Raw genomic sequence first — 53,346 nt, forward strand, 5'->3', positions numbered from 1 at the left:
GGCCGCGTCGAGAAGGGCATCGTGAAGGTCGGCGAGGAAGTCGAGATCGTCGGCATCCGTCCGGTTCAGAAGACGACCTGCACGGGCGTCGAAATGTTCCGCAAGCTGCTGGACCAAGGTCAGGCCGGCGACAACGTGGGCGTGCTGCTGCGCGGCACCAAGCGTGAAGACGTCGAGCGCGGCCAAGTGCTGTGCAAGCCGGGTTCGATCACGCCGCACACGAAGTTCGTGGCCGAAGCCTACATCCTGACCAAGGAAGAAGGCGGCCGTCACACCCCGTTCTTCACCAACTACCGCCCGCAGTTCTACTTCCGCACCACGGACGTGACCGGCATCATCAAGCTGCGCGAAGGCGTTGAGATGATCATGCCGGGCGACAACGCCGAGCTGGACGTCGAGCTGATCACCCCGATCGCCATGGACCAAGGCCTGCGCTTCGCCATCCGCGAAGGCGGCCGCACCGTCGGCGCCGGCGTCGTCGCGAAGATCGTCGAGTAATCTCGACCGTCTCAGCGATCAGCTGATCCAAGCGAAGGCCCCGCGGAGCAATCCGCGGGGCCTTTTGCTTTCCGATTTACGACCCACGCGATTGGGGCGCGAAGATGACATCGCGGTCATGACCTCGAATTAAGCTGCCCCATTCAGATCGTGCGGATAGCGTCTCCTCATCGGATTCACGGAGGTGACCTCATGCGCACCCTTATCGCTCTCGGCGCCGCTGGCGTCGCCCTGATGGCCGCTTCGGCCGCCGCCGCCGCCCCCAAGGTCGAGATCGAGCATGCCGCCGCGCGCGTCGTGATCATTCCCGAGGACCGCTCGGACGTGAAGGTGGAGATCACCAAGCATCACCCCAAGCTGCCCATCAAGATCGAACGCCACGGTGATCAGGTTTCGGTCGACGGCGGCCTGGGCGGTGTGAACTTCGGCATCATCAAGGTGGATGTGGCCTCGGATGGCATCCGCAACTGCAAGGTCCGCGACGGGCGGGGCTCGGTAGAGATACGGGGCGTGGGCAACGTCTCCCTTGAGGACCTGCCTCAAATCGTCATCCGCACACCTCGCCGGGCTGAAGTCTCGGCCGGCGGCGCTGTGTTCGGCGACGTGGGCCGGAGCGAAGCCCTGACCCTGGGCAACGCCGGCTGCGGCGACTGGACCATCGCCAACGTGCGCGGCGAGCTGAAGCTGCGTCAGGCCGGCTCGGGCGACGTGCGCGCCGGCCAAGCCGGTTCTCTGGACGTCAAGGTCGCGGGGTCGGGCGACATCGCCACCCAGGCTGTGGCGGGCGACGTGTCGGTCAGCGTGGCGGGTTCAGGCAATGTGCAGGTGGCGTCGGTCAGCGGCGACCTGGACGTGAAGATCGCTGGCTCGGGCGACGTGAAGGTTTTGGGCGGCCGAGCTCGCGAGGTCGGCGTGTCGATCGCCGGTTCGGGCAATCTGGACTTCGGCGGCACGGCCGACAACCTGCGGGCCAAGATCGCCGGCTCTGGCGACGTGCGGGCCCTGCGGGTGACGGGTGAGGTCAGCAAGTCCGTCGTGGGCTCCGGCGACGTGCGCGTCGGCAGCTGAGCCCCTTAAAAACTACTTCTCGCTCGATCTTGGAGAAGCTGACGCCCCGGAGGTGATTCCGGGGCGTCTTTTTTATCTTCTCTTACGCTTAGCGCAGGAAGCCGCCGAACAGACCGCCGATGTCGGTCAGGTCGGCGCCGGCGCGGTCACGATCCTTCAGCGAGCCGCCGAAGGTGTAACGGACGCCCACGTTGACGCTGTCGGCCTTCAGGTCGGCCAGGTCATCGGATTCGGCGTGGTTGTAGCCGCCGAAGACGCTCCAGCCGTTGTCGGCGAACTTGTACTCGCCGCCCAGGCCGACGTTCCAGATGTCAGCGTCGACCGGGCCGAAGTCGGCGTTGGCGTAGCCGAGGTTGGCGTTCAGGCGGAAGTTCTCGTTGACGAAGTAGCGGGCGTCGCCCCGGACGGCCCACAGGTCGGCGTCGGTGTCGTCGGTCTGGCCGTAGGCCACGACGCCCGACAGGGTGACCTTGTCGAAGTACTTGTGGGCTTCGCCGCCGACGGCCCACACGGTGTCGTCAGCCACGTCGGCCAGGCCGGCGAAGGCGCCGACGCGCACGCCGCCGTCCAGCAGATAGGTGCCATGCACCGTGCCATAGACGTTGGTGTCGTCGCTGAGCTTGTTGTCCGAGTAGGACACGGCGCCGTTCAGGGTGACGGTCCAGGGCGTGGTCGTCTGGATGGCGACCGAGCCGTCGACGATGGCCGACGAGCCGTCTTGTTCGAACGCGTTGGTGTCGACGTTGGTGTAGTTGTAGGCGGCGCCCACGGAGCCGATGGTTTCGGCGAAGGCCGGAGCGGAGGCCAGGACGGCGACGGCCGCAGCGGCGGCGAACAGAGTGGTCTTCATGAGTTGGGTAATCCCCTTTGGATGAACATCCGGCTGGCGATCGGTCGTTATGAGGGGGAGGGCCTCTCGTCCGCCGGTGAGGGGCAGGTATGGAGCTTCGCCACAGGCCGCAATCGGCTGGGCGCTGCTCACGACATGATTGATGCAGTTTTATGACACTTGCGGAGGCGGAACATGTCCCTATCGCGAGGGCGAGCGCCCGTTCGTTTTGGATAATCTCGGTCTGCCTAGAAAATTTCTCCAAGCCGAAACTAATTTCGCCTCGTCGCGGGGGGAGTGGTCTGACGCGCTTGACGTTCCCGGAATCGCGGAGTAAACACCGCCCCTCTGTTGGACCGGCTGTGAGCTTCGGCTCAGACGCGGACCGCGGAACGACCTGATATAGTGCTAAATCTGGCGCGTTCGGGATTGGCCCACACGATTATCGTGCGGGTCTTTATCGTTTGTGCGGGCGTCGCGTTTCCGAGAGCCGAAAGGTTTTCGGGTCGGTCTTTGAAATGGTTCGAGACACGCGGGCGGATCGCCGTCTGTAGGGAATAGAAGAGCGATATGGATCGTCAGAACATCCGCATCCGGCTCAAGGCCTTCGATCACCGCGTGCTGGATCATTCCACGCGCGAGATCGTCAATACGGCCAAGCGCACGGGCGCCACAGTGCGCGGGCCTATCCCGCTGCCGACCCTGATTGAAAAATTCACCGTCAACCGTTCGCCGCACGTCGACAAGAAGTCGCGCGAACAGTTCGAGATCCGCACGCACAAGCGCGTGCTCGACATCGTCGATCCCACCCCGCAGACCGTGGACGCGCTCATGAAGCTCGACCTGTCCGCCGGCGTGGACGTCGAGATCAAGCTGTAAGGAGATAGCGAGTATGGCTCTCCCCACTCAGCGCACCGGCGTGATCGCCAAGAAGCTCGGCATGACCCGCTTCTTCGACGAAACCGGCCAGCATGTGCCGGTCACCGTCCTGTCTCTGGACGGCTGCCAGGTCACGGCCCAGCGCACCAAGGAAAAGGACGGCTACGTCGCCCTTCAACTCGGCGCCGGCGCCAAGAAGCCCAAGAACACCACGCAAGCTCTTCGCGGCCAGTTCGCGAAGGCGGCCGTCGAGCCGAAGCGCGTCGTGGCTGAATTCCGCGTCGAGGAAGACGCCCTGATCGAAGTCGGCTCCGAGCTGACCGCCGACCACTACGTCGCCGGCCAGAAGGTGGACATCCAGGGCATCACCGTCGGTAAGGGTTTCGCCGGCGCCATGAAGCGCTGGAACTTCGGCGGTCTGCGCGCCACGCACGGTGTGTCGGTGTCTCACCGTTCGCACGGTTCGACCGGTAACCGCCAGGATCCGGGTCGTACGTTCCCGGGCAAGAAGATGGCCGGTCACCTCGGCCAAGAAACTGTCACCACCCTCAACGTCACGGTCTGGAAAGTGGACGCCGAGCGCGGCCTGATCCTGATCAAGGGCGCCGTTCCGGGTTCGGAAGGCTCCTACGTGAAGGTGCGCGACGCGATTAAGTCGGCTCTGCCGGCTGACGCTCCGAAGCCGGCTGGCTTCCGCAAGGCTGGCGCCGCTCCGGTCGCCGCTGCTGAACCCGCCGTCGAAGAAGCTCCGGCTGCCGAAGCTCCGGCTGAAGGGGGCGAAGCCTAATGAAACTCGACGTCATCAATCTTGACGGCGGCAAGGCCGGCTCGGTCGAACTCTCCGACGCCATCTTCGGCATCGAAGAGATCCGGGGCGACATCCTGCAGCGCGTCGTTACCTGGCAGCTGGCCAAGCGCCGCTCGGGCAACCACAAGATTCAAGTCCGCAACGAGGTCTCTCGTACGGGCAAGAAGATGTACAAGCAGAAGGGCACCGGCGGCGCTCGTCACGGCTCGCGTCGTGCGGCTCAGTTCGTCGGCGGCGCCAAGGCCCACGGGCCGGTCGTCCGCAGCCATGCGTTCGACCTGCCCAAGAAGGTCCGCGCCCTGGCTCTGAAGCACGCCCTGTCGTCGAAGGCCAAGACCGGTTCGATCGTCGTTCTCGACGCCGCGACCCTGTCGGAGCCGAAGACGGCCGCCCTGCGCGCCAACTTCGAAAAGATCGGCCTGAAGAACGCGCTGATCATCGCCGGTCCGGAAGTGGACGCGAACTTCAAGCTCGCGGCCCGCAACATCCCGAACGTCGATGTGCTGCCGAACGCCGGCCTGAACGTCTACGACGTCCTGCGTCGCAACACCCTGGTGCTGACCAAGTCGGCCGTGGAAGCGATCGGCGTCCGTTTTGAGGAGGCTGCGTAATGGCCGCCACCGCCCGTCACTACGACACCATCCTGTCGCCGGTGATCACCGAGAAGGCCACCCTGCTCAGCGAGCAGAACAAGGTCGTCTTCAAGGTGGCTTCCGACGCCTCGAAGGATGAGATCGCCGCTGCGGTCGAAGAGCTGTTCAAGGTCAAGGTCACGAAGGTCAACACCGTCGTCACCAAGGGCAAGACCAAGCGCTTCCGCGGCATCCTGGGTCGTCGCTCCGACGTCAAAAAAGCCATCGTGACCCTGGCCGAAGGCCAGTCGATCGACATCACCACGGGGCTCTGATCCATGGCTCTGAAGACTTTCAATCCGACCTCGCCGGGCCGCCGCGCCCTCGTGCTGGTCGACCGTAGCGAGCTCCACAAGGGCAAGCCCGAAAAGACCCTCGTCGAGGGTCTGACCAAGTCGGGCGGCCGTGGCGGCAACGGCCGGATCGCTGTCCGCTTCCGCGGCGGCGGCGCCAAGCGCCTGTACCGCATCGTGGACTTCAAGCGTCGCAAGTTCGACGTGCCGGCCACGGTCGAGCGCCTGGAATATGACCCGAACCGTTCGGCCTTCATCGCCCTGGTGAAGTACGCCGACGGCGAGCTGGCCTACATTCTGGCCCCGCAACGCCTGAAGGCCGGTGACGAGATCATCGCCGCCGAGAAGGTCGACGTGAAGCCGGGCAACGCCTCGCCGCTGCGCTCGATGCCGATCGGCACGATCATCCACAACATCGAGCTGAAGCCCGCCAAGGGCGGCCAGATCGCCCGTTCGGCCGGCGCCTACGCCCAGCTGGTCGGTCGTGACGGCGGCTACGCCCAGATCCGTCTCGGCTCGGGTGAACTGCGCATGGTTCCGGACAGCTGCATGGCCACGGTCGGCGCTGTGTCGAACCAGGACCACATGAACCAGAACCTCGGCAAGGCCGGTCGTTCTCGTCATCTGGGCCGGCGTCCGCACGTTCGCGGTGTCGCCATGAACCCGGTCGACCACCCGCACGGCGGTGGTGAAGGCCGCACCTCGGGCGGCCGTCACCCGGTCACTCCGTGGGGCGTCCCGACCAAGGGCCGCAAGACCCGCAAGAACAAGGCTACGGATAAGTTCATCATCCGCAGCCGTCACAAAGCTAAGAAGGCGCGCTAAGCGATGACCCGCTCCGTCTGGAAAGGCCCGTTTGTCGACGGGTACCTCCTGAAGAAGGCCGACGCCGCTCTGTCGTCGGGCCGCAAGGACGTGATCAAGACCTGGTCGCGCCGCTCCACGATCATGCCGCAGTTCGTCGGTCTGACGTTCGGCGTCTACAACGGCCAGAAGCACGTTCCCGTGCTCGTGTCGGAAGACATGGTCGGCATGAAGTTCGGTGAGTTCTCGCCTACGCGGAACTTCCCCGGCCACGCTGCCGACAAGAAGGCCAAGAGGAAGTAGGCCATGTCGAAGCAAGCTAAAGCCCGTCGGGTAAAGCCGACTGAAGCCATGGCGAAGGTCGTGAACCTGCGCACCAGCGCCCGGAAGCTGAACCTCGTGGCTCAGTCGATCCGCGGCCTGAAGGTGCAGCGCGCCCTCAACGAGCTCGAGTTCAGCCACAAGCGCATCGCCAAGGATGTGCGCAAGGCTCTGTACTCGGCCATCTCGAACGCCGAAAACAACCACAACCTCGACATCGACAGCCTGATCGTCGCTGAAGCGTTTGTGGGCAAGAACCTGGTCATGAAGCGCTTCTCGCCGCGTGCTCGCGGTCGCGCTTCGCGTATCGAAAAGCCGTTCTCCGAGATCACCATCGTGGTCCGCGAACTGGGTGAGGCCGCCTGATGGGTCAGAAAGTCAATCCGGTCGGGCTGCGGCTCGGCGTCAACCGCACCTGGGACAGCCGTTGGTTCGCCGACGGCGACCAGTACGGCAAGCTGCTGCACCAGGACATCAAGGTGCGCCGCTTCCTGAAGGACCGTCTGAACGCCGCCGGCGTTTCGCGCATCCTGATCGAGCGTCCGCACAAGAAGTGCCGCGTGACCATCTACGCTGCGCGTCCGGGCGTGATCATCGGCAAGAAGGGCGCCGACATCGACAAGCTCCGCAAGGACCTGTCGGGCCTGACCGAAGGCGAAGTTCACCTGAACATCGTTGAAGTCCGCAAGCCTGAGACCGACGCCCAGCTGGTGGCCGAGAACATCGCCCAGCAGCTCGAGCGCCGCGTCGCCTTCCGTCGCGCGATGAAGCGTTCGATCCAGTCCGCCATGCGTCTCGGCGCCAAGGGCATCCGGATCAACGTCTCGGGCCGCCTCGGCGGCGCCGAAATCGCCCGCATGGAGTGGTACCGCGAAGGTCGCGTGCCGCTGCACACCCTGCGCGCGGACATCGACTACGGCTTCGCTGAAGCCAAGACCACCTACGGCATCATCGGCGTGAAGACCTGGATCTTCAAAGGCGAAGTGCTGGAACATGACCCGATGGCGCTGGACAAGCGTCTCGCCACTGAATCCGGCCCGGCCGGCGAAGGCGGCGGACGTGAGCGTGGCGATCGCCCGGACCGCGGCGACCGTCGTGACCGTCGCGAGCGCGCGTAAGGATTAGAGCGCCATGCTGTCACCGAAACGCACTACGTACCGCAAGCAGTTCAAGGGCCGTATCCACGGCAACACCAAGGGCGGCGCTGCGCTGAACTTCGGCGCCTACGGCCTGAAGGCTGTTGAGCCGGAGCGCATCACCGCTCGTCAGATCGAGGCTGCTCGTCGGGCGATCACCCGCCAGATGAAGCGTCAAGGCCGCGTCTGGATCCGTATCTTCCCGGACGTGCCGGTCACCGGCAAGCCCGCCGAAGTCCGGATGGGTAAAGGTAAGGGCGCCGTGGACCATTGGGCCGCGCGCGTCGCTCCGGGCCGCATCATGTTCGAAATCGACGGCGTGCCGGACGATATCGCTCGTGAAGCTCTGAAGCTCGGCGCCGCCAAGCTTCCGATCCGCACCCGCATCGTCACCCGGCTCGACGCCGGCATCGCGATGGAGGCCTAACTATGAAGATCGCCGACATCCGGGCCATGACGCCCGATCAACTGGCCGAGAACCTGCTGAACCTGAAGAAGGAGCAGTTCAACCTGCGCTTCCAGGCGGCGACCGGCCAGGTCGAAAAGACCCACCGCGTTGACGAGATCCGCAAGGATATCGCCCGCATCAAGACCGTGCTGCGCGCCAAGGCCGCGGCGTAAGGAGAACGATATGCCCAAGCGTATCCTCGAAGGGGTGGTCGTCTCCGACAAGGGCGACAAGACGGTTGTGGTGAAGGTCGAACGGACCATCCTGCACCCGGTGCTCCGCAAGACCGTTCGTCGGTCCAAGAAGTACCACGCCCACGACGAAGCCAATGCGTACAAGACGGGCGAACTCGCCCGCATCATCGAGTGCGCGCCGAAGTCCAAGCTGAAGACCTGGGAAGTCCTTCCCAAGGCTTCCGCTTAAAGTCTGGAAGGTTAAGCCATGATCCAGATGCAAACTAACCTGGACGTCGCCGATAACTCAGGCGCTCGCCGGGTCATGTGCATCAAGGTGCTGGGCGGCGCTAAGCGTCGTTACGCACACGTCGGGGACGTCATCGTCGTCTCCGTGAAGGAAGCGATTCCCCGCGGCCGCGTGAAGAAGGGCGACGTTCTGCGCGCCATCGTCGTGCGCACCAGCCAGGGCATCAAGCGCAAAGACGGTTCGATGATCCGCTTCGACAAGAACGCGGCCGTCATCGTCAACAAGCAGAGCGAGCCGGTCGGCACGCGGATCTTCGGCCCGGTTCCCCGTGAACTGCGCGCCAAGAACCACATGAAGATCATCTCCCTCGCCCCCGAGGTGCTGTAATGGCCGCGAAGATCAAGAAGGGTGACCGCGTCGTCGTGCTCACCGGCAAGGACAAGGGCAAGCAAGGCTCCGTCCTGGCCGTCTTCCCGAAGGAAGAGCGCGTTGTGGTGGAAGGCCTGAACATCGTTCAGCGCCACACCCGTCCGACCCAGGGCGATCCCCAGGGCGGCATCAAGAACAAGGAAGCTCCGCTGCACGTCTCGAACGTCGCGCTGGTGGACTCCAAGGGCAAGGCGACCCGCGTCGGCTTCCGCGTGGAAGGCGACAAGAAGGTCCGCGTGGCCAAGACCACGGGCGAGGTGATCAATGGCTGATCAAGCTTACGAGCCGCGGCTGAAGACGGTCTATCGCGAGCAGATCCGCTCGGCGATGAAGACCAAGTTCAGCTACACGAACGAGATGCAGGTCCCCAAGCTCGACAAGATCGTGCTGAACATGGGCATCGGCGAGGCTGTCGCGGACTCCAAGAAGGTCCAGGCCGCCATGAAGGACCTGGCGGCCATCGCCGGTCAGAAGCCGGCTCCGACCCGCGCCCGCCAATCGATCGCCGGCTTCAAGCTGCGCGAGAACATGGTCATCGGCGCGAAGGTCACCCTGCGCAAGGAACGCATGTATGAGTTCCTGGACCGTCTGATCACGATCGCTCTGCCGCGCGTGAAGGACTTCCGTGGCCTGAAGGCGACGAGCTTCGACGGCCGTGGCAACTACGCCATGGGCCTGAAGGAGCACATCGTGTTCCCGGAAATCAACTACGACCAGATCGATCAGATGTGGGGCATGGACATCATCGTCTGCACGACTGCGAAGTCGGACGACGAGGCGCGCGAACTGCTTCGCGAATTCCAGTTCCCGTTCAATGACGGGAAGGACAACTGATATGGCCAAGAAAAGCGCCGTAAACCGCAACGAGGCGGTCAAAGCTCTCGTCAAGCAACTCGCCGACAAGCGCGCCGCGCTGAAGGCGATCGCCAACGACGAAAGCCTGCCGCTGGAAGAACGCTTCGAAGCCCGCCTGAAACTGGCGAAGCTGCCGCGTAACTCCTCCAAGACCCGCATCCGCAACCGGTGCGAAGTCACGGGCCGCCCGCGCGCCTACTATCGCAAGCTCAAGATGAGCCGCGTCAGCCTCCGCGAACTGGGTTCGCAGGGCCTGATCCCGGGCCTCGTCAAGTCGAGCTGGTGAGGACGATCAGATGTCGATGAACGATCCCCTGAGCGACATGATCGCTCGCATCAAGAACGCCGCGACCCGCAAGCGTTCGAAGGTGTCGACCCCGGCTTCGAAGCTGCGCGCCCGCGTGCTCGACGTCCTGGCCGACGAAGGCTACATCCGCGGCTACTCGCTGGTCGAGAAGCCGGGCGCCTTCCCGGAATTCGAAATCGAGCTGAAGTACTTTGACGGCGAACCCGTCATCGTCGAAATCGCTCGCGTGTCGAAGCCCGGCCGCCGCGTCTACTCGTCGATCAAGGATCTCAAGCCGATCAAGAACGGCCTGGGCATCTCGATCCTGTCGACGCCGAAGGGCGTCATGTCCGACTCCGCAGCCCGCGACGCTAACGTCGGCGGCGAAGTCCTCTGCCGCGTCTACTAGGCGGGGAGGGAACAGACATGTCTCGTATTGGTAAGAAGGCCGTTGTGATCCCGTCGGGCGTGACCCTCACGCTCTCGGGCCAGACGGTCACGGTGAAGGGCCCCAAGGGCCAGCTCTCCTGGACGGTGTCGGAAGACGTCGAAATCAAGCAGGAAGGTAACGAGCTGACCCTGACGCCGCGCGGCGACTCCAAGCGCGCTCGCGGCATGTGGGGTCTGTCCCGCACCCTGGTGAACAACATGGTCATCGGCGTGACCCAAGGCTTCGAGGAAACCCTCGAGCTGGTCGGCGTCGGTTATCGCGCTGCGATGAAGGGCCAGGCCCTGTCGATGCAGCTCGGCTTCAGCCACGATGTTGATATCCCGGCCCCGGCCGGCATCACCTTCGCCACGCCGAAGCAGACCGAAATCAAGATCACCGGCATCGACAAGCAGGCCGTGGGCGAAATCGCTGCGAAGATCCGCAAGATCCGTCCGCCTGAGCCCTACAAGGGCAAGGGCGTGCGCTACGCTGGCGAAAACGTCCGCCGCAAAGAAGGCAAGAAGAAGTAAGCCATGGCGCTCTCTCCTCGCGAAACCGCCCTGCGTCGCGCTCAGCGCAACCGCACGCGGCTCAAGAAGCTGGCCAACGGCCGTCCTCGTCTGTCGGTCTTCCGCTCGGGCAAGAACATCTACGCCCAGGTCATCGATGACGCTCAAGGCGTCACCCTGGTCGCCGCCTCCTCGCTGGAAGGCGAAGGCAAGACCAAGGGCTCCGACAAGGCCGCTGCGGCCACTGTCGGCAAGCTCGTCGCCGAGCGTGCGATTGAAAAGGGCGTCAAGGACGTCGTCTTCGATCGTGGCGGCTACATCTATCACGGCCGGGTCAAGGCCCTGGCTGACGCCGCGCGCGAAGCCGGCCTGAACTTCTGAGGATCTGATCATGGCTCGTCCGAACGAAGGCGGCCGCGACCGTCGTCCCCGCGAACGCGAGGAAGTCGAAAGCGACATCGTCGAGAAACTGGTCCACATCAACCGCGTCGCCGCCACTGTGAAGGGCGGCCGTCGCTTCAGCTTCGCTGCTCTGATGGTCGTTGGTGACCAAAAGGGCCGCGTGGGCTTCGGTCATGGCAAGGCGCGTGAAGTGCCGGAAGCCATCCGCAAGGCCACCGAAGAAGCCAAGAAGTCCATGATCCGCGTTCCCCTGCGGGAATCGCGCACCCTGCACCACGACGGCCACGGCCGTTGGGGCGCCGGCAAGATCATGGTCCGCTCGGCTCCTCCGGGCACCGGCGTCATCGCCGGCGGTCCGATGCGCGCCGTGCTCGAAACCCTCGGCGTCCAGGACGTCGTGGGCAAGTCGACCGGTTCGTCCAACCCGTACAACATGGTCCGCGCGACGTTTGAAGCGCTGAAGGCCCAGGCATCGCCCCGCCAGATCGCCGCCAAGCGCGGCAAGAAGGTTGGCGACATCCTCGGCCGTCGTGCCGACGGCGCCTCGGCCCCGGACTCGATCGAGGGCTAAACCATGGCTGCCAAGACTGTCACTGTTCGCCAGACGGCGAGCCCGATTCGCCGCACCAAGGACCAGCGCGCCACGCTCGCCGGTCTGGGCCTCAACAAGGTGGGCCGCGTGTCCACCCTTGAGGACACCCCGTCGGTCCGTGGGATGATCGCCAAGGTCGCCCACATGATTGAAGTGGTCGGCTAATACCGCTACATCCGCCCACCCGCGCACGACGCAGGTGGGCGGATTACTTTTTTCAAAGCCGAGTCGGGGCAGGGGTCCCGGCGCAGATCTCCAAGGAGAGGCACTATGACGAAGCTCAACGAACTCGCTCCTCGCGAAGGCTCCACCAAGGGCCGGATGCGCGTCGGCCGTGGCCCGGGCTCGGGCAAGGGCAAGACCAGCGGCCGCGGCGTGAAGGGTCAGAAGTCCCGCACTGGTGTCGCCATCGCGGGCTTCGAAGGCGGCCAGATGCCGCTGCACATGCGTATGCCGAAGCGCGGCTTCAACAACCCGTTCGCCAAAGAGTTCGCTGAAGTGAACCTGTGGCGTCTGGAGCAGGCGGTCGCCGCCGGCAAGCTCGACGCCAAGAAGGCGATCGACGCCGACGCCCTGGTCGCCGCCGGCGTCATCCGTCGCAAGAAGGATGGCGTGAAGCTGCTCGGCAAGGGTGAACTGAAGGCGAAGCTGGACATCACCGTCTACGCCGCCACTCCCTCGGCCGTGAAGGCCGTGGAAGCCGCCGGCGGCAAGGTCAGCCAGACCCGTCCGGCTCCGGCCCAAGCCGAAGCCTAAGTCTTTCGCCCGGATCTCCGGGCGTCAGCTACAAACGGGGCGGCGGGTGACAACGCCCGCCGCCCTGCTTATGTGTCTCGCCACATAGTCGTGGGAATCTAGATGGCGTCAGCCGCAGAACAGCTCGCAGCCAATATGAACTTCGGGTCCTTCCAGAAGGCCTCGGAACTTCACAAGCGCATCTGGTTCACCATCCTGGCGATGGTGGTCTACCGGCTCGGCACCTACATCCCGATCCCGGGCATCAATTCCGGCGCGTTCGCTCAGGCGTTCGGCGGCCAGTCCCAGGGCATCCTGGGCATGTTCAACATGTTCTCGGGCGGCGCCGTCGAGCGGATGGCCATCTTCGCCCTGAACGTGATGCCCTACATCTCGGCGTCGATCATCGTGCAGCTGATGGGCACGGTGTATCCGCCATGGGAGAAGCTGCGGAAGGAAGGCGGGGAGGCGGGCCGCAAGACCCTCAACCAATACACCCGCTATCTGACCGTCCTGCTGGCCCTGTTCCAGTCGGGCTCCATCGCCATGGGCCTGCAGTCGAGCCCCGGCCTGGTAGACAATCCCGGCCTGTTCTTTGTGGTCTCGACCATCGTCGCCCTGACCGGCGGCACCATGTTCCTGATGTGGCTGGGTGAGCAGATCACCAGCCGCGGCGTGGGCAACGGCACCAGCCTGATCATCTTCGCCGGCATCGTGGCGGGCCTGCCCCGCGGCGTCTGGCAGATGTTCGAAATGACCCGCACGGGCGCTCTGTCGGCCTTCGCCATGTTCGCGATCATGGCCATCGCCGTGGCGGTGATCTTCGCCATCGTGTTCATGGAGCGCTCGCAGCGCCGTCTGCTGGTGCAGTATCCGAAGCGCCAGGTGGGCAACCGCATGTTTGGCGGCGACACCTCGTTCTTGCCGCTGAAGATCAACACCGCAGGCGTGATCCCGCCGATCTTCGCCTCGTCGCTGCTGCTGCTGCCGGCCACGGTCATGGGCTTTTTGGCCAACGCCAACCTTCCGGCCTGGGCCCAGTGGGTCCCCGGCGTGGTGGGCCAGCTCCAGCACGGCCAGCCGGCCTTCATGGTCGCCTACGGCCTGATGATCGTCTTCTTCTGCTTCTTCTACACGTCGATCGTGTTCAATCCGGACGACACGGCCGAGAACCTGCGTAAGTACGGCGGGTTCCTGCCCGGCATCCGTCCCGGCAAGCGCACGGCCGAGTACCTCGACTACGTGCTGACCCGTCTGACGGTGATCGGCGCGGCGTACATCACCCTGGTCTGCCTTCTGCCCGAAGCGCTGATCGGCTTCTACAACGCCCCGTTCTATCTGGGCGGCACCTCGATCCTCATCGTCGTGACCGTGACCATGGACACCGTGGCGCAGATCCAGTCCCACCTGCTGGCGCACCAGTATGAAGGCCTGATCAAGAAGTCGAAGTTGCGCGGCGGCGGTCGTGGACGCTAGTTGGAACTAGGGCCAGGAAACGGCGGGCGTTAAGACCCGTCCAGGATGTGCGAGGGGCACGTAGATGAACTTGATCTTGTTTGGGCCGCCGGCCGCCGGCAAGGGGACGCAAGCCAAGCGGCTGGTCGACGAGCACGGCATGGTTCAGCTCTCGACCGGCGACATGCTGCGCGCCGCCATCGCTTCGGGCTCCGAACTGGGGCAGAAGGTGAAGGGCGTCCTGGACCGCGGCGAGCTGGTCACGGACGAGATCGTGATCGCACTGATCGAGGACCGCCTGCCGGAGGCTGAAGCCGCCGGCGGCGCCATCTTCGACGGTTTCCCGCGCACCGTTGCGCAGGCCGAGGCGCTCGACGCCATGCTGGCCGGCCGCGGCGCCAAGGTTGATGTCGTCCTTCGTCTGAAGGTCGATGAAACGGCTCTGACGGGGCGAATCGCCAAGCGATTCGCCGAGCAGGGTCGTCCTGACGACAATCCGGAGGTCTTCGGCACCCGCTTGAAGGCCTACAACGACCAGACGGCTCCGCTGCTGCCTTACTACAAGGGGCAGGGGAAGCTGGTCGAACTGGACGGGATGGGTTCGGTGGAGGCCGTGGCGGCCGACATCGACGCCGCCCTCGGACAGGTCGTTAAATAAGCTTCGCGAAGCAGGGAACTTTCCCTGTTTCAAAGGTTGACGGGAGCGCGCCGATCCCTATAACGGTGCGCTTCCGCGAAAGGCGCGATGGCGCGCGTAGGCTCAACTCGCTCGGGTTGCGGCCTCTGTGCCCTTCGCGCTTATTGGCGTGATCAGGAGATTTATAGACGTGGCCCGTATCGCAGGCGTCAACATTCCGACGAACAAGCGCGTTCTCATCGCGCTTCAGTACATCCATGGCATCGGCCAGAAGTCCGCGCATGACATCATGCACAAGGTCGGCCTGGACGAGACGCGCCGCGTGAACGAGCTCACGGACGCCGAAGTTCTGCAAATCCGTGAAACCATCGACCGTGACTACACGGTGGAAGGCGACCTGCGTCGCGAGACGGCGGTCAACATCAAGCGCCTGATGGATCTGGCCTGCTATCGTGGCCTGCGTCACCGTAAGGGCCTGCCGGTCCGCGGTCAGCGCACGCACACGAACGCCCGCACCCGCAAGGGTCCGGCCAAGCCGATCGCCGGCAAGAAGAAGTAAGAGAGCTAGATCGTGGCCAAGGAACCGGCTCGCGTTAAACGTCGCGAACGCAAGAACATCACCTCGGGCGTGGCGCATGTGAACGCCTCGTTCAACAACACCATGATCACCATCACCGACGCTCAGGGGAACACCATCTCCTGGTCGAGCGCCGGCATGATGGGCTTCAAGGGCTCGCGCAAGTCGACCCCGTACGCCGCCCAGATGGCCGCTGAAGACGCGGGCCGCAAGGCTGCCGATCACGGCGTGAAGACTCTGGAAGTCAACGTCTCTGGTCCGGGTTCGGGTCGTGAATCGGCTCTGCGCGCTCTGCAGGCTGTCGGCTTCACGATCACCACGATCCGCGACGTCACGCCGATTCCGCACAATGGTTGCCGGCCGCCCAAGCGCCGGCGCGTTTAAGGCCTGACCAACCTAATTTCCCTGCGCCGGCTGCGAGATTCGTGGCCGGCGAGCCGCGTTCAAGGGATCCGACTGTGATCGAAAGAAACTGGAACGAGCTGACCCGCCCCGAAAAGCCGCAGATCGAGACGGGCGCCGACGCCAGCCGCAAGGCTCGCATCGTCGCTGAACCGCTCGAGCGCGGCTTTGGCGTGACTCTCGGCAACGCGCTTCGGCGCGTTCTTCTGTCTTCGCTGCAAGGCGCCGCCGTGACCGCCGTCCAGATCGACGGCGTGGTCCACGAGTTCTCCTCGCTGGAAGGCGTTCGGGAAGATGTCGTCGACATCGTCCTGAACATCAAGCAACTGGCCGTGCGCATGCACAGCGAAGGTCCGAAGCGCATCACCCTGCGCGCCACGGGTCCGGGCCAAGTCACCGCTGGTCAGATCGAGACCCCGGCTGACGTCGAAATCCTGAACACCGACCACGTGCTCTGCACGCTGGACGAGGGCGCCTCGGTGCGCATGGAGTTCACGATCAACACCGGCAAGGGCTATGTCCCGGCCGAGCGCAACCGTCCGGAAGACGCGCCGATCGGCCTGATCGCCGTCGACTCGATCTACTCGCCGGTGAAGCGCGTCGCCTACAAGGTCGAGCCGACCCGTCAGGGCCAGTCGCTCGACTACGACAAGCTGATCCTGGAAGTCGAAACCAACGGCGCCGTCTCGCCGGTTGACGCGGTGGCCTATGCCGCCCGCATCCTGCAAGACCAGCTGCAGATCTTCATCACCTTCGACGAGCCCAAGGCCAAGGCCGCGGACGAGTCGAAGCCGGAGCTGCCGTTCAACCCGGCGCTGCTGAAGAAGGTCGACGAGCTGGAGCTGTCGGTCCGTTCGGCCAACTGCCTGAAGAACGACAACATCGTCTACATCGGCGACCTGATCCAGAAGACGGAAGCGGAGATGCTCCGCACCCCGAACTTCGGCCGCAAGTCCTTGAATGAAATCAAGGAAGTTCTGGCTGGCATGGGGCTGCACCTCGGCATGGACGTGCCGAACTGGCCGCCGGAAAATATCGAAGACCTGGCCAAGAAGTTCGAAGACCAGATCTAAGACACGACCGCGCTTAATCCGGGCCGACCGAAAGGTCTGTCTGGGTCCGTTGAAGCCGCAACAGCGGTGGAGGACCCCGGCGCTTAGCACTTACCCAGGCGGGATGACGGCTGGGACTTGTGACAATCGGGCTGCGGCCCAGGAGAGACTGAAATGCGTCACGGTAAAGCACACCGTAAACTGGGTCGTACGACCAGCCACCGCACCGCCATGTTCGCCAACATGTCCGCCTCGCTGATCAAGCATGAGCAGATTGTCACCACCCTGCCGAAGGCGAAGGAACTGCGTCCGATCGTTGAGAAGCTGATCACCCTCGCCAAGCGCGGTGACCTGCACGCTCGTCGTCAGGCGATCAGCAAGGTCCGCGACGTCGAACAAGTCGGCAAGCTCTTTGCGGTCCTCGGCCCGCGCTACAAGGCTCGTGAAGGCGGCTATATCCGCGTTCTGAAGGCTGGCTTCCGCTACGGCGACAACGCCCCGATGGCGGTGATCGAGTTTGTCGATCGCGACGTGTCGGAAAAGGGCAAGGACTCCGGTCCGGTCCACGTGGTCGACAGCGAAGACTAAGAAGCGCCAGCTTCCAAGAGTTCAAAGCCCCGGGGTTCGCTCCGGGGCTTTTTCTTTGCCCGCCGGCTGGGTAGGGGAGGGGGCATGACCGTCACCATCTTCCACAATCCTGCCTGCTCCACCTCCCGCAAGACGCTGGAGGCGCTCGAAGCCGCCGACGCCAAGCCCCTCGTGGTCGAGTATCTGAAAGCCGGCTGGACCAAGCCGCAGCTTCAGGACCTGCTGAAGCAGCTCGGCCTGACCCCGCGCGATATCCTGCGCACCAAGGGCGCGCTGGCCGGAGAACTGGGCCTGCTGGAGGACGGCGTGTCGGGCGACCGCATCCTGGACGCCATGGTCGAGCATCCGGTCTTGGTCGAGCGTCCCATCGTGGTCGGTCCCAAGGGCGCCGTGGTGGCGCGGCCGATAGAGCGTTTCGCCGAAGTTCTCTAAGACGCTGCCCAACGGAAAGGTCTTTGAGATCGACCGCATCCGGGCCTGGGAGCCGCCGCATCGGCTGGTCTTCGGCTGGTCTTCGGCTGGTGGCAGGCGACGTTCACGCCGGAACAGGACACCGAGGTGACCGTCACCTTCGAGGCGGTTGAGGATGAGACCCGGGTCACGGTCGAGCATCGCGGTTGGGACACCGTGCCGGCGACTCACGTGGACAAGCACGGTTTTCCCGGACCGTTGTTCCTTCAGCGCCATGCAGAGTGGTGGCGTGCGCTGCTGGGTTCGCTTAAGTCAAAGCTCGACGCCGGGGAGGGCGCGCCCAGATGACCGAACAGACCGTAAGCCGGGGCCGGCACAAGGCGGCCCTGGGCTTCATCTTCGCCACCGCGCTGATGGATGTGCTGTCGCTGGGGATCATGATCCCGGTGCTGCCGAACCTGGTGAAGGAGATGGCCGGCGGGGACACGGCCTCTGCCTCCCTGTGGACGGGCCTGTTCGCCACGGTCTGGGCGCTGATGCAGTTCTTCTGCTCACCGATCTTGGGCATGCTTTCAGACCGTTTCGGCCGCCGGCCAGTGATCCTGGTCTCCATCTTCGGTCTGGGCGTGGACTATCTGTTCATGGCCATGGCGCCGACCCTGACCCTGCTGTTCATCGGTCGGATCATCCATGGGATCACCGCGGCCAGCTTCGCCACGGCGGGCGCCTACATCGCCGACGTGACGCCGCCAGAGAAACGCGCCCAGAGCTTTGGCCTGATCGGAGCCGCGTGGGGCGTGGGCTTCACCATCGGCCCGGCCATGGGCGGCATATTGGGTGACATCGACCTACGCCTGCCGTTCTATGTGGCGGCGGCGCTGGCCCTGACCAACTGGCTGTACGGCTTCTTCGTCCTGCCGGAATCCCTGCCGCCGGAGAAGCGGATCAAGACCTTCGACTGGCGCAAGGCCAATCCCATCGGCTCGCTGAAGCTGCTGCGTTCGCACGGCGATCTGACGGGCCTAGCATTCGTGTCCGGCTTCTTTCAGCTGGCGCATCACGTCCTGCCCAGCATCTTCGTGCTCTACACCGGCTACCGCTACGGCTGGTCGCCGCGGGACGTGGGCTTCATGCTGATGGCCACTGGGGTCGCCAACATCATCGTCCAGGCCCTGCTGGTCGGCCGGGTGGTGAAGGCGGCGGGGGAGCGCGGGGCGCTGCTGATCGGCCTGCTTTCCATGACCGTCGGCTTTGTCATCTACGCCCTGGCGCCGACGCAGGAGCTGTACTGGGTCGGCCTGCCGATCTTCGCCCTATCGGGCCTGATCCAGCCTGGGCTCATGGGCCTGATGAGCCGGCGGGTTCAGTCGTGGGAGCAGGGGCAGCTGCAGGGCGCGAACTCCAGCATCATGGGGATCACCGGCCTGTTCGGGCCGGCGCTCTACACCTCTGTCTTCGCCTGGTCGGTGCATCGGGACTCGGTCCTGCACATGCCAGGCCTGGCGGTGTTGATTGCCGGCGCGCTCACCGGCGCGGCCTTCCTGACCGCGCTGAAGGTCGCCAAGCCGGCGCCAGCGGAACCGGAAGCGGCGCCGGCCGCTTAAGACGCCATCTTTGCGCCGAAAACCTCGGCTGTTGTCGCGCGCCTGACTATCGGAGAATCGACGTTCCCATGCGTGCCTATCGCGTGCTCATTCCGGCCCTGGCCGTTCTCGCCGCCTGTTCCGATCCCGCCGCCAAGAGCACCGCCCAAGCGGTTCCGGGCTTGGCGCAACCAACCCGCCACGCACCGGGCGACGCGACCTCGATGAAGACGTCGTTCGCCCCCGTGGTGAAGCAGGCGGCGCCCGCCGTGGTGAACGTCTCCAGCCGCCGCGTGGTGCGCCAGCGCAGTGATCCGTTCTGGGAGTTCTTCATGGGCGGCGGCGCGCCGCGTGAGCGGGTCGAGGGGTCGCTGGGCTCCGGCGCCATCGTCCGCGCCGACGGGGTGATCGTCACGAACCATCACAACATCGAAGGCATGAGCGAGGTGACGGTCCAACTGGCCGACCGCCGCGAGTTCCAGGCCAAGGTGCTGCTGGACGATCCACGCTCCGACTTGGCGGTGCTGAAGATTGAGGTGCCGGGCGAGCAGCTTCCGGTTCTGGCCATCGACGATCAGGAACAGCTTGAGGTCGGCGATCTGGTCCTGGCCGTCGGCAACCCGTTCGGGGTGGGCCAGACCGTGACCAACGGCATCGTCTCGGCCCTGGCGCGGACGGATGTGGGCTCGGCCGATTTCGGCTCCTACATCCAGACCGACGCGGCCATCAATCCGGGCAATTCCGGCGGGCCGCTGGTGGACATGGATGGCGACCTGGTCGGCATCAACACCTTCATCCTGTCGCGCACCGGCTCCTCCACCGGCGTCGGCTTCGCCATTCCGGCCGCCGTGGTCCGGCAGGTGGTGGGCGTGGCCCTGGGTGGCGGTCACGCCATCGTCCGGCCGTGGCTGGGCGCGCGAACCCAGACCGTGACCAGCGACATCGCCCGCAGCCTGGGCCTGCCGGGTCCGCGCGGCGTGCTGGTGGCAGAGGTGTGGCCCGGCGGCGCGGCGGATCGCGGCGGCCTTCGCCAGGGCGACGTGATCCTGTCCGTGGCCGGTCAGGCGGTGAACGACGACAACGGCGTCACCTACACCTTCGGCACGCGCCGCAACGGTGAGACCGTGCCGATCGTCATCCGCCGCGAAGGGGCGGAGCGGACGCTGAACGTGCGGGCCGACACCCCGCCGAACACGCCGCCGCGGGACGAGCGCACCCTGTCAGGCCGCAATCCCTTGGCGGGCGCCACCGTCGTCAACGTCTCCCCGGCGGCGGCGCAGGAGCTGGGCATCGATCCGTTTGCTCGACGCGGTGTGCTGGTGACCAAGGTCGACCAGGGCTTCGCTCAATCCGTGGGCTTGCGCCCTGGCGATATCGTCCGCCAGATCAACGGCCGCGAGATCACCAGCGTTCGTGACCTCCAGTCCGCAGTGTCAGCAAACGCCGGGGCCTGGCAGGTGACCATCGAGCGTGGCGGCCGTCTGATCACCGCCCAAATCCGGACCTAAGTGTTCCGGACCTCGGCCTTCTTAGGCGAGCCGATGGACCAGCGGACCCCGAACGGGTCGATCACCTGGCCGTAGCGGTCGCCCCAGAACTGGTCCTCCAGGGGCATGGCGACCGTGGCTCCGGCCTCGGTCGCGCGCTTCCACCAGGTATCCGCATCGTCCACCTGCAGATGCAGGGTGTAGCCGGCCGGCGTTTGGGCGGCGTGGCCGTATTCGGGGAAGGCGTCGCACATCAGCAGCGAGGCGCCGTTGATCAGCAGGTGCATGTGCATGTACCGCTTGCCGTCCTCGGCCTTGTGGCTCATGGCCTCGGTGGCGCCGAACGCCTTGATGTAGAAGTCACGCTGGGCGGCGGCGTCCGCGCTGATGAGGTACGGGGTCAGGCCGCCGGTCGGGCCTTGTTGATTGTCAGCCATGTGCGTTCTCCCTCTGGATTTTGTACTCTGAACTCATGACAGACCTGTTCCAAGCCGCCGGCCTGACGCCCAGCGCGCCGACGCCCCTGGCGGACCGCCTGCGGCCTCAAAGTCTCGAAGAGGTGGTGGGGCAGGAGCACCTGCTGGGCGAGGCCGGGCCGATCCGGCGGATGGTCGACAACGGCCGCCTGGGCTCGATGATCCTGTGGGGGCCGCCCGGCACCGGCAAGACCACAATCGCCCGCCTGCTGGCCAAGGCGGCGGGCTATGAGTTCATGCAAATCTCCGCCGTGTTCAGCGGCGTCGCCGATCTGAAGAAGGCGTTCGAACAGGCCCGCGCCCGCCGCATGGCCGGCCAAAGCACCCTGCTGTTCGTGGACGAGATCCATCGCTTCAACCGCGCCCAGCAGGACGGCTTTCTGCCGTTCGTGGAGGAGGGGATCGTCACCTTGGTGGGGGCGACCACTGAGAACCCGTCCTTTGAACTGAACGGAGCCTTGCTGTCGCGGTCCCAGGTCTATGTCCTGCGCCGCCTGGACGAGGAGGCGCTGGAAAGCCTGCTGGCCAAGGCCGAGGCGGCGGAGGCGCTGCCGCTGCCCTTGGACCCGGACGCCCGTGAGGCGCTGATCGCCATGGCCGACGGCGACGGCCGCTATCTGCTGACCCTGGCCGACACCCTGTTCGCCATCGGCGTGCCCAAGCCCATGACCCCGGCCGAGCTGGGCCAGGTGCTTCAGAAGCGCAGTCCGGCCTACGACAAGGACCGCGAAGGCCATTACAACCTGATCTCCGCCCTGCATAAGTCGGTGCGAGGCTCGGACCCCGACGCCGCCCTGTACTGGTTCGCGCGGATGCTGGAAGGCGGGGAGGACCCGCTGTTCCTGGCGCGCCGCCTGGTCCGGATGGCGGCGGAGGACATCGGCGAGGCTGATCCCATGTCGCTGGTCCTGGCGAACGCGGCCAAGGACACCTACGATTTCCTCGGCTCGCCCGAGGGGGAGCTGGCCCTGGCCCAGGTAGTGGTCCACATGGCCTCGGCGCCCAAGTCGAACGCCGTCTATGTGGCCTACAAGGCGGCGCGGCGGGCGGCGAAGGAGACCGGCTCGCTGATGCCGCCGGCCCACATCCTGAACGCCCCGACCAAGCTCATGAAGAACCTGGGCTACGGCAAGGGCTACAACTACGACCACGACGCCGAGGACGGCTTCAGCGGCCAGAATTACTTCCCCGACGGCATGGAGCGGCGGAAGTTCTATGAGCCCAAGCCCATCGGCACGGAGGCGAGGATCAAGGAACGCCTGGACCATTGGGCGAAGCTGCGGGCGGAGAAGAACTCGTGAGTCCGGTTGCCTTGTCCTCCCCCGTGCAACGGGGGAGGGGTACCGCGATAGCGGTGGAGGGGGCGACCGCCCGCTCCGAGCCCGGTCGCGCCCCCTCTACCATGCTGCGCATGGTCCCCCTCCCCCGCTTCGCAGGGGAGGAGAGGGTTTGAAGCAACATCGCCGCAAGCTGCAGCCCGCCAAGACCAAGGCGGTCGAGTGTCCTATCGAGCTTACCGAGGCGGAGATCGCCTTCACCCGGTCGCTGGTTCTGCGCGATGACAGCTCAATCATCGTGCTGAACAAGCCGTCGGGCCTGTCCAGCCAGGGCGGGCGTATTCAGGCGCATACGCTGGACGATCTGCTTTGGGCGCTTGCCCGAAAGGGCCATGCCCGGCCGCGTCTGATCCACCGGCTGGACCGGGACACATCGGGTGTGATCCTGACGGCCAAGACCAAGCCGGCGGCGGCCTTCCTGGGCAAGGCGCTGATGGCGAAGCGCTTCCGCAAGACCTACCTCGCCATCGTCGCCGGCGGCGCGCCGGAGCCGAAGGGCGGGGCGGTGGACGCCCCCCTGCGCCGGGAGTCCATCGGGCGCGAGGCCTATATGCGGACCTGCGAGCCGGACCATCCGGACGCTGAGACCGCTCGGACCCGCTATCGCACCCTCGCCGCCAACGATCAGGCGGCCTTGGTCGAATGTAGCCCCGAGACGGGGCGGATGCACCAGATCCGGGTGCATATGACCTCCATCGGCCGGCCGCTGGCGGGTGACGTCCGGTATGGCGGTGCGCTGATGCTGGCGGGAAAGCCGGTGCCGCGCCTGATGCTGCACGCCGTGTCGCTCATTTTTCCGCATCCGGAAGGCGGTGAGACAAGGGTTTCCGCGCCCTTGCCGGACGATATGGTCCAGGTGCTGGCCAATTGCGGGCTGACTCTGCCGGAACGCTGAGGCGGCGCTTCGCATTTCAAGGGTATGAAGCCGCTTCTCGCCCTTGCCGCCGTTCTCAGCTTGGCCGCCTGCACTACGCCGACCGTCTATGCGCCGGCGACGGGCCCCAAGGCTTCGGGTTTCTCCGAATACCGGCTGGAGAATGACCGCTGGCGCGTCACCTATCGTGGCGGCAGCGGCGCGCCGGCCATGCAGGTGGCGGATCTGGCGCTTCTGCGGGCCGGGGAGCTGGCCGTGCAGACCGGTTATGACTGGTTCCGCGTCGTCGACCGCTTCGACGAGATGCGTGGCGGCGGGGGCGGTGGCCCGCGCACCAGCCTGTCCGTTGGCGGCGGCTCGTCCAACTATGGCTGGGGTCGCAGCAGCGGGGTCGGTCTGGGCGTCGGGACCAGCTTCGACCTGTCCGGCGGGCCGCAGCTGAGCCGCACCATCGAGGTGGTGATGGGCAAGGGGGCCAAGCCGGTTGGGGTGGACGTCTATGACGCCCGCGCCGTGGTCCGGGAAATCCAGGCGCCGCGCGTCTAGCCCGTACCCTTTGCCTATGGGCGCGCCCCGTCGCATAAGGGGCCCATGAACTACATTTTCGTCATGGTCGGCGGCGCCCTGGGATCGGCGGCGCGCTACTTCGTCGGCCAGCAGGCGGGGCGTCTGATGGGGACCGGATGGCCCTACGGCACCTTCGCCGTCAACCTGATCGGCGGTCTCGCCATGGGCGTTCTGGTCGCCGTGCTCGCCCATAAGGGCGTGGCCGAACAGGAGCGCTGGCGCGCCCTGCTGGGCGTCGGCGTCCTGGGTGGTTTCACGACCTTCTCGGCCTTCTCCCTGGAAAGCGCGCTCATGATCGAGCGCAAAGACTATGGGCTGGCCGCTCTCTATGTGGTCGCTTCGGCGACGCTCTCCATCGCCGCGGTGTTCGCAGGCATGTTCATGACGCGAAAGGTGCTGGCGTGAAGGAAGTCCGGACTCTCTACGTGGATTCCGGCGAGGACGGCGTCCGCCTGGACCGCTGGTTCAAGCGCCGCTGGCCCCACCTGAACCACATCCAGCTCAACAAGCTGTTCCGCTCCGGCCAGGTGCGGGTCGATGGTTCGCGCGCCAAGGGCGACACGCGTCTGACCGCCGGATCGCAAATCCGCGTCCCGCCGCTGCCCGACGCGCCGGATCCGGCCGAGAAGGGCAAGCTGAGCCAGCGCGACATCGCCTACGCCAAGTCGCTCGTTCTGTATGAAGACGAGGAGGTTCTGGCCCTGAACAAGCCGTCGGGCCTGGCGGTGCAGGGCGGGACCAAGACCACCAAGCACATCGACAAGCTGCTGAGCGCCTGGGGCGAAGGACTGGAGCGCCCGCGTCTGGTCCACCGTCTGGACCGCGACACTTCCGGCGTGCTGCTGCTGGGCAAGACGCCGAGCGCGGCGGCGCGGCTGTCGGGCGCCTTCGCCAAGCGCAAGGCGCAGAAGACCTATTGGGCCATCGTCGTCGGCAATCCGCACCCGGTGGAGGGCGTCATCGACGTGCCGCTGGCCAAGCGCGGCATCAATGACCGCGAGATCGTCATCCCCGTCGATCCCAAGGACCATGACGCGGAACCGGCCGAGACGGAGTTCGTCTCCATCAGTCGCGCCGGCCCGCGCGTGACCTGGATGGCCCTGCGCCCGCACACCGGCCGCACGCACCAGCTGCGCGCCCACATGAAGGCCATCGGCCATCCGATCCTGGGCGATCCCAAGTACGGCGACGAGAAGTCCGAGCCGCTGTCGGAAGGGCTGAAGCTGCAGCTTCACGCGCGTTCGATCCTGCTGCCGCACCCCAGCGCGGGGATGCTGCACGTGGAGGCGCCGCTGAGCCCGGAGATGAAAGCCGGATTCCACCGGTTCGGCTTCTCCGAGGACGAGGCCGAACAGGATCCGTTCGCCCGCCGGAGCAACAAGCGCCGGTGAACCTGCACCCCGCTCTTCAGCCAGTCGCGGCCATGATGCAGGCGGGGCGGATCGCCGACGCCTGCGCGGCGCTCGCTGGCCTGGCGCCCAATGCGGCCCCGCTGGACCAGCGGATGCAGGCCACGGTCGAGGTGGCGCGCCATGCGCTGACGAACGGCTTGGCCGCCGCCGCCCTGTCGGCGACCGAGCCGCTGGCTGGACGCAGCAATGCGACGGCGGGGCTTATCGACATCCACGCTCAGGTTCTGAAGGCCTTGGGCCGCCGTGAGGAAGCCCTGCCGTTCCTGGAGCGGGCCGCGAAGGTGAACCCGAAAAGCGCGGTGGCGGAGCATAATCTCGGCGCCGCCCTGGGGGACGAGCAACATTTCGCCGACGCTGAAGCCGCCATTCGCCGCGCCCTCGCCAAGGGCGGGGACGCGCCTGAGACCTGGCTGGTCCTGGCCCGCGCCCTGCAGGGGCAGGACCGTTTCGACGAGGCCGAGGCCGCTTTCGCCGAGGTGGCGCGTCGCCGGCCGAACTATGGCGTCGCCCTGCGGGAATGGGCGCAACTGATCTGGATGCGAACCGAGGACATGGCCGCCGCCACCGCGCCGATTGATCAGGCGTTGAAGGCAGCGCCGGGTGACTTCTCGCTGCTGTCGGCCCGGGCCAAGGTTTTCGAAAACGCCGGCGACGTGGCGGGCGCCCTGGCGATGCTGCGGGATACGGCGGATCGCGCCGACGCCTCGGCCGAGGTGCTGGTCGGTGCCGCGCAGGCCGCGGCCATCTGCGACCCGGCTGCCGGCGTGGCCTATGCCGAGCGGGCGATCGCCCTGGCGGGGATGCCAGCCGCATCGACCTTGGCCGAGGCCTATCTTTCGGTCGGCCGCGCGGATGCGGCGGAGCAGGTCGCCTTGGCTATCGTAGAGGCGAACCGCTTCGACCAGGGAGCCTGGGCCCTGCTGGCCACCGCTTGGCGCATCCTGGGCGATGCGCGCTATCCGGCGTTGTACGACTACGCGGCCTTTGTCCGTCCGGCCTTGATCGACGTGCCGGACGGCTGGGATGATCGTGAAAGCTATGTGGCGGAGCTCGGCGCGGCCTTGCGGGCCCTGCACGCCATGAAGACCCACCCCATCGGCCAGTCGCTGCGCCACGGCAGCCAGACGAGCCAGAGCCTGCAGCGGTCCAATCATCCCGCCATCAAGGCCTTCCGCCAGGCGGTGGACGGGCCGATCCGGGGCTATATGGCGGCGGTGGGCGAGGGGAGCGACATCCTGCGCTCCCGCAACACCGGCGACTGGCGCTTTTCCGGCCTGTGGTCGGTGAAGCTGCGGCCGAACGGCTTCCACGTGGACCACACCCATCCGCAGGGGTGGCTGTCGTCAGCTTGCTACCTCGCTCTGCCGAAGGCCGTAGGGGCCGGGGGCAAGGAGGGCTGGATCAAGTTCGGCGAGCCGGGCGTGCCCACCGTTCCGACCTTGGAGCCGGAGCACTATGTGCAGCCGCAGCCGGGACTGCTGGCGCTGTTCCCGTCCTACATGTGGCATGGGACCGTGCCGTTCAGCGGAGTCGACGACCGCCTGACCATCGCCTTCGACGTCGTGCCCGCCTAGACGATTCCGGTCACTGGCCGCGCCGAGGCGCTGTCAGGGAAGACGGTGGTGTCCAGCGCGCGTTGCTCGACGCCCAGATGGTCGCGCAGCACGCCCTTGAACAGGCCGCGCATGTCGAGGGTGGGGCGGGTGTCCCGGTTCTCGAACAGGGCGGTCTGCTGCAGGGTCGGCCAGTCGCCGATGATCCCACCCTTCTTAAGCCCGCCGCCCAGGACCAGGGCGCTGGAGGCCGTGCCGTGATCCGTGCCGCCGGTGCCGTTGACGCGGGCGGTGCGCCCGAACTCCGTCGCCGCCACGATGACCGTGTCTTTCCAGGCAGGGCCGAGGCCGGTGGTCAGGCCGCCGATCAGGGCGTCCATGTAGTTGAGCCGCTGCTGAAGCTGGCCGACCTGGCCGGAGTGGGTGTCGAAGCCGTCCAGAGAGATGGCGACGATCTGCGGGCCGCCAGCCTGGGTCATGAAGTTGGCGACGGTGACGCCGAGCTTTTCGGCGGCCGCCATGCCCTGACGTTGCGCCGCCTGCATGGCCGCAGGATCGGGCTTGGCCATGCCTTCCATCGGCTGAGCGGTTGCGGGCGCGGGCAGGCCGGTCATGGCGATCTGGGCCATGGCCTCGGTCTGGAGACCGCGGGCGAAGACCGGTCCGAGCAACGGGTCGTTCTTGTAGAGATCCTGGAGAATGGTCGGCAGGCGGGCGGTGGAGTCGGCGTTGCGGCCCGGCGACCAGGAGGCGGCTTGGACCTGGCCCCGCAGGATCAGGGGCGCGACCGCGCCCACCGACAACGCCTCGACCTTCCGCTCCGGCGATAGGGCTTGCAGGGTGCGGTTCAACCAGCCGGAAGTGGCGGTGTACTTGGCCTCCGATCCGGTTTCGAGGACGTCCTGAGCCTCGAAGTGGGAGCGGGCGCGGTCGGGCGTAGCCACGGCCGGGGCGATGCGAAGCTGGCCCTTCTGGGCCAGGGCATGGGCGCGGCTCATGGCCGGGTGAAGGCCGAAGGTCCCGTCGAGCTTCAGCGCTTGTTCCGGCGTATAGGCCACGCCGCCGCGCAGGCCGGCATAGTCGGCGTCACCCACCGGCGGGGTCAGGGACAGACCGTCCAGACCGCCGCGGCAGACGAGGACGATCAGCTTCTTGCCGTTCGGCTCGGCCCGGGCGGCGCGGCCCATGAAGGTGACGGAGGCGCCGAGGCCGAGCGCCCCGAACAGGGCCTGGCGGCGGCTGAAGCCATGGGTGTGGTGATCGGTCATCGGCGTTGGAACTCCGGACTCATCAACAGGACGGCCAAGGCTTCGGGCCGGCTCTCGGCGCGGGCCACGGCCTTGGCGACGGGCTCGCTCAGCCGTGCGCCAAGGGCGCCGACGGCGATGGTGTTGGGATCGAGGCGGTCGCCCACGCGGGCGGCGAAGCCCTGGGCGAAGGTCATGCGCTTGATCAGGGCGTCGGGCGCGGCCCAGGCGGAGGTCTCGTCCGACCAGCCTTCCGGCGACGGCGGGCGGAAGGCGGGCTGACCCAGGCTGTTCAAGGTCGGGCCGATCTGGTTCAGCGCCTGGGGCTGGGTCCCGATGGCGCGCCAGGTCGAGATCAGGAATTCATACGGCGTCTTGAACTTGGTCGGCGTGGGATCCCAGGCCTCGGGCGCATCAATGAGGGCCTGCGCCACCACATCGAGACGGCCGTCGCTGGACAGCCACGCCTTTTCCAAGCGGGCGACCAGGGCGGGCGGTGGGGTATCTGCGACGAAGTGGGCGGCGATCTTGCGGGCGCAATGTCGGGCGGTGGCGGGGCGTCGGGCGAGGTCCGCCATGACGGCGCGGGCCTGGTCCACACCGTCCTGTCCGTAGCGTCGGCCCATTACGGTGCGCTCGCCGGGTTCGTGGGTCGCCGTGCGGAACAGGAAGGCCCCTTCAGCCGTCTCCTGCGGATTGCGAGCGACGCTCCAGCCCGTCATGGCGCGGGCGAACTCGGTGACGTCGGACTGGGTGTAGCCGCCGTTCACCCCGACGGTATGCAGTTCGAGGATTTCGCGCGCCAGGTTCTCGTTCAAGCCCTGACGGCGGCCCTTTCGTTGGGCGCGGGCGGCGACCATGCTTTCCGGGCCGACGGACTGCGCCTGATCCAGATAGGTCAGCATGGCCGGGTGGCTGCTGGAGGCGACCAGGATGTCTTCGAACGGCCCGAAGGCGTTTGGGCGGATCGCCTCCTGCTCGAAGGCTCCGGCGATCGAGGCGGTGATCTGCTTCGTGCCGGAGACTGTGAAATGGTTGGCCCAGAACAGGGCCCAACGCTCCCGAAAGCTGGCGCTGGTGTTTGTCCCAAGCTGCGCGCGGGCGAGGAAATCCTGGTTCACGTCCTGACGGCGGTCGCGCTGGGCTGCTTTCAGGGCCTCCGGATCGCCGCTCTTACGGGCGGCCTGGATCGCCTGTTGATCCTCGCGGTAGTCGGCGAGGCGCTGGGCGGAGTTGCGGCCGTCGTTCTGCGGCAGGTCGGCGCCGTCGCGGGTGATCTGCGCTTTAAGCCAGCCGCGCGGGTCGCTTTTGGCCGCGTCAATCTCGCCCGGCCGAGCGCCGAGGCCGAAGCGGGTGGCGGCGATGGCCGCCTGCATGTCCTTGCCGGGAAGCGCCACTTTCGAAGGTCCTCCTTGCATCCTGGCCATCTTCGTACCACTTGGCCGCAACTGGAATGTTTCGCCGCAAGTCGGCTTTTTTGCGGAAGCGTCATTGGCTCGTAACAACGACACCCAGGAGCGGGTTCGCCGCTTCTACAAGCAGGCTGAGGCCGCGCAGATTGCGGAAGGCTTCGCCGTTCATCTCGACGGGCGCACGCCAAAGAGCCCCGCGGGCAAGCCGCTGATCGTGCCGACGCACGCTCTGGCGGCTGCCGTGGCGGGGGAATGGGCCGCGCAGGGCGAGCATATCGACCCGGAATCCATGCCGATGACGCGGCTGGCCTATACGGTCATCGACCGGCTGGCGGCCGTTCACGAGGATGCGGCGAAGGAAGTCGCGCGGTTCGCGGCCACCGATCTGCTGTCTTACTTCGCCGAAGGTCCCGTCGCCCTGGTCGAGGAGCAGGAGCGCGAATGGGGCGCGCTGCTGGACTGGGCCGAGACCGAGCTCGGCCTGCGCCTGGTGCGCGTGGCCGGGATCATCCATCAGGACCAGCCGGCGGAGAGCATCGAACGCGCCGCCGAGCTGGCGCGCGCGCTGGACGACTTCAGCCTGGCGGGCCTGGGCTTCGCCGCGCCGCTGTTCGGCTCCGCCGTCCTGGCTTTCGCGGTTTCGCGATGCCGTCTGTCGGGCGAGCAGGCCTATGATCTGTCGCGCCTCGACGAGGCGTTCCAGGAGCGCCAGTGGGGCGTTGATGAGGAGGCCGCCGAGCGGGCCGCCCGTCAGCGCAAGGAGGCCGCGATGATCGATCAATGGTTCAAGGCTCTCGCTGGGTAAATCTTGTCACGGCCTGCGCCGGCCTTTACCCCTCGTCCCAAAGCCAAGAATACGAGGGACAGCGTGCAGGACATCCTTGAAGAGCTCGAGCGGCGCCGTGAGAAGGCCCGCGCCGGCGGTGGTGAGAAACGCGTCGCGGCCCAGCACGCCAAGGGCAAGCTGACCGCGCGGGAACGGATCGACCTGCTGCTCGACGAAGGCTCGTTCGAGGAGTTCGACATGTTCGTCGAGCACCGGGCCACCGAGTTCGGCATGGCCGAGCAGAAGATTCCCGGCGACGGCGTCGTCACCGGCTGGGGCACGATCAACGGCCGCACGGTCTTCGTGTTCTCCAAGGATTTCACGGTGTTCGGCGGCTCGCTCAGCGGCGCACACGCCCAGAAGATCGTCAAGGTCCAGCGCCAGGCCATGAAGATGGGGGCGCCCATCATCGGCCTGTTCGACGCCGGCGGCGCCCGCATTCAGGAAGGCGTCGACAGTCTGGCTGGCTATGCCGACATCTTCCTTGAAAACACCCTGGCCAGCGGCGTCATCCCCCAGATCAGCGTGATCATGGGCCCGTGCGCCGGCGGCGACGTCTATTCGCCGGCGATCACCGACTTCATCTTCATGGTCAAGGACACGAGCTACATGTTCGTGACCGGTCCGGACGTGGTGAAGACCGTCACCAACGAGGTGGTCTCGGCCGAGGAGCTGGGCGGGGCGCGGGTGCATGCCGCCAAGTCGGGCGTGGCCGAGGGGGCGTTCGAGAACGACCTTGAGGCCCTGACCCAGGTGCGGCGCCTGGTGGACTTCCTGCCGTCGTCCAACCGCGAGAAGGCGCCGCTGCGCGAGAGCTTCGATGAGGCCGAGCGCGTTGAGGACAGCCTGGACACCCTGGTTCCGGCCAATCCGAACAAGCCCTACGACATGAAGGAGCTGATCCTGAAGATGGTCGATGAGGCCGACTTCTTCGAGATCAGCAGCGAGTGGGCCAAGAACATCATCTGCGGCTTTGCCCGCATGGACGGCGAGACGGTGGGCATCGTCGCCAACCAACCGCAGGTCCTGGCCGGGGTGCTGGACATCGACAGCTCGCGCAAGGCCGCGCGCTTCGTGCGCTTCTGCGACGCCTTCGAGATCCCGATCATCACCCTTGTGGACGTGCCGGGCTTCATGCCGGGGACCAAGCAGGAGTATGGCGGCCTGATCAAGCACGGCGCCAAGCTGCTGTTCGCCTATGCCGAGGCCACAGTGCCCAAGATCACCGTCATCACGCGCAAGGCCTATGGCGGCGCCTATGACGTGATGAGCTCAAAGCACCTGCGCGGCGACGTGAACTACGCCTGGCCCACCGCCGAGATCGCGGTCATGGGCGCCAAGGGGGCGGTGGAGATCATCTTCCGCGCCGAGGCCAAGGACCCCGAAGCCTTGGCCGCCCGCGAGGCTGAGTACAAGGACCGCTTCGCCAACCCGTTCGTCGCCGCCAGCCGCGGCTACATCGACGACGTGATCATGCCGCACAGCACCCGCAAGCGCATCACCCGCGCGCTGAAGCACCTGCGCGGCAAGGAGCTGTCGAACCCCTGGAAGAAGCACGACAATATTCCGCTGTAGCGCGTCGCGGTCGGAGCTATTGCTCCGCCTGTATCCGAACCGTCGGGGTGCCGTCCGCATTGCCCAGGCGCGCCGGTTCGCCGGCGAAGGCGCTGGCGTAGGCGGGGGCGAGCAGGGGTTGGAAGACGGACAGGGGTACGACGACCTCGTAGTCGCCCTCTGAGTACGGTCCGACCACATAGGGGCCGATCAGGACCGTCAGGCCGGCGGCCTTGTCCGGCGTCTTCGACGGCGTGAGCACCCAGGTGATCTCGTCCCAGGTCGGGCATTTCCACATGTCGCTGAGCGGGACGGAGCCCTCGCGGCGGGTCTTCGCCGATTTCACCGCCTCGCACACCGCGTTCTGGACGGGCGTCATGTCGGCGCCGGCCTTGAAGACCTCGGCGGGCTGGACCTCCTTGTCGGTGGCGGTGTTCCAGAGCCAGGCGCCGGAGCCGTGGTTGGGATGAGCGCCGCCCGTGTACTCAAAGAACTCCCGGCGCAGGGACACCAGCGGCGCGGCGGTTGCCGCCAGGGTCCACTGGGACTGGCTTTCGTACGGGCGCGGCGGGTTCTGCTTGGCCGCTTCCTCGGCGAACTTCTTCAGGCCGGTGGTTTCATCGTCATAGAGACGCGAATGCAGGACCGGAAAGCGGGCGATCTCGTCCGCCAGCTTCAGCCGCACCTTGGCCGCCGGGCTCGCCTGGTCGAACTCCAGCGGGGTCTTGGGCGCGGCGACTTCGCTCTTCACCGGCCCGGCGGGGGCGGGAGAGCCGCCGTCCTCCTTGGGCGAGCAGGCCAGAAGCATGAGGGGAGCGGCCACCAGGGCCAGGGACTTCGAAACGCGCATGGCGACGCCTCCATCTGTTTCGGCGTCAGTGATCGGCTTTCACCTGACGCCCCCATCGCCTATGCAGAACGCATAACGAGAGGAAACGTGACCATGGACCAGCTGATCACCACCGAAAAGCGCGGCCACGTCGCGATCCTTACGTTCAACCGTCCCGACAGCCTGAACGCCCTGGGCGCGCCAGGCGACGGGGATCAGGTGGCGGCGGCCTGCGAGGCGGTGAATCGCGATCCGTCCGTTCGCTGTGTTGTGCTGACCGGGGCGGGACGGGCCTTTTCCGCCGGCGGCGACGTGAAGGCCATGAAGGCGAAGGAGGGGGCGTTCGCCGGCGGCGGCATCTCCATCCGCGACAATTACCGCACCAACATCCACCGCATCGTCCGCTCGATCTACGGGCTGGAGGTTCCCGCCATCGCGGCGGTGAACGGTGCGGCCGTGGGCCTGGGCTGCGACGTGGCCTGCATGACCGACATCCGCATCGCCTCCGATCAGGCGCGGTTCGGAGTGACCTTCCTGAAGCTGGGCATCATCCCCGGCGACGGCGGGGCCTGGCTGCTGCCGCGCACGGTGGGGATGAGCCGGGCGGCCGAGCTGCTGTTCACCGGCGACATCATCGACGCCAGGACGGCGGGGGAGTGGGGCCTGGTCAGCAAGGTCGTGCCGCACGCCACGCTGATGGGTGAGGCGATGGCCTTGGCCGAGAAGATTGCGCAGCAGCCGCCACACGCCTTGCGCTTGGCCAAGAGCCTCCTGAAGCAGGGGCAGACGGCGTCCTACGACACCATCATGGAGATGAGCGCCGCGGCCCAGGCCCTGTCGCACCTGACCGAGGACCACATCGAAGGCGTCGACGCTCTGCTGGAGAAGCGCGCGCCGAATTTCAGGGGCGCTTGAGATGTCCCTGCGCGACTTCGGCCTGCTGCTGATGGTCTGCCTCGTCTGGGCGGCCAACAACATCGTCAGCAAGATCGTGGTCGCGCACTGGGGCGTGCCGCCGATGTTCTATGCGGCCGTGCGCTTCGCCATCGTGGCGGCGGCGACCTTGCCGTGGCTGCTGCCGGCGCCGAAGCCGGTGTGGCGGATCGTGACCATCGGCCTGCTGATGGGGGCGGGCGGGTTCGCCCTGCTGTTCCTCGGCTTCAAGACCGCCTCGCCGTCGGCCGCGGCGGTGGTGGTGCAGATCGGCGTGCCGCTGACGACCCTGCTGTCGGTGGTGATGCTGGGTGAGAAGATCCGCTGGCGTCGGGGGCTGGGCATCACCCTGACCTTCATCGGCGCGATCGCTGTCATGTGGAGCCCGCACGGGCTGGAGCTGTCGCCGGGTCTCATGTTCGTGGCGGCCTCCGCCCTGGCCGGATCGTTCGGGGCGGTGATGATGAAGCAGATGGAGGGGGTGAAGCCCCTGCGGTTCCAGGCCTGGGTCGGAGCTTCGTCCTTCCTGCCCCTGGCGGCGGCCACGGCGGCGTTCGAAACTGGTCAATGGGAGGCGGCGATGACCGTCGGCTGGCCGTTCTGGGCGGCGGTGGTGTTCAGCGCCCTGGTGGTCTCGGTTGTGGCCCACACGGTCTATTACTTCCTGATCGGACGATACGAGGCGAACCTGATATCGCCGCTCACCCTGATGACGCCGCTTGCCACCATCGGGCTTGGCGTGCTCATCACCCATGACCACTTCGACCTGCGCATGGGGATCGGGGCGGCCCTGGCCCTGATCGGCGTGCTGATCGTGGCCCTGAGGCGCAACCACGTCATGCCGCTGCTGCTGCTTGTCCGGAACCGAGTCTGATGTCGCTGGAATTCATCGAGGCCCCGTCGCCCAACTTCGACGCGCGCCAGGCTCCGCCCAACATGATCGTCATGCACTACACCGGCATGAAGACGGGCGAGGCGGCGCTGGAGCAGTTGCGCACGCCGGAGAAGAAGGTGTCCTCGCACTACATGGTGGAGGAGGACGGCCGCATTTTTCGCCTGGTGCCCGAGGAGCGCCGCGCCTGGCACGCCGGGCGCTCGTTCTGGAAAGGCGAGACGGGGCTGAACCACGTTTCCATCGGCATCGAGATCGTCAATCCTGGCCATGAGTTCGGCTATCGTGCGTTTCCCCAGGCGCAGATCGACGCGGTGATCGCCCTGACTACCGACATCCGCACGCGCTGGGACGTGCCCAACGACCGGATCATCGGCCATTCCGACATCGCGCCGGACCGCAAGGTCGATCCGGGTGAGCTGTTCCCTTGGAAGGCCTTGGCCGAGGCCGGCCATGGCCTGTGGGTCGAACCGCCGGCCGCCCCGGGCGCGCCGCTGGGCGAAGGGGATGAAGGGGCCGGGGTGTTCGCCCTGCAGGCCGGGCTCACCCGCCTGGGTTACGACTGCGCGCCTTCGGGCAAGTACGACGCCCACACCAAGCTGATCGTAGCGACGTTCCAGCGCCATTGGCTGCAGAACCGGTTCGACGGCATCGCCGACGGCGAGACCCGGGCTCGGCTGGTGCATCTGCTGCGCGCGTCTTGACCCGCCGGGCCTGAACCCTCACAGAAGCCGCAGGATCAGACGGCCGGGCGGTCGCGGCGCTTCGGCGTCGAGGAAAGTCCGGGCTCCACGGTGACAAGGCGGCGGGTAACGCCCGCCGGGCGCGAGCCTAGGGATAGCGCCACAGAAAGCAAACCGCCTGCGGCTTCGGCCGTCGGTAAGGGTGAAAGGGTGGGGTAAGAGCCCACCGCGGACGCAGTAATGCGGACGGCATGGCAAGCCCCGCCTGGAGCAAGACCAAATAGGAACGTCGCGCCTCTTCGGGGGTAGGGCCGTCGCCGGCCCGAGACGTTCGGGTAGGTCGCGAGAACCGTCCAGCGATGGGCGGTCCAGAGGAATGATCGTCGCGTCCCGCAAGGGGCGGCACAGAACCCGGCTTATAGGCCGTCTGATCCTGCTTCTCCTCATCACCGGTCCCGATTGGGATGCAATGACTCCAGCTCGCATAACGGCGGCGCCGGATTCACCATTCTACTATCCAGTTCCATGTATGTTCTGTGGACGATTTACTTGCGTTAACCATAATCGCCTGAAGTGACGTTGTTTTCGTAGAGAATCGGCATTCGGTGTCATTGTATCCCAATCCATCCCATGTTAACCCAAATGGACCGGTCGTTAAGGTTGACGGCGGGTCTGTGTGGGCGGATCTGGGTAGGGCTAAGCGAGGGTGTTTCTCTCCACGTTCGACAAGCAACTGGACGCGAAGCGGCGCATCGTGGTGCCGCAGGAGTTCCGCGCGGCTATGTCGGGCCCTTTCGACGGCGTCTTCTGCTTCCCTTCGATCGAGGCGGACTGCCTGGAGGCGGGCGGCAAGGCGCTGTTCGACCGTTACAACGGTGTGATCGAGGAGATGCCGTTCGGCGATCCGGTCCGCACCGCGCTGGAGACCAGCGTGCTGGGCGGCATGGCCCGCCTGTCTTTCGACACCGCCGGCCGCATCACCCTGCCGGACGGCCTGTGCGAGATGTTCGGTCTGACCGATTGGGTCTCGATCGTCGGTCTGGGTGATCGTTTCCAGATCTGGTCGCGCGACGCCTTCGCCGCCCATCGTGCCGAGCAGCGCGTGGCCGCCCGCGAGGGTCTGGCCGCTCTGCGCGCGCAACAGCGCACGGCGCGCCTCGGGGGCGCGGCATGAGCGAAGCTCCGCACATCTCCGTCCTGCTCGACGAGGTGCTCGCCGCCTTGAGCGCCAAGCCGGGCGAAACGATCATCGACGGCACCTTCGGGGCGGGCGGCTACAGCCGCGCCATCCTGGCGACCGGCGCGAACGTGGTCGGCTTCGATCGTGATCCCACCGTCCTGCGCTTCGCCGAACCGCTGGCGGCGGAGAATGGCCGCTTTCGACTGATCCAGGATCGCTTCTCGCAGATGGAGGAGCATTTCGGTGCGGCTTCGGTCGATGGCGTGGTGCTCGACATCGGTGTGTCGTCCATGCAGCTCGACGAGGCCGAGCGCGGCTTCTCGTTCATGCGCGATGGTCCGCTGGACATGCGCATGGCCGCCGACGGCCCGACCGCCGCCGATCTGGTCAATGAGCTCGAGAAGGAAGAGCTGGCGCGCATCTTCTACGTCTATGGCGAGGAGCGCGAGAGCCGCCGGGTGGCGTCCTTCATCATCCGCCGCCGCGAGGAGCAGCCGTTCAACCGCACCCTGGACCTGGCCGAGGTGGTGGAGCGCGCCCTGGGCGGGCGTCGCGGCGCCAAGGTTCATCCGGCCACCAAGACCTTCCAGGCCCTGCGCATCGCCGTGAACGAGGAGCTGACGGAGCTGGAGCGGGCGCTGGACGCCGCCGAGCGTATCCTGAAGCCCGGCGGCCGCTTGGCGGTGGTGACCTTCCACTCGCTGGAAGACCGCATCGTCAAAAGCTTCTTCATTGAGCGCGCCGGCAAGACGCCGGGCGGCTCGCGTCACGCGCCCCCGACGGAGCGTGGGCCTGCCCCGACCTTCGAGCTGATCGGCAAGGCGACGGGGCCAGGCGAGGCGGAGCTGGCGGTCAATCCGCGGGCCCGTTCGGCCAAGCTGCGCGCCGGCCTGCGGACCACGGCGCCGGCCTGGGGCGGGGAGGGCGCGGCATGAGCTCGATCTTCGCCCGACGCTATCGCGGCTTCCGCGTCATCGAGATCTTCGCCCTGACCCTGCTGCTCCTGCTGGTGCTCGGCGTGTACCTGGCCAAGACGGTGGCGGGCGGCGAGCGCACGGAGATCGCGCGGCTGGATCGGGAGATCTCGGCCGAGCGCGTCCGCACCCGCCTGCTAAAGGCGGAAGTGGCCTATCTGGAGCAGCCGCGCCGCCTGGAGCGGTTGGCGACAAACTATCTCGGTCTTGAGCCGATCAAGGCGGCCCAAGAGATCGAATCCGATAGACTGGCCGAGATCGCAGCGCGCCTGTCGCCGCCGCGTCCCGCCCCGGCGCCGGCAGCGCCGGAGACTGATGCTGCGGCGGCCTCGGACGAACCTGTTCCGGCGACGCCTGGGGAGAACCTGCAATGAGCCTGGCGGACCTTTCGCCTCGCTTGCCCGCATGGCGCTGGATCATCGAGCGCGTCTGGAGCCTTGAGCACGCTTTCGAGCGGTCCAAGGCCGCCGGCCGGGCGCAGGACGACACGCGTCTGCGCATCTTCTTCATCCTGGCGATCTTCGGGACGGTGTTCCTGGGCCTGGCCATCGGCGCCGCCCGTTCGGCGGTGTTCTCTGACGCCGGGCGCGGAGGCGATTACGCGCCGCTGATCGGCGCCGCCCGGGCCGACCTGACCGACCGCAATGGTGAGCTGTTGGCCGCCGACCTGACCCATTACGGCCTCTATATCGACCCGTCGGATGTCTGGGACGCGCGCGAGACGCGCAGCGCCCTGCGCCGTGCGATCCCGGGGCTGGACGTGAAGCGTCTGAACAAGGCGCTCGAAGGCCGCCGCCGGATCTTCGTCCATGGCGGCCTGACGCCGGAAGAGCGCAACGCGGTCCATGCCTTGGGCCTGCCGGGGATCAGCTTCGAGGAGGAGGGGCGCCGCGTCTATCCGCTGGGCGGCACGGCGGCGCACATCATCGGCTTCTCCGACAAGGGCGGCGCGGGCCTGGCCGGCGCCGAGCGGGCCCTGGACGCCGAGCTTCGCCAGATCGCGGCGCGCGGCGGCGGCAGCCTGCCGCTGTCCATCGACCTGCGCATCCAGGCGGCTCTGGACGACGAATTGAACAAGGCGGCAATGCACTTCACGCCCAAGGGTGCGGTGGGCATCGTCACCAACGTCCACACGGGCGAAATCCTGGGCCTGTCGAGCTGGCCGACCTTCGACCCGAACAAGCCGGGCGGAGCAGATGACAGCGCGCGCCTGAACCGCGCCGCCGCGTCGGTCTATGAAATGGGCTCGACCTTCAAGGCCTTCACGGTCGCCATCGGCCTGGACACCGGCGTCGCCACGCCGAGCTCCACCTTTGACGCGACCCAGCCTTACAAGCTGGGCTACCGGACGATCCACGACTACCACGCCGCGCGGAAGGTTCTGACTCTGGTGGAGGTGTTCCAACACTCGTCCAACATCGGCACCGCCAAGCTGGGCGTCGCCATCGGCCCGCGCCGGCTGGAGCAGTATTTCACCAAGCTCGGCCTGACCAAGCCGGCCAGCGTCGAACTGCGCGAGTCCGCCCGCCCGCTGACGCCCAAGGTCTGGAATGACGATGCGGTGGCCTCCACCTCGTTCGGTCACGGCATGAACGTCAGCCCGCTGGCCCTGACCGAGGCCATGGGATCGCTGTTGAACGGCGGCGTGCGCGTGCCGCTGACCATCCGCAAGCAGGATGTGAATTATCGTCCCAAGGGCGAGCGGGTGATCTCCGAGCAGAGCTCGCTGGAGATGCTGCAGATCATGCGCGCCAACGTATCCGATCCGATCGGCAGCGGCGGCAAGGCCAACGCTCCTGGCCTGTCGGTCGGCGGCAAGACCGGGACGGGCGAAAAGTACGACCCGGCCATTCGCGGCTACAATCACAAGCGTCAGGTCTCGTCCTTCGCGGCGGTATTCCCGACCGATGGCCCGGTGGAGGCTGACCGTTACTTCGTTCTGATCCTGATGGACGAGCCGAACGGCACCAAGGAAAGCTACGGCTTCTCCACTGGCGGCTGGGTCGGCGCGCCGGCGGCCGGCAAGGTGATCGACCGCATCGCTCCGTTCCTTGGCGTTCAACGCAAGTACGACGTTCCCTATTCTGTCGCGTCGAACGGCGCGTTCGCCGCTTCTGGAGGCGGCCGATGACCATGCCCCTGTCCGATCTGGTCCAACGGGACCTGCCCGTTGATCCCGTCATCACCGGCGTCACCGCCGACAGCCGCAAGGTAAAGGCCGGCACGCTGTTCGTGGCCCTGCCGGGCTCCAAGGTCGACGGCCGCAGCTTCATCCCCGCCGCGCTGAACGCGGGCGCGGCCGCCATCCTGGCGCCGTCGGACGTGACCGACCTGCCGGTGCCGGTGGTTCACGCCCAGGACCCGCGCCGGGCCTACGCCCTGGCCGCCGCCAGCTTCTGGGGCGCGCAGCCCAAGACCTGCGTGGCGGTGACGGGCACCAACGGCAAGACCTCGGTCGCCGTGTTCTGCCGCCAGATCTTCGCCGAGCTGGGCCATAAGGCCGCCAGCATGGGCACTCTGGGCGTGACGGTGTCCGAGAAGGGCAAGCCGGACGTCCAGCTGACGCCGCCGGGTCTGACGACGCCTGACGCCGCCGATGTCTCCGAACTGCTGGCCAAGCTGGCCGCCGACGGCGTGACGCACATGGCGCTGGAGGCCAGCTCGCATGGCGTGGACCAGCGCCGCCTGGACGGCGTGCGTCTGGCCGCCGGGGGCTTCACCAACTTCACCCAGGACCACCTGGACTATCACGGCACCATGGGCGTCTACCGCGCGGCCAAGCTGCGCCTGTTCGACACCTTGCTGCCGCGCTGGTCTACGGCGGTGCTGAACGCGGACTCCGACGCCTATCCGGCCTTCGCGGCCGCTGCTGTCGGCGCGGGCCTGACCCTGTCGTCCGTGGGCGAGAAGGGGCGGGGCCTGCGTCTGATCAGCCGTGAGCTGCTGCCGGAAGGCCAGCGTCTGGTCATCGCCCATGGCGGCGACGAGCATGTGGTGAACCTGCCCCTGGCCGGCGCCTTCCAGGCCGACAACGTGCTGGTGGCCGCGGGCCTGTGCATCGCGGCGGGCGAGGAGCCGGCCGCCGTGCTGAAGGCCCTGGAAAGCCTGAAGGGCGCGCCGGGTCGCCTGCAACGGGTCGGGACGGGACCGAAGGGCGGCGAGGCCTATGTGGACTACGCCCATACGCCGGATGGTCTGGAGACCGTGCTCAAGGCGCTGCGTCCGCATACGCGCGGCAAGCTGATCGCCGTTTTCGGCGCCGGCGGTGATCGTGACCGCACCAAGCGTCCGCAGATGGGCCAGATCGCGGCTCGACTGGCCGACGTGGCCATCGTCACCGACGACAACCCGCGCTCGGAAGAGCCGGCCGTCATCCGTGCTGAAATCCTGGCCGCCGCATCCGGCGCGCGTGAGATCGGCGATCGCCGCGAGGCCATCCGCGCCGCCGCCGCCATGCTGGAGGACGGCGACGTCCTGGTCGTGGCCGGCAAGGGGCACGAGCAGGGGCAGATCATCGCCGGCGTCACCCATCCCTTCGACGACGTGGCCGAGACCGCATCGGCTCTGGGGCTGAGCGATGGCTGAATTCCTGTGGACCGCCGCGGAGATCGCGGCCGCCACCGGCGGCGTGCTTCAGGGCGCGCCTTTCGAAGTGTCCGGAATCTCCATCGACACCCGCTCCATCGAGCCGGGTGACTTGTTCGTGGCCCTGGCCGGGGTGCGCGACGCGCATGACTTCGTGCCCGGCGCCCTGGCGTCCGGCGCGGCCGGCTCGCTGACCGCACGCGCGGTCGAGGGCTCCTGCGTCGTCGTGGAAGATACGCTCAAGGCATTGGAATTGCTGGGAGAAGCGGCGCGTGATCGCGCGCCCGCCAAGCGCGGCGCGGTGACCGGCTCCGTCGGCAAGACCAGCGTCACCCGCGCGGTGGAGGCGGGCCTGCGCCTGGCCGGACGCGGCCATGCGTCGGTGAAGTCCTACAACAACCACATCGGCGTTCCGCTGACCCTGGCCCGCATGCCGCGCGACACCGAGCGCGCGGTGTTCGAGGTCGGCATGAACCACGCCGACGAGATCACGCCCCTGTCTCGCATGGTGCGGCCGCATGCGGTGGCGATCACAACGGTGGGGCCGGTGCATACCGAGAACTTCCATGACGGTGAGGAGGGCGTCGCCCGCGCCAAGGCCGAGATCTTCGCCGGGCTGGAGCCGGGCGGGATCGCCGTGCTCAACGCCGACAACAAGTGGTTCAACCTGCTGAAGGCCGAGGCCGAGAAGGTCGGGGCGGTGGTCTGGAGCTTCGGCTCCGACACCGATTGCACCGCCTGCCTGACCGGTTTTGACAGCCGCGCCGACGGCGCGACGGTCCATGCCGCGATCCGGGGGGAGGCCGTGAGTTTCCCCATCCTGCAGGCGGGTCATCACTGGGGCCTGAACAGCCTGTGCGTCCTGCTGATGCTGGAGGCGCTGGACGTGCCGCGCGCCACCGCGCTGGAGGCCCTGGCCCGGTTCGCGCCGATCGAGGGGCGCGGGGCGGAGAAGACCATCGCCGTCGAGGACGGCAGCTTCACCCTGGTGGACGAGAGCTACAACGCCAATCCCATCTCCATGGCCGCCGCGCTGAAGAACCTGGGCATGCGCAAGGTTTCGGGGCGACGCATCGTCGCGCTGACGGACATGCTGGAGCTTGGCCCGCAGGCGGCGGAGCACCATGCGGCGCTGGCCTCACTGGCCGAGACGGCCGGGATCGACCTCGTCTTCTGCGCCGGGCCGCTGATGAAATCCCTGTGGGAGGCGCTTCCCCCGACTCGCCGTGGGGGGTACGCCGAGACAGCGGCTGAATTGACGCCGCTGGTCACGTCCGCCGTACGGGGCGGCGACGTGATCATGGTGAAGGGGTCCAACGGTTCGAAAGCCGGGACGGTCGCGGCCGCCCTGGCTTTGCTCGGTTCGGGCCTTGGTACGGGTGGGGACCACTGATGCTGTATCTGCTGTATGAGCGCCTCAGCGATCTGCGCGAGCACATCCCGCTTCTCAACCTGCTGAAATACCTGACGTTCCGCACGGTCATGGCCGTGATGACCGCCCAGCTGGTGGTCATCCTGATGGGCTCGCGCTTCATCCGCTGGATGCGCGCCAAGCAGGGCAAGGGCCAGCCGATCCGCGCCGAGGGCATCCAGCGTCACGTGGTCGAGAAGGCCGGCACGCCCACCATGGGCGGGCTGATGATCCTGGCCGGCGTGTTCGTGGCGACCCTGCTGTGGGCCGACCTGTCCAACATCCATGTGTGGGTGGTGCTGTTCGTGACCGGGGCCTACGGCCTGCTGGGCTTCATGGACGACTACGCCAAGGTGACCAAGCAGACGACGGCGGGTCTTTCCAGCCGTCAGAAGCTGGTGGCGCAGGTGCTGGTGGCGGTGATCGCCTCGGTCCTGCTGATCGTGTTCTCGCCCAAATCGCCCACGACGCCGGGGCTGGAGACCAGCTTGGTCTTCCCGATCTTCAAGCAGTTCGTGTTCAATCTCGGCTGGTTCTACGTGGTCTTCGCCGCCGTGGTTCTGGTTGGCGCGTCCAACGCCGTGAACCTCACCGACGGTCTGGACGGCTTGGCGACGGTGCCGGTGATGATCGCGGCCTCGACCTTCGGCCTGATCGCGTACCTGGTCGGCAACTACGTCTTCGCCAACTACCTGCAGCTTCACTTCGCGCCCGGCGTGGGCGAACTGGCGGTGTTCTGCGGCTCCATCATCGGGGCCGGCATGGGCTTCCTCTGGTATAACGCGCCGCCGGCCAAGATCTTCATGGGCGACACCGGTTCGCTGGCCCTGGGCGGCGCACTCGGCGCGGTGGCGGTCAGCTCCAAGCACGAGATCGTGCTCGCCATCGTCGGCGGCCTGTTCGTGGCCGAGGCGCTGTCGGTGATGATCCAGGTCGCCTACTTCAAGAAGACCGGCAAACGCATCTTCTTGATGGCGCCGATCCACCACCACTTCGAGAAGCTGGGCTGGGCTGAATCCACTGTGGTGATCCGCTTCTGGATCGTCTCGCTGATGCTGGCCCTGGTCGGCCTCGCCACACTCAAGCTGCGCTAGGGAGGGCTGGTTCAGGTCATGATCCCGGTCCGCGGTTTCGAGGGCAAGACAGTCGCGGTGTTCGGCCTGGGCCGGACGGGGCTCACGGCCGCGCGCGCCCTGCTGGCGGGCAAGGCCAAGGTCATCGCCTGGGACGAGAAGGCTTCCGGCCGCGAAGCCGCCCAGGCCGAGGGCCTGACGGTGAAGGATCTGTGGGCCGCCGACTGGTCGCAGATCTCCGCCCTGATGCTGTCGCCGGGCGTGCCCCTGACCCATCCCAAGCCGCATTGGGTGGTGGAGAAGGCGCAGGCCGCTGGGGTCGAGATCCTGGGCGACATCGAGCTGTTCGCCCGCACCGTGAACGCCGCGCCGGCGCACAAGCGCCCCAAGGTGGCCGCCATCACCGGCACCAACGGCAAGTCCACGACCACGGCTCTCCTGGGTCACATCTGCCGCAGCGCCGGCCGCGACACCCGCATCGGCGGCAACATCGGCTATGGCGTGCTGAGCCTCGACGACATGCACGGCGGGGCGGTCTATGTGCTGGAGACGTCGTCATATCAGCTAGACCTGACCAGCAGCCTGAAGGCCGACGCGGCGATCATCCTGAACATCTCGCCCGACCATCTGGACCGCCATGGCGGGATGGAGGGCTACATCGCCGCCAAGCGCCGCATCCTGCTGAACCAGGACAAGGGCGACACGGCGATCATCGGGGTCGATGATCCCTGGTGCCAGCAGATCTGCACCGAGATCACCGCCGCCAACCGCCGAACCATCTGGCCGATCAGCGCCGGTCGGGCCATGGGCCGCGGCGTCTATGTGCTGCAGGGCGTGCTTTACGACGCTACCGGCGACCGGGTGACCGAGGTCGCCGACCTGCTGCGGGCCCGCAGTCTGCCGGGCCGCCACAACTGGCAGAACGCCGCCGCCGCCTATGCCGCCGCCCGGGCTATGGGCATCTCCATGGCCGACGCGGCTGAGGGGCTGCGCACCTTTCCCGGGCTGGCGCACCGGATGGAGACGGTGGCGACCATCGGCAAGGTCCGCTTCGTCAACGACAGCAAGGCCACCAACGCCGATGCGGCGCGTCAGGCCATGTCGTCCTATCCGCGCTTCTACTGGATCGCCGGCGGCGTGCCGAAGGCCGGCGGAATCGACAGCCTGACCGATCTGTTTCCGCGCATCGCCAAGGCCTACCTGATCGGCGACGCCGCGCCGGCGTTCGGCGCGGCGCTGAAGGATCGCGCCCCAGCCAAGGAGTGCGGCACGCTGGAGGCCGCCGTCATGGCCGCCTATGCCGACGCCAAGGCCTCTGGCGAAGAGGCGGTGGTTCTGTTGTCGCCGGCCTGCGCGTCGTTTGACCAGTTCGCTGATTTCGAGGCCAGGGGCGAGGCGTTCCGCACGGCCGTCCAGAAGCTGTCCAAGACGCCCAAGGGGGCGACGGCTTGAGCGGAGAGCGCAACAACGCCCACGCCTTCGCCCGCACCGACCAGTCGCGGTTCGGCGTGTGGTGGTGGACGACCGACCACTGGCTGCTGGGCGGTGTCGCGGCGCTGATCGTGGTCGGCGTGCTGCTGTCCTTCGCCTCCAGTCCGGCGGCGGCGCTGCGCATGGGCATCGACGACCCGTTCCATTTCGCCCTGCGCCAGTGCGTGTTCGCCGGCGCGGCCAGCGTCATCCTGATCGCCGCCTCCATGCTGACGCCGCGCGGCGTGCGGCGGGCGGCGTTCTTCGTCTACATCGTGGCGATCCTGATCATGGCGGCCCTGCCGTTCATCGGGCACACGGCCAAGGGGGCCGCCCGCTGGGTGGCCATCGGAGGGTTCACCCTGCAGCCGTCGGAGTTCATGAAGCCGGCCCTGATCGTGCTGGTGTCATGGATGTTCGCCGAGGGGCAAAAGGGCGAGGGGGTGCCGGGCGTGTCCATCGCCTTCGGCCTTTACGGCCTTGCGGTCGCGCTGTTGCTGATCCAACCCGACGTAGGCCAGACGGTTCTGATCACCGTAGCCTTCGGCGCGGCCTTCTGGATGGCGGGCGTGCCGCTGTCCTGGATCATGGGGCTAGGTGCGCTGGCGCTGAGCGGACTGGTCAGCACCTACTTCATCTTCGACCACGTGCGGGCGCGTGTGACCAAGTTCCTCAGCCCCGAACAGGCGGACACCCACCAGATCACCCGCGCCTCCGAGGCGATCGCCGCCGGCGGCCTGTTCGGCCGTGGTCCGGGCGAGGGGGTGATGAAGCGTCACGTGCCCGACCTGCATACCGACTTCATCTATTCGGTGGCGGCAGAGGAGTACGGTCTGGTCTTCTCCCTGGCCCTGATCAGCCTGTTCTCCTTCGTGGTGGTGCGCGGGATGTACAAGGCCATGAAGCTGTCGGACCCGTTCGAGCAGGTCGCAGCGGCCGGCCTTTTCGTGCTGGTGGGCCAACAAGCGATCATCAATGTCGCTGTGAACTTGAACCTGATCCCGACCAAGGGCATGACCTTGCCGTTCATTTCCTATGGCGGGTCTTCGATGCTCGCCATGGGGCTGACCCTGGGCATGGCGCTGGCGCTGACGCGTCGCCGCCCGGGGGCCTATTCATCGACGGATGCGCTGGCTCGGGCCGGCGCCTTCGCGTGAGCTTGAGGGGTAAGTGCTCATGACCGGCAAGGTCGCCGTTGTCGCCGCCGGGGGAACCGGCGGGCACATGTTCCCCGCCCAGGCCCTGGCGGAGACTCTGATCGCGCGCGGCTGGCGCGTGGTGCTGGCCACGGACGAGCGCGGCGAGCTCTATGCCGACAAGTTCCCGGCGGAAGAAAAGCTGTTCCTGTCGGCCGCGACCTTCAAGAAGGGCGACCCGGTCGGCATGATCAAGGCTGGTTTCGCGATCCTGGCGGGCGTGATGCAGGCGCGGAAAGCGTTCAAGCGCCTGAACCCGGCGGTCGTCGTGGGCTTCGGTGGTTATCCGTCGCTGCCGGCCCTGCTGGCGGCCACGGGCCAGAAGCGCCCGACGGTGATCCACGAGCAGAACGCGGTGCTCGGCCGCGTGAACCGCTTCATGGCGCCGAAGGTGACGCAACTGGCCTGCGCCTTCCCGACGTTGGAGCTGGCCGCTCCCGCCGCCAAGGCGCGGGCGCATGTGGTGGGCAATCCGGTCCGCCCGCCGATCCAGGCCCTGTACGACCAGCCCTATGAGGCGCCGGGCGAGGACGGTCCTATCCGCCTGCTGATCACCGGCGGCAGCCAGGGCGCGCGCCTGCTGTCCGAACTGGTGCCCGAGGCGGTGATCCGTCTGCCGGAAGACATCCGCATGCGGCTGGAGATCCAGCAGCAGACCCGGGCGGAGTCCATGGACAATGCCCGCCGCCTCTACGCCAACGCCCTGGTGAAGGCCGAGATCGCGCCCTTCTTCCGCGACATGGCGGGCCGCTTGGGCAAGGCGCATCTGGTGGTCGGACGGGCAGGGGCCTCGACGGTGTGCGAGCTGGCCGTGGCCGGCCGTCCGTCGATCCTGGTGCCGCTGAAGATCGCCGCCGACGACCACCAGCGCTACAACGCCCGCCTGCTGGAAGACGCGGGCGCGGCGGCGGTGGCCTTGGAAGACGAACTGACCACCGACACCATGGCTGGGGCTCTGAACGCCCTGCTGCGGGATGGTCCGCGCCTGGCCCGCATGGCGGCCTCGGCGCATGAGGCGGGAACGCCGGACGCCGCCGCCAAGCTGGCGGACCTGGTCGAGGCGACCGCCCGTTAGTTGGGCTCCGCGCCGCTCTCGATCAGGGGGCGGCCGATCTTCACCGCTTGTTCGACGCTCTCCGCCACAGGCACGGCGGGGAAGGGCGCATGGCCGTCGCAGACCAGCTTGGCGGCAGCTTCCTCCATGCCGCCGCCGGGAATGGGTTCGGGCGATGTGGGTTTGCCGCTGAGCGGACCTTCGCGGCCGGTGGCGCGGATGCTGGCGTAACCGTCGCGGACCAGGGTGCGGGCGGCGCAATTGATGGTCAGAGCCTGCCAGCCGCCCCAGTAGGCCTCTCTTGCGGCCACGAAGTCGGTCTCCACCACCTGCAGCACCCGAAGCTTCGCGGTCCGCCCGGTCCAAGCGACCCCGTTCTCCTCCACGAAGGCGGCGTAGCGGCCCACATCAACAAGCTTGAGCGACAGCTTGACCGGGGCTTGGGCGTGCGCCGGGGCGGCGATCAGCAAAATCCCCGTCAGGAGGGCATTTCCGGCCCGTCGCAAATCATTTAATCCGGCTGGCATGATCAAGCGTCGACGTCCTGTCCCCTTCGAACTCGGCCCCGTGCATTTCATCGGCATCGGCGGCATCGGCATGAGCGGCATCGCCGAAATCATGCTGCGCATCGGCTATACGGTTCAGGGATCTGACGCGAAAGCCAGCGCCAATACCGATCGCCTGGCGCAGCTTGGCGCGAAGATCTTCATCGGCCACGACGCCGCCCACGTGGAGGGCGCTTCGGCCGTGGTCTATTCGACCGCCGTGAAGCAGGACAATCCGGAGATGGTCGCCGGCCGCAACGCGCGCCTGCCGCTGGTGCGCCGGGCCGAGATGCTGGCCGAGTTGATGCGCCTGCAGTTCTCCGTCGGGGTCGCGGGCACGCACGGCAAGACCACCACCACCTCGATGGTCGCCGCTCTGTTGGACGCGGGCGGCCTGGACCCGACGGTGGTCAATGGCGGGATCATCAACGCCTACGGCACCAACGCCAAGGTGGGCGAGGGCGACTGGATCGTCGTCGAGGCGGACGAGAGCGACGGCAGCTTCCTGCGCCTGAAGTCGACCGTCGGCATCATCACCAACATCGACGCCGAGCACCTGGATCACTGGGGCGACTTCGAAGCCGTGAAGAAGGGCTTCCAGGATTTCGTCGAGAATATTCCGTTCTACGGCTTCTGCGCGGTGTGCACCGACCACCCGGAAGTCCAGGCCCTGACCTCGCGGATCGAGAACCGGCGCCTGGTGACCTACGGCACGAACCCGCAGGCCGAGGTCCGCGTTCAGAACATCACCATGGGCCCGGACGGCGCCGGGTTCGACGTGGTCATCTCGCCCCTGAATGGCGAGGAGGTCCGTTATGAAGGCCTGCACCTGCCCATGGCGGGGCAGCACAACGTCCTGAACGCCACCGCCGCCATCGCTGTGGCCCGGGAGCTGGGTGTGGACGCCGAGTCCATCCGCAAGGGGCTGGCCGGGTTCGGCGGGGTGAAGCGCCGCTTCACCACCGTGGGCGTGGCCAACGGCGTCCGGGTCATCGACGACTACGGCCACCATCCGGTGGAGATCGCCAACGTCCTGAAGGCTGCCCGCGCGGTGACCGAGGGGCGGGTGATCGCCGTGGTCCAGCCGCACCGCTACACCCGCCTGCGCGACCTGATGGCGGAGTTCAGCTCCTGCTTCAATGACGCCGACGTGGTGATCGTGGCTGACGTGTACACCGCCGGCGAAGCGCCGATCGAAGGCGTCGATCGCGATGGGCTGGTGGAAGGACTGCGCCGCTTCGGCCACCGCCGCGCCATCCCGCTGGAGAGCCCGGCGGCCCTGGCGGGTATCGTGGCGGAGGAAGCCAAGGCCGGCGACCTGGTGGTCCTGCTCGGCGCCGGCGACATCACCAGCTGGGCCTACGCCCTGCCGGCGCAACTCGAGGCGCTTGCTCAGTGAGCTGGCGCGACACTCTTCCGGCCGTTCGCGGCAAGCTGCTGCGTGACGAGGCTCTGGCGCCTTTCACCTGGTTCCGCGTCGGCGGGCCGGCGGAGCTGATCTTCCTGCCGGAGGACGAGGACGATCTGGCCGACTTCCTGCGCGGGCTCGATCCGGCCGTGCCGGTCACGCCCATCGGCGTCGGCTCCAACACCCTGGTCCGCGACGGCGGGGTGGAGGGCGTCGTGATCCGCCTGGGCGGGCGTCCGTTCGCCAAGGTCGAGGCGCGGGGCGGCAACCGCATCTTCTCCGGCGCGGCCGTTCCGGACGCCATCCTGGCGCGTGAGGCGGCCAAGGCGGGGATCGCCGGGCTGGAGTTCTATCGCGGCGTGCCGGGCTCCATCGGCGGCGCCCTGATGATGAACGCCGGATGCTATGGCTCCGAGACCAAGGACGTGCTGGTCGAAGCCTATGCCGTCACTCGCTCGGGCGAGCGCGTGACCCTGTCCAACGCCGACCTCGGCTACACCTATCGCAAATCCGCCCGCGCGGCGGCCGGCGACCTGATCTTCACCGGCGCCCTGTTCGAGGGGACCCCCGACGAGCCCGCCGCCATCCAGGCGCGGATGGAGGAGATCACCGCCCGCCGCGAGACGACTCAGCCGATCCGCGAAAAGACCGGCGGCTCCACCTTCAAGAACCCGCCGGGGCACTCGTCCTGGAAGCTGGTCGATGAGGCGGGCTGGCGCGGCAAGCCGTTCGGCGGGGCCATGTTCTCGCCGCTGCACTCCAACTTCCTGATCAACACGGGCGAGGCGACCGCCGCTGACCTGGAAGGTCTGGGCGAGGCGGTGCGCGCCGATGTGAAGGCCAAGACCGGCGTGGAGCTGGAATGGGAGATCAAGCGGATCGGCAAGGCCTGACAGCCTGCTGACAGTTTACGACCGCCGTCATTGGTATAGCTTCGCCCCTTCCTTCTGTTGGGGTTGAGTCCATGATCCGCAAACTGCTCCTCGCCGCCGCCTCCACGGCGCCTCTCTCCACTGGCGCTTACGCGCAGGACATCGCCACGGCCGAGGCCCTGCGCGACAAGGCGCTGAAGAGCGACCTGGCGTGGGAGATCACCGAGGAGCTGACCGACATGGGCCCGCGTCTGGTGGGCTCGCCCGCCATGGAGCGCGCCAAGGACTGGGGCGTGGCCAAGCTGAAGGCCATGGGCTTCACCAACGTGGTCGCCGAGGAGTTCGCCAAGCCGTCCTGGACGCGCGGCGAAGAGTGGGCCGAGATCACCGCGCCTTATCCGCAGAAGCTGTCGATCATCGGCCTGGGCCGCACCATCTCGACCCCCGCCGCCGGGATCGAGGCCGAGGTGGTGCTCTTCAAGACCTATAACGAGCTGCTGGCCGCGCCGGCCGGTTCGCTGAAGGGCAAGATCGCCTTTGTGAACGAGCCGATGACCCGCGCTCAGGACGGCGCCGGCTATGGCCCTGCCGGCGCCCCGCGCCGCGGCGGCCCGGCCGAGGCGGCCAAGCGCGGCGCCCTGGCGCTGCTGATCCGCTCGGTCTCCACCTCCACCTCGACCGTGCCGCACACGGGCACGACCGCTCACGGCACGGACGCCCCGAACGTGCCCGCCGCCGCCCTGGGCGTGCCAGAGGCCGACCTGCTGGAGCGCCTGGCCCTGAAGGGGCCGGTGCAGGTGAAGCTGAAGCTCGCCAACAGCACCGACGCCAAGGACGTGGCCTGGAACATCGCCGGCGAGATCCGCGGTTCGGAGAAGCCGGACGAGATCATCGTCATCGGCGGCCACATCGACAGCTGGGACGTGGGCACCGGCGCTCTGGATGACGCCACGGGCGTCGCCATCACCACGGCGGCGGCGAAGCTGATCGCCGATCTGCCCAAGCGTCCCAAGCGCACCATCCGCGTCGTCATGTGGGGCTCGGAGGAAAGCGGCGGTTCTTCCGACGCCTATCTGGCCGCGCACCAGAACGAGCTGTCGAAGATCGTCCTGGCGGGTGAAAGCGACACCGGCGCTGACCGCATCTACGCGCTGGCCCTGCCGAAGGGCTCGGCCGAGCACCCGGTGATGAAGCAAGCCTCGCGGATCATGACGTCGCTGAAGATCTACACCGATCGCGCGCCGTCGGCCGGCGGCGGCGCCGACATTTCGGGGATCGAGCGGGCGGGCGTGCCGGTGATCAACCTGCACCAGGACGCCAGCCGCTATTTCGACTTCCACCACACGGCGGACGACACCCTGGACAAGGTCGATCCCGCGCAGCTGGCGCAGAACGTCGCCGCCTGGACGAGCTTCATCTATCTGGTGGCGGACAGCGACATCGACTTCCGCGCCCTGGGCGCGGCGGCCAAGTAAGCGTCTAGATCCGGACGTTGACGAGAGAACCGGGGGCGGTCTGGGCGGGAGCCTGGGCCGCCTTCGGCGTTTGAGCGCCGGCCAGCGCGCCGCCGAAAGTGACGGCGGGGGAGGCGGATCCGCCATTCAGCGACTGCATGACCGAGACGGTCGCGGACTCGGGACGGGGCGCGCGCACGGCCTCGATGGGCCGGATTTCCCGGAACCCGCCGTAGTGCTGGATACCGCCAACGATGCGATTCACCGCGTCCATGCGGCCACAAATAAGCCGGACGGGCTTAACAGGTGGTTGAGAGTCGTCCAGAACCGCCGGGCAACTTCAAAGGCTTGTCCATGACTCTCCCCCTGACCGGAAAACACGTCGCCGTCCTGCTGGGCGGTCCTTCGTCTGAGCGGGAGGTGAGCCTGGTCTCGGGGCGTGAGTGCGCCGACGCGCTGGAGCGTCTTGGCGCCAAGGTCAGCCGCGTCGACGCCGGCCGCGATCTGGCGGCGGTGCTGGAGCGCCTGAGGCCGGACGTGATCTTCAACGCTCTGCACGGCGCTTGGGGCGAGGACGGCTGCGTCCAGGGCATCCTGGAGACCTATGGCGCGCCGTACACCCATTCGGGGGTGCTGCCGTCGGCCCTGGCCATGGACAAGGCCAAGGCGAAGGCGGTTCTGGCGGCGGCTGGCGTGGTCGTGCCGGGCGGCGGCCTGTTCAACCGTCACGACGTGGCGCGCGACCACGTGATGGCGCCGCCGTATGTGGTGAAGCCCAACGCCGAGGGCTCCTCCGTCGGCGTCTATCTGGTGTTCGAGGGCGCCAACAGCCCGCCGCAGCAACTGGCCGATCCCGCCTGGACCTATGGCGAGGAGGTGATGGTCGAGCCTTACATCGCCGGCAAGGAGCTGGCGGTGGCGGTCATGGGCCATGCCGATGGGCCGAAGGCGCTGGCGGTGACGGACATCGTCTCCAGCACCGGTTTCTACGATTACGACGCCAAGTATTCCGAGGGCGGATCGATCCACGTCCTGCCGGCGCCGATTTCCGAGAGCGCCCGTGATCGGGCCATGCGCATGGCGGAGCTGGCGCACGTTGCTCTTGGTTGCCGAGGCGTTACCCGAAGCGACTTTCGTTATGACGACATTAACGATCTTCTGGTCCTTTTGGAGGTCAACACCCAGCCCGGCATGACTCCCACCTCGCTCGCTCCAGAGCAGGCGGCACATGAGGGAATCGGGTTCGACCAGTTAGTGCTTTGGATCACGGAGGACGCGTATGCCCGCGGCGCAGCGGGGGGCTCGGCAAAGTAATGACGCCAAGCCTCGGGTCAAAAAGCCCGCTAGTCCGGTAAACACGCGCGCGGCGAAGAAGCCTGCGCCGGGGGCGGCTCCCGCACGCCCGTCTCTTTCTCCCCTGGTTCTGCTGGCCGCCGGCGGCGCCGTGCTGGTCCTGGGCGTCGTGGTCATGCTGGCCACCGGCGACCGAGCGCATCGCATCGCCGAGGGCGTCTCCACCGGAGTCGACAATCGTTTCGCCGCCATGGGCTTCCGGCTGAAGGCCGTCCATGTGCAGGGCGCGTCGGCCATGGCCTCGCCGGATATCCTGCGGGCGTCCGGCCTATATCGGGATCAGCCGCTGCTGGGCCTGGACCTGGAGCAGGTCCGTCAGCGCGTGCAGTCGGTGGGCTGGGTCAAGGAAGTGAAGGTCGTGCGCCTTCTGCCGGACACCCTGGTTCTCGCCGTCAAGGAACGCCGCCCCACCGCGGTCTGGCAGCACGCCGGCCGCACCGTCGTCATCGACGGCGAGGGCGGGGTCATCACCGAAGCCGATCCTGGCCGCTTCCCGCAGCTTCCGCTGATCGTGGGCGCCGGCGCGGACATCGCGGCCCCGGCCATCCTGCCGGCGGTGGCGCAGCGTGAGCGGCTCACCGACCGCCTGGAGGCCATGGTCCGCGTG

Annotated in this window: 66 protein-coding genes and 1 other RNA gene (1 of these 67 only partly in view); 60 read left to right on the forward strand and 7 right to left on the reverse strand. The window is 67.1% G+C overall.

Annotated elements, in window-relative coordinates; all coding sequences use genetic code 11:
- Nucleotides 1–498: EF-Tu/IF-2/RF-3 family GTPase (locus P7B02_RS09035; protein ID WP_277786018.1), on the forward strand; the 498-nt coding region annotated here is incomplete at its 5' end.
- Nucleotides 499–690: 192 nt separating this feature from the next.
- Nucleotides 691–1,566, forward strand: a complete 876-nt coding sequence (locus P7B02_RS09040) for a GIN domain-containing protein (RefSeq protein WP_277786019.1) — start codon at nt 691–693, stop codon at nt 1,564–1,566.
- 88 nt (nt 1,567–1,654) lie between these two features.
- On the opposite strand, the gene P7B02_RS09045 is transcribed toward P7B02_RS09040, so the two are convergent.
- A complete protein-coding gene (locus P7B02_RS09045) occupies nt 1,655–2,416 on the reverse strand; it encodes an outer membrane beta-barrel protein (RefSeq protein WP_277786020.1) in 762 nt (253 codons plus the stop codon).
- A gap of 549 nt (nt 2,417–2,965) precedes the next feature.
- Between P7B02_RS09045 and rpsJ the strand changes: the two genes are divergently transcribed.
- From rpsJ to P7B02_RS09200, 31 genes are all read left to right on the forward strand, one after another.
- Entirely contained in the window at nt 2,966–3,274 is a 309-nt protein-coding gene (gene rpsJ, locus P7B02_RS09050; RefSeq protein ID WP_004616952.1) for a 30S ribosomal protein S10, read from the forward strand.
- Between the two features lie 13 nt (nt 3,275–3,287).
- Entirely contained in the window at nt 3,288–4,061 is a 774-nt protein-coding gene (gene rplC / locus P7B02_RS09055) for a 50S ribosomal protein L3 (RefSeq protein WP_277786021.1), read from the forward strand.
- Nucleotides 4,061–4,693 carry a 50S ribosomal protein L4 gene (gene rplD, locus P7B02_RS09060; protein ID WP_277786022.1) on the forward strand — a complete coding sequence of 211 codons (633 nt, stop codon included), beginning with the start codon at nt 4,061–4,063 and terminating at the stop codon, nt 4,691–4,693. The genes rplC and rplD overlap by 1 nt, the downstream gene beginning before the upstream one ends.
- On the forward strand, nt 4,693–4,989 hold the full coding sequence (locus P7B02_RS09065; protein WP_277786023.1) for a 50S ribosomal protein L23: 297 nt from the start codon (nt 4,693–4,695) through the stop codon (nt 4,987–4,989). The genes rplD and P7B02_RS09065 overlap by 1 nt, the downstream gene beginning before the upstream one ends.
- A 3-nt stretch (nt 4,990–4,992) precedes the next feature.
- Nucleotides 4,993–5,832 carry a 50S ribosomal protein L2 gene (gene rplB / locus P7B02_RS09070; protein WP_277786024.1) on the forward strand — a complete coding sequence of 280 codons (840 nt, stop codon included), beginning with the start codon at nt 4,993–4,995 and terminating at the stop codon, nt 5,830–5,832.
- A gap of 3 nt (nt 5,833–5,835) precedes the next feature.
- Nucleotides 5,836–6,114 (forward strand): 30S ribosomal protein S19, encoded by a 279-nt coding sequence (gene rpsS / locus P7B02_RS09075; RefSeq protein ID WP_277786025.1) that lies wholly within the window; start codon nt 5,836–5,838, stop codon nt 6,112–6,114.
- A gap of 3 nt (nt 6,115–6,117) precedes the next feature.
- Entirely contained in the window at nt 6,118–6,498 is a 381-nt protein-coding gene (rplV, locus tag P7B02_RS09080) for a 50S ribosomal protein L22 (protein WP_277786026.1), read from the forward strand.
- Entirely contained in the window at nt 6,498–7,250 is a 753-nt protein-coding gene (gene rpsC, locus P7B02_RS09085) for a 30S ribosomal protein S3 (protein WP_277786027.1), read from the forward strand. The genes rplV and rpsC overlap by 1 nt, the downstream gene beginning before the upstream one ends.
- Nucleotides 7,251–7,263: 13 nt before the next feature.
- On the forward strand, nt 7,264–7,695 hold the full coding sequence (gene rplP / locus P7B02_RS09090; RefSeq protein WP_277786028.1) for a 50S ribosomal protein L16: 432 nt from the start codon (nt 7,264–7,266) through the stop codon (nt 7,693–7,695).
- 2 nt (nt 7,696–7,697) lie between these two features.
- Nucleotides 7,698–7,889: a 50S ribosomal protein L29 gene (gene rpmC, locus P7B02_RS09095; protein ID WP_277786029.1), complete on the forward strand. Its 192-nt coding sequence runs from the start codon at nt 7,698–7,700 to the stop codon at nt 7,887–7,889.
- Between the two features lie 10 nt (nt 7,890–7,899).
- Entirely contained in the window at nt 7,900–8,139 is a 240-nt protein-coding gene (rpsQ, locus tag P7B02_RS09100) for a 30S ribosomal protein S17 (protein WP_277786030.1), read from the forward strand.
- Nucleotides 8,140–8,157: 18 nt separating this feature from the next.
- On the forward strand, nt 8,158–8,526 hold the full coding sequence (rplN, locus tag P7B02_RS09105; RefSeq protein WP_277786031.1) for a 50S ribosomal protein L14: 369 nt from the start codon (nt 8,158–8,160) through the stop codon (nt 8,524–8,526).
- Entirely contained in the window at nt 8,526–8,840 is a 315-nt protein-coding gene (gene rplX / locus P7B02_RS09110) for a 50S ribosomal protein L24 (RefSeq protein ID WP_277786032.1), read from the forward strand. Before rplN ends, rplX begins: the two co-directional genes overlap by 1 nt.
- Nucleotides 8,833–9,402 (forward strand): 50S ribosomal protein L5, encoded by a 570-nt coding sequence (rplE, locus tag P7B02_RS09115; RefSeq protein ID WP_277786033.1) that lies wholly within the window; start codon nt 8,833–8,835, stop codon nt 9,400–9,402. Before rplX ends, rplE begins: the two co-directional genes overlap by 8 nt.
- Nucleotide 9,403: 1 nt before the next feature.
- Nucleotides 9,404–9,709: a 30S ribosomal protein S14 gene (gene rpsN / locus P7B02_RS09120; RefSeq protein WP_277786034.1), complete on the forward strand. Its 306-nt coding sequence runs from the start codon at nt 9,404–9,406 to the stop codon at nt 9,707–9,709.
- A gap of 10 nt (nt 9,710–9,719) precedes the next feature.
- Nucleotides 9,720–10,118 (forward strand): 30S ribosomal protein S8, encoded by a 399-nt coding sequence (gene rpsH, locus P7B02_RS09125; RefSeq protein ID WP_277786035.1) that lies wholly within the window; start codon nt 9,720–9,722, stop codon nt 10,116–10,118.
- A 17-nt stretch (nt 10,119–10,135) separates the two neighbouring features.
- On the forward strand, nt 10,136–10,669 hold the full coding sequence (gene rplF, locus P7B02_RS09130) for a 50S ribosomal protein L6 (protein ID WP_277786036.1): 534 nt from the start codon (nt 10,136–10,138) through the stop codon (nt 10,667–10,669).
- Between the two features lie 3 nt (nt 10,670–10,672).
- Nucleotides 10,673–11,029: a 50S ribosomal protein L18 gene (gene rplR / locus P7B02_RS09135; RefSeq protein WP_277786037.1), complete on the forward strand. Its 357-nt coding sequence runs from the start codon at nt 10,673–10,675 to the stop codon at nt 11,027–11,029.
- A gap of 10 nt (nt 11,030–11,039) precedes the next feature.
- A complete protein-coding gene (gene rpsE / locus P7B02_RS09140) occupies nt 11,040–11,621 on the forward strand; it encodes a 30S ribosomal protein S5 (protein WP_277786038.1) in 582 nt (193 codons plus the stop codon).
- Nucleotides 11,622–11,624: 3 nt separating this feature from the next.
- The gene (gene rpmD, locus P7B02_RS09145) at nt 11,625–11,807 is read left to right on the forward strand and encodes a 50S ribosomal protein L30 (RefSeq protein WP_277786039.1); all 183 of its coding nucleotides are present in this window, start codon (nt 11,625–11,627) and stop codon (nt 11,805–11,807) included.
- A 105-nt stretch (nt 11,808–11,912) separates the two neighbouring features.
- Nucleotides 11,913–12,398, forward strand: coding sequence for a 50S ribosomal protein L15 (gene rplO, locus P7B02_RS09150; RefSeq protein WP_277786040.1), 486 nt, complete (start codon nt 11,913–11,915; stop codon nt 12,396–12,398).
- A 102-nt stretch (nt 12,399–12,500) separates the two neighbouring features.
- Nucleotides 12,501–13,853 (forward strand): preprotein translocase subunit SecY, encoded by a 1,353-nt coding sequence (gene secY / locus P7B02_RS09155; RefSeq protein WP_277786041.1) that lies wholly within the window; start codon nt 12,501–12,503, stop codon nt 13,851–13,853.
- Nucleotides 13,854–13,917: 64 nt separating this feature from the next.
- Nucleotides 13,918–14,490 carry an adenylate kinase gene (locus P7B02_RS09160; protein WP_277786042.1) on the forward strand — a complete coding sequence of 191 codons (573 nt, stop codon included), beginning with the start codon at nt 13,918–13,920 and terminating at the stop codon, nt 14,488–14,490.
- 169 nt (nt 14,491–14,659) lie between these two features.
- Nucleotides 14,660–15,028 carry a 30S ribosomal protein S13 gene (gene rpsM / locus P7B02_RS09165; RefSeq protein WP_277786043.1) on the forward strand — a complete coding sequence of 123 codons (369 nt, stop codon included), beginning with the start codon at nt 14,660–14,662 and terminating at the stop codon, nt 15,026–15,028.
- A gap of 12 nt (nt 15,029–15,040) precedes the next feature.
- Nucleotides 15,041–15,430 (forward strand): 30S ribosomal protein S11, encoded by a 390-nt coding sequence (rpsK, locus tag P7B02_RS09170; RefSeq protein ID WP_277786044.1) that lies wholly within the window; start codon nt 15,041–15,043, stop codon nt 15,428–15,430.
- 74 nt (nt 15,431–15,504) lie between these two features.
- Nucleotides 15,505–16,521, forward strand: coding sequence for a DNA-directed RNA polymerase subunit alpha (locus P7B02_RS09175; RefSeq protein ID WP_277786045.1), 1,017 nt, complete (start codon nt 15,505–15,507; stop codon nt 16,519–16,521).
- 153 nt (nt 16,522–16,674) lie between these two features.
- Entirely contained in the window at nt 16,675–17,088 is a 414-nt protein-coding gene (rplQ, locus tag P7B02_RS09180) for a 50S ribosomal protein L17 (RefSeq protein WP_277786046.1), read from the forward strand.
- A gap of 84 nt (nt 17,089–17,172) precedes the next feature.
- A complete protein-coding gene (arsC, locus tag P7B02_RS09185) occupies nt 17,173–17,520 on the forward strand; it encodes an arsenate reductase (glutaredoxin) (protein WP_277786047.1) in 348 nt (115 codons plus the stop codon).
- 126 nt (nt 17,521–17,646) lie between these two features.
- On the forward strand, nt 17,647–17,847 hold the full coding sequence (locus P7B02_RS09190; protein ID WP_277786048.1) for a hypothetical protein: 201 nt from the start codon (nt 17,647–17,649) through the stop codon (nt 17,845–17,847).
- Nucleotides 17,844–19,103: a TCR/Tet family MFS transporter gene (locus tag P7B02_RS09195; RefSeq protein WP_277786049.1), complete on the forward strand. Its 1,260-nt coding sequence runs from the start codon at nt 17,844–17,846 to the stop codon at nt 19,101–19,103. The genes P7B02_RS09190 and P7B02_RS09195 overlap by 4 nt, the downstream gene beginning before the upstream one ends.
- A 68-nt stretch (nt 19,104–19,171) precedes the next feature.
- Nucleotides 19,172–20,590, forward strand: coding sequence for a Do family serine endopeptidase (locus tag P7B02_RS09200; RefSeq protein WP_277786050.1), 1,419 nt, complete (start codon nt 19,172–19,174; stop codon nt 20,588–20,590).
- On the opposite strand, the gene P7B02_RS09205 is transcribed toward P7B02_RS09200, so the two are convergent.
- Nucleotides 20,587–21,006 (reverse strand): VOC family protein, encoded by a 420-nt coding sequence (locus P7B02_RS09205; protein ID WP_277786051.1) that lies wholly within the window; start codon nt 21,004–21,006, stop codon nt 20,587–20,589. The genes P7B02_RS09200 and P7B02_RS09205 overlap by 4 nt on opposite strands.
- Nucleotides 21,007–21,041: 35 nt before the next feature.
- Here P7B02_RS09205 and P7B02_RS09210 point away from each other — a divergent pair, with 35 nt between their 5' ends.
- The 6 genes from P7B02_RS09210 (at nt 21,042) to P7B02_RS09235 (ending at nt 26,809) form a co-directional block, all read left to right on the forward strand.
- A complete protein-coding gene (locus tag P7B02_RS09210; RefSeq protein ID WP_277786052.1) occupies nt 21,042–22,346 on the forward strand; it encodes a replication-associated recombination protein A in 1,305 nt (434 codons plus the stop codon).
- Nucleotides 22,347–22,494: 148 nt separating this feature from the next.
- A complete protein-coding gene (locus tag P7B02_RS09215; RefSeq protein WP_277786053.1) occupies nt 22,495–23,277 on the forward strand; it encodes an RluA family pseudouridine synthase in 783 nt (260 codons plus the stop codon).
- A 24-nt stretch (nt 23,278–23,301) separates the two neighbouring features.
- The gene (locus tag P7B02_RS09220; protein ID WP_277786054.1) at nt 23,302–23,802 is read left to right on the forward strand and encodes a CC0125/CC1285 family lipoprotein; all 501 of its coding nucleotides are present in this window, start codon (nt 23,302–23,304) and stop codon (nt 23,800–23,802) included.
- Nucleotides 23,803–23,847: 45 nt separating this feature from the next.
- Nucleotides 23,848–24,228: a fluoride efflux transporter CrcB gene (crcB, locus tag P7B02_RS09225; protein ID WP_277786055.1), complete on the forward strand. Its 381-nt coding sequence runs from the start codon at nt 23,848–23,850 to the stop codon at nt 24,226–24,228.
- Entirely contained in the window at nt 24,225–25,214 is a 990-nt protein-coding gene (locus P7B02_RS09230) for an RluA family pseudouridine synthase (protein WP_277786056.1), read from the forward strand. Before crcB ends, P7B02_RS09230 begins: the two co-directional genes overlap by 4 nt.
- Nucleotides 25,211–26,809: a putative 2OG-Fe(II) oxygenase gene (locus P7B02_RS09235; RefSeq protein ID WP_277786057.1), complete on the forward strand. Its 1,599-nt coding sequence runs from the start codon at nt 25,211–25,213 to the stop codon at nt 26,807–26,809. The genes P7B02_RS09230 and P7B02_RS09235 overlap by 4 nt, the downstream gene beginning before the upstream one ends.
- Here P7B02_RS09235 and P7B02_RS09240 read toward each other — a convergent pair.
- On the reverse strand, nt 26,806–28,056 hold the full coding sequence (locus P7B02_RS09240) for a DUF1501 domain-containing protein (RefSeq protein WP_277786058.1): 1,251 nt from the start codon (nt 28,054–28,056) through the stop codon (nt 26,806–26,808). The genes P7B02_RS09235 and P7B02_RS09240 overlap by 4 nt on opposite strands.
- A complete protein-coding gene (locus P7B02_RS09245; protein WP_277786059.1) occupies nt 28,053–29,432 on the reverse strand; it encodes a DUF1800 domain-containing protein in 1,380 nt (459 codons plus the stop codon). The genes P7B02_RS09240 and P7B02_RS09245 overlap by 4 nt, the downstream gene beginning before the upstream one ends.
- Before the next feature lie 94 nt (nt 29,433–29,526).
- Between P7B02_RS09245 and P7B02_RS09250 the strand changes: the two genes are divergently transcribed.
- A complete protein-coding gene (locus tag P7B02_RS09250) occupies nt 29,527–30,252 on the forward strand; it encodes an ATP12 family chaperone protein (protein WP_277786060.1) in 726 nt (241 codons plus the stop codon).
- Nucleotides 30,253–30,315: 63 nt separating this feature from the next.
- Nucleotides 30,316–31,848, forward strand: a complete 1,533-nt coding sequence (locus tag P7B02_RS09255) for an acyl-CoA carboxylase subunit beta (RefSeq protein WP_277786061.1) — start codon at nt 30,316–30,318, stop codon at nt 31,846–31,848.
- Nucleotides 31,849–31,864: 16 nt separating this feature from the next.
- On the opposite strand, the gene P7B02_RS09260 is transcribed toward P7B02_RS09255, so the two are convergent.
- A complete protein-coding gene (locus P7B02_RS09260) occupies nt 31,865–32,677 on the reverse strand; it encodes a DUF3298 and DUF4163 domain-containing protein (RefSeq protein WP_277786062.1) in 813 nt (270 codons plus the stop codon).
- Between the two features lie 93 nt (nt 32,678–32,770).
- Here P7B02_RS09260 and P7B02_RS09265 point away from each other — a divergent pair, with 93 nt between their 5' ends.
- The 14 genes from P7B02_RS09265 (at nt 32,771) to murG (ending at nt 47,128) form a co-directional block, all read left to right on the forward strand.
- Nucleotides 32,771–33,571, forward strand: a complete 801-nt coding sequence (locus P7B02_RS09265) for a crotonase/enoyl-CoA hydratase family protein (protein WP_277786063.1) — start codon at nt 32,771–32,773, stop codon at nt 33,569–33,571.
- A gap of 1 nt (nt 33,572) precedes the next feature.
- Nucleotides 33,573–34,463 carry a DMT family transporter gene (locus P7B02_RS09270; protein WP_277786064.1) on the forward strand — a complete coding sequence of 297 codons (891 nt, stop codon included), beginning with the start codon at nt 33,573–33,575 and terminating at the stop codon, nt 34,461–34,463.
- A complete protein-coding gene (locus P7B02_RS09275; protein WP_277786065.1) occupies nt 34,463–35,185 on the forward strand; it encodes a peptidoglycan recognition protein family protein in 723 nt (240 codons plus the stop codon). The genes P7B02_RS09270 and P7B02_RS09275 overlap by 1 nt, the downstream gene beginning before the upstream one ends.
- A 35-nt stretch (nt 35,186–35,220) precedes the next feature.
- Nucleotides 35,221–35,599: RNase P RNA component class A (rnpB, locus tag P7B02_RS09280), an RNA gene on the forward strand.
- 271 nt (nt 35,600–35,870) lie between these two features.
- Nucleotides 35,871–36,338: a division/cell wall cluster transcriptional repressor MraZ gene (locus P7B02_RS09285; protein ID WP_277786066.1), complete on the forward strand. Its 468-nt coding sequence runs from the start codon at nt 35,871–35,873 to the stop codon at nt 36,336–36,338.
- On the forward strand, nt 36,335–37,279 hold the full coding sequence (gene rsmH / locus P7B02_RS09290) for a 16S rRNA (cytosine(1402)-N(4))-methyltransferase RsmH (protein WP_277786067.1): 945 nt from the start codon (nt 36,335–36,337) through the stop codon (nt 37,277–37,279). Before P7B02_RS09285 ends, rsmH begins: the two co-directional genes overlap by 4 nt.
- Nucleotides 37,276–37,692, forward strand: a complete 417-nt coding sequence (gene ftsL, locus P7B02_RS09295; protein ID WP_277786068.1) for a cell division protein FtsL — start codon at nt 37,276–37,278, stop codon at nt 37,690–37,692. Before rsmH ends, ftsL begins: the two co-directional genes overlap by 4 nt.
- Nucleotides 37,689–39,449, forward strand: a complete 1,761-nt coding sequence (locus tag P7B02_RS09300; protein WP_277786069.1) for a peptidoglycan D,D-transpeptidase FtsI family protein — start codon at nt 37,689–37,691, stop codon at nt 39,447–39,449. The genes ftsL and P7B02_RS09300 overlap by 4 nt, the downstream gene beginning before the upstream one ends.
- Nucleotides 39,446–40,903 carry a UDP-N-acetylmuramoyl-L-alanyl-D-glutamate--2,6-diaminopimelate ligase gene (locus tag P7B02_RS09305; RefSeq protein ID WP_277786070.1) on the forward strand — a complete coding sequence of 486 codons (1,458 nt, stop codon included), beginning with the start codon at nt 39,446–39,448 and terminating at the stop codon, nt 40,901–40,903. The genes P7B02_RS09300 and P7B02_RS09305 overlap by 4 nt, the downstream gene beginning before the upstream one ends.
- Entirely contained in the window at nt 40,896–42,296 is a 1,401-nt protein-coding gene (locus P7B02_RS09310; RefSeq protein WP_277786071.1) for a UDP-N-acetylmuramoyl-tripeptide--D-alanyl-D-alanine ligase, read from the forward strand. Before P7B02_RS09305 ends, P7B02_RS09310 begins: the two co-directional genes overlap by 8 nt.
- Complete coding sequence (gene mraY / locus P7B02_RS09315; RefSeq protein ID WP_277786072.1) at nt 42,296–43,408, forward strand: phospho-N-acetylmuramoyl-pentapeptide-transferase; 1,113 nt, start codon at nt 42,296–42,298, stop codon at nt 43,406–43,408. The genes P7B02_RS09310 and mraY overlap by 1 nt, the downstream gene beginning before the upstream one ends.
- 18 nt (nt 43,409–43,426) lie before the next feature.
- Entirely contained in the window at nt 43,427–44,839 is a 1,413-nt protein-coding gene (gene murD / locus P7B02_RS09320; protein WP_277786073.1) for a UDP-N-acetylmuramoyl-L-alanine--D-glutamate ligase, read from the forward strand.
- Nucleotides 44,836–46,014, forward strand: a complete 1,179-nt coding sequence (ftsW, locus tag P7B02_RS09325; protein WP_277786074.1) for a putative lipid II flippase FtsW — start codon at nt 44,836–44,838, stop codon at nt 46,012–46,014. The genes murD and ftsW overlap by 4 nt, the downstream gene beginning before the upstream one ends.
- Before the next feature lie 19 nt (nt 46,015–46,033).
- Nucleotides 46,034–47,128 carry an undecaprenyldiphospho-muramoylpentapeptide beta-N-acetylglucosaminyltransferase gene (gene murG, locus P7B02_RS09330; protein WP_277786075.1) on the forward strand — a complete coding sequence of 365 codons (1,095 nt, stop codon included), beginning with the start codon at nt 46,034–46,036 and terminating at the stop codon, nt 47,126–47,128.
- Here the strand turns inward: murG and P7B02_RS09335 are convergent.
- Complete coding sequence (locus P7B02_RS09335; RefSeq protein WP_277786076.1) at nt 47,125–47,577, reverse strand: hypothetical protein; 453 nt, start codon at nt 47,575–47,577, stop codon at nt 47,125–47,127. The genes murG and P7B02_RS09335 overlap by 4 nt on opposite strands.
- A 55-nt stretch (nt 47,578–47,632) precedes the next feature.
- Here P7B02_RS09335 and murC point away from each other — a divergent pair, with 55 nt between their 5' ends.
- The 3 genes from murC to P7B02_RS09350 all read left to right on the forward strand — a co-directional run bounded on the left by murC (nt 47,633) and on the right by P7B02_RS09350 (nt 51,407).
- The gene (murC, locus tag P7B02_RS09340; RefSeq protein ID WP_277786077.1) at nt 47,633–49,051 is read left to right on the forward strand and encodes a UDP-N-acetylmuramate--L-alanine ligase; all 1,419 of its coding nucleotides are present in this window, start codon (nt 47,633–47,635) and stop codon (nt 49,049–49,051) included.
- Nucleotides 49,048–49,953: a UDP-N-acetylmuramate dehydrogenase gene (murB, locus tag P7B02_RS09345; RefSeq protein WP_277786078.1), complete on the forward strand. Its 906-nt coding sequence runs from the start codon at nt 49,048–49,050 to the stop codon at nt 49,951–49,953. Before murC ends, murB begins: the two co-directional genes overlap by 4 nt.
- A gap of 71 nt (nt 49,954–50,024) precedes the next feature.
- Complete coding sequence (locus P7B02_RS09350; protein WP_277786079.1) at nt 50,025–51,407, forward strand: M20/M25/M40 family metallo-hydrolase; 1,383 nt, start codon at nt 50,025–50,027, stop codon at nt 51,405–51,407.
- 4 nt (nt 51,408–51,411) lie between these two features.
- Here the strand turns inward: P7B02_RS09350 and P7B02_RS09355 are convergent, their stop codons facing one another.
- Nucleotides 51,412–51,651, reverse strand: coding sequence for a hypothetical protein (locus P7B02_RS09355; RefSeq protein WP_277786080.1), 240 nt, complete (start codon nt 51,649–51,651; stop codon nt 51,412–51,414).
- A gap of 89 nt (nt 51,652–51,740) precedes the next feature.
- Between P7B02_RS09355 and P7B02_RS09360 the strand changes: the two genes are divergently transcribed.
- Both P7B02_RS09360 and P7B02_RS09365 read left to right on the forward strand, forming a co-directional pair.
- Complete coding sequence (locus tag P7B02_RS09360; RefSeq protein ID WP_277786081.1) at nt 51,741–52,700, forward strand: D-alanine--D-alanine ligase; 960 nt, start codon at nt 51,741–51,743, stop codon at nt 52,698–52,700.
- Nucleotides 52,666–53,346: the 5' portion of a cell division protein FtsQ/DivIB gene (locus P7B02_RS09365; RefSeq protein ID WP_277786082.1), read on the forward strand. Its footprint extends 219 nt past the window's final position; only the first 681 of its 900 coding nucleotides appear in the window; it begins with the start codon at nt 52,666–52,668; its stop codon lies off the right edge, out of view. Before P7B02_RS09360 ends, P7B02_RS09365 begins: the two co-directional genes overlap by 35 nt.

It is taken from the genome of Caulobacter segnis, from assembly GCF_029543125.1.
Classification (GTDB): Bacteria; Pseudomonadota; Alphaproteobacteria; order Caulobacterales; family Caulobacteraceae; genus Caulobacter; species Caulobacter segnis_D.

Bases quoted from the DNA above. Each gene is read 5' to 3' on its own strand.
- rplC (WP_277786021.1), top strand. From the start codon at position 3,288: ATGGCTCTCCCCACTCAGCGCACCGGCGTGATCGCCAAGAAGCTCGGC.
- P7B02_RS09300 (WP_277786069.1), top strand. From the start codon at position 37,689: ATGAGCCTGGCGGACCTTTCGCCTCGCTTGCCCGCATGGCGCTGGATC.
- rpsQ (WP_277786030.1), top strand. From the start codon at position 7,900: ATGCCCAAGCGTATCCTCGAAGGGGTGGTCGTCTCCGACAAGGGCGAC.
- rplV (WP_277786026.1), top strand. From the start codon at position 6,118: ATGTCGAAGCAAGCTAAAGCCCGTCGGGTAAAGCCGACTGAAGCCATG.
- P7B02_RS09195 (WP_277786049.1), top strand. From the start codon at position 17,844: ATGACCGAACAGACCGTAAGCCGGGGCCGGCACAAGGCGGCCCTGGGC.
- P7B02_RS09360 (WP_277786081.1), top strand. From the start codon at position 51,741: ATGACTCTCCCCCTGACCGGAAAACACGTCGCCGTCCTGCTGGGCGGT.
- P7B02_RS09065 (WP_277786023.1), top strand. From the start codon at position 4,693: ATGGCCGCCACCGCCCGTCACTACGACACCATCCTGTCGCCGGTGATC.
- P7B02_RS09045 (WP_277786020.1), bottom strand. From the start codon at position 2,416: ATGAAGACCACTCTGTTCGCCGCCGCTGCGGCCGTCGCCGTCCTGGCC.
- rpsC (WP_277786027.1), top strand. From the start codon at position 6,498: ATGGGTCAGAAAGTCAATCCGGTCGGGCTGCGGCTCGGCGTCAACCGC.
- rpmC (WP_277786029.1), top strand. From the start codon at position 7,698: ATGAAGATCGCCGACATCCGGGCCATGACGCCCGATCAACTGGCCGAG.
- rpsS (WP_277786025.1), top strand. From the start codon at position 5,836: ATGACCCGCTCCGTCTGGAAAGGCCCGTTTGTCGACGGGTACCTCCTG.
- rplP (WP_277786028.1), top strand. From the start codon at position 7,264: ATGCTGTCACCGAAACGCACTACGTACCGCAAGCAGTTCAAGGGCCGT.
- P7B02_RS09350 (WP_277786079.1), top strand. From the start codon at position 50,025: ATGATCCGCAAACTGCTCCTCGCCGCCGCCTCCACGGCGCCTCTCTCC.
- rpsE (WP_277786038.1), top strand. From the start codon at position 11,040: ATGGCTCGTCCGAACGAAGGCGGCCGCGACCGTCGTCCCCGCGAACGC.
- ftsL (WP_277786068.1), top strand. From the start codon at position 37,276: ATGAGCTCGATCTTCGCCCGACGCTATCGCGGCTTCCGCGTCATCGAG.
- rsmH (WP_277786067.1), top strand. From the start codon at position 36,335: ATGAGCGAAGCTCCGCACATCTCCGTCCTGCTCGACGAGGTGCTCGCC.
- rpsN (WP_277786034.1), top strand. From the start codon at position 9,404: ATGGCCAAGAAAAGCGCCGTAAACCGCAACGAGGCGGTCAAAGCTCTC.
- crcB (WP_277786055.1), top strand. From the start codon at position 23,848: ATGAACTACATTTTCGTCATGGTCGGCGGCGCCCTGGGATCGGCGGCG.
- P7B02_RS09265 (WP_277786063.1), top strand. From the start codon at position 32,771: ATGGACCAGCTGATCACCACCGAAAAGCGCGGCCACGTCGCGATCCTT.
- mraY (WP_277786072.1), top strand. From the start codon at position 42,296: ATGCTGTATCTGCTGTATGAGCGCCTCAGCGATCTGCGCGAGCACATC.
- rplR (WP_277786037.1), top strand. From the start codon at position 10,673: ATGGCGCTCTCTCCTCGCGAAACCGCCCTGCGTCGCGCTCAGCGCAAC.
- rplF (WP_277786036.1), top strand. From the start codon at position 10,136: ATGTCTCGTATTGGTAAGAAGGCCGTTGTGATCCCGTCGGGCGTGACC.
- rplQ (WP_277786046.1), top strand. From the start codon at position 16,675: ATGCGTCACGGTAAAGCACACCGTAAACTGGGTCGTACGACCAGCCAC.
- arsC (WP_277786047.1), top strand. From the start codon at position 17,173: ATGACCGTCACCATCTTCCACAATCCTGCCTGCTCCACCTCCCGCAAG.
- P7B02_RS09220 (WP_277786054.1), top strand. From the start codon at position 23,302: ATGAAGCCGCTTCTCGCCCTTGCCGCCGTTCTCAGCTTGGCCGCCTGC.
- rplE (WP_277786033.1), top strand. From the start codon at position 8,833: ATGGCTGATCAAGCTTACGAGCCGCGGCTGAAGACGGTCTATCGCGAG.
- P7B02_RS09040 (WP_277786019.1), top strand. From the start codon at position 691: ATGCGCACCCTTATCGCTCTCGGCGCCGCTGGCGTCGCCCTGATGGCC.
- rplD (WP_277786022.1), top strand. From the start codon at position 4,061: ATGAAACTCGACGTCATCAATCTTGACGGCGGCAAGGCCGGCTCGGTC.
- P7B02_RS09210 (WP_277786052.1), top strand. From the start codon at position 21,042: ATGACAGACCTGTTCCAAGCCGCCGGCCTGACGCCCAGCGCGCCGACG.
- rplB (WP_277786024.1), top strand. From the start codon at position 4,993: ATGGCTCTGAAGACTTTCAATCCGACCTCGCCGGGCCGCCGCGCCCTC.
- rplX (WP_277786032.1), top strand. From the start codon at position 8,526: ATGGCCGCGAAGATCAAGAAGGGTGACCGCGTCGTCGTGCTCACCGGC.
- P7B02_RS09270 (WP_277786064.1), top strand. From the start codon at position 33,573: ATGTCCCTGCGCGACTTCGGCCTGCTGCTGATGGTCTGCCTCGTCTGG.
- P7B02_RS09305 (WP_277786070.1), top strand. From the start codon at position 39,446: ATGACCATGCCCCTGTCCGATCTGGTCCAACGGGACCTGCCCGTTGAT.
- murC (WP_277786077.1), top strand. From the start codon at position 47,633: ATGATCAAGCGTCGACGTCCTGTCCCCTTCGAACTCGGCCCCGTGCAT.
- rpsJ (WP_004616952.1), top strand. From the start codon at position 2,966: ATGGATCGTCAGAACATCCGCATCCGGCTCAAGGCCTTCGATCACCGC.
- secY (WP_277786041.1), top strand. From the start codon at position 12,501: ATGGCGTCAGCCGCAGAACAGCTCGCAGCCAATATGAACTTCGGGTCC.
- P7B02_RS09240 (WP_277786058.1), bottom strand. From the start codon at position 28,056: ATGACCGATCACCACACCCATGGCTTCAGCCGCCGCCAGGCCCTGTTC.
- P7B02_RS09205 (WP_277786051.1), bottom strand. From the start codon at position 21,006: ATGGCTGACAATCAACAAGGCCCGACCGGCGGCCTGACCCCGTACCTC.
- P7B02_RS09160 (WP_277786042.1), top strand. From the start codon at position 13,918: ATGAACTTGATCTTGTTTGGGCCGCCGGCCGCCGGCAAGGGGACGCAA.
- murG (WP_277786075.1), top strand. From the start codon at position 46,034: ATGACCGGCAAGGTCGCCGTTGTCGCCGCCGGGGGAACCGGCGGGCAC.
- P7B02_RS09310 (WP_277786071.1), top strand. From the start codon at position 40,896: ATGGCTGAATTCCTGTGGACCGCCGCGGAGATCGCGGCCGCCACCGGC.
- P7B02_RS09200 (WP_277786050.1), top strand. From the start codon at position 19,172: ATGCGTGCCTATCGCGTGCTCATTCCGGCCCTGGCCGTTCTCGCCGCC.
- rpmD (WP_277786039.1), top strand. From the start codon at position 11,625: ATGGCTGCCAAGACTGTCACTGTTCGCCAGACGGCGAGCCCGATTCGC.
- rplO (WP_277786040.1), top strand. From the start codon at position 11,913: ATGACGAAGCTCAACGAACTCGCTCCTCGCGAAGGCTCCACCAAGGGC.
- P7B02_RS09260 (WP_277786062.1), bottom strand. From the start codon at position 32,677: ATGCGCGTTTCGAAGTCCCTGGCCCTGGTGGCCGCTCCCCTCATGCTT.
- rpsH (WP_277786035.1), top strand. From the start codon at position 9,720: ATGTCGATGAACGATCCCCTGAGCGACATGATCGCTCGCATCAAGAAC.
- murD (WP_277786073.1), top strand. From the start codon at position 43,427: ATGATCCCGGTCCGCGGTTTCGAGGGCAAGACAGTCGCGGTGTTCGGC.
- P7B02_RS09275 (WP_277786065.1), top strand. From the start codon at position 34,463: ATGTCGCTGGAATTCATCGAGGCCCCGTCGCCCAACTTCGACGCGCGC.
- rplN (WP_277786031.1), top strand. From the start codon at position 8,158: ATGATCCAGATGCAAACTAACCTGGACGTCGCCGATAACTCAGGCGCT.